This is a genomic window from Streptomyces tauricus, from assembly GCF_014650955.1.
Taxonomy (GTDB): Bacteria; Actinomycetota; Actinomycetes; order Streptomycetales; family Streptomycetaceae; genus Streptomyces; species Streptomyces tauricus.
In genome coordinates, this window is record NZ_BMVY01000023.1 from 56,838 (window position 1) to 111,380 (window position 54,543).

At 69.3% G+C, this 54,543-nt stretch carries 64 protein-coding genes (2 of these 64 running past the window's edge); 51 read left to right on the forward strand and 13 right to left on the reverse strand.

Going from position 1 to position 54,543, the window contains the following annotated elements; genetic code table 11:
* The 29 genes from rpsC to IE278_RS28575 all read left to right on the forward strand — a co-directional run.
* Positions 1–267, forward strand: the end of a protein-coding gene (rpsC, locus tag IE278_RS28435) for a 30S ribosomal protein S3 (RefSeq protein WP_107022196.1). 585 nt of this gene lie to the left of the window's left edge; the window shows 267 of its 852 coding nt (coding positions 586–852); its start codon lies off the left edge, out of view; it ends in the stop codon at positions 265–267.
* 5 nt (positions 268–272) lie between these two features.
* Positions 273–692 carry a 50S ribosomal protein L16 gene (gene rplP, locus IE278_RS28440; RefSeq protein WP_099500627.1) on the forward strand — a complete coding sequence of 140 codons (420 nt, stop codon included), beginning with the start codon at positions 273–275 and terminating at the stop codon, positions 690–692.
* Positions 692–916 (forward strand): 50S ribosomal protein L29, encoded by a 225-nt coding sequence (gene rpmC / locus IE278_RS28445; RefSeq protein WP_003998824.1) that lies wholly within the window; start codon positions 692–694, stop codon positions 914–916. Before rplP ends, rpmC begins: the two co-directional genes overlap by 1 nt.
* Positions 913–1,200 (forward strand): 30S ribosomal protein S17, encoded by a 288-nt coding sequence (gene rpsQ, locus IE278_RS28450; protein WP_107022197.1) that lies wholly within the window; start codon positions 913–915, stop codon positions 1,198–1,200. The genes rpmC and rpsQ overlap by 4 nt, the downstream gene beginning before the upstream one ends.
* 102 nt (positions 1,201–1,302) lie before the next feature.
* Positions 1,303–1,671 (forward strand): 50S ribosomal protein L14, encoded by a 369-nt coding sequence (gene rplN, locus IE278_RS28455; protein WP_003992364.1) that lies wholly within the window; start codon positions 1,303–1,305, stop codon positions 1,669–1,671.
* A 2-nt stretch (positions 1,672–1,673) separates the two neighbouring features.
* Positions 1,674–1,997, forward strand: coding sequence for a 50S ribosomal protein L24 (rplX, locus tag IE278_RS28460; protein WP_189776123.1), 324 nt, complete (start codon positions 1,674–1,676; stop codon positions 1,995–1,997).
* Entirely contained in the window at positions 1,997–2,554 is a 558-nt protein-coding gene (rplE, locus tag IE278_RS28465; RefSeq protein WP_107022199.1) for a 50S ribosomal protein L5, read from the forward strand. The genes rplX and rplE overlap by 1 nt, the downstream gene beginning before the upstream one ends.
* Positions 2,555–2,559: 5 nt before the next feature.
* Positions 2,560–2,745 carry a type Z 30S ribosomal protein S14 gene (locus tag IE278_RS28470; protein ID WP_003948630.1) on the forward strand — a complete coding sequence of 62 codons (186 nt, stop codon included), beginning with the start codon at positions 2,560–2,562 and terminating at the stop codon, positions 2,743–2,745.
* A 235-nt stretch (positions 2,746–2,980) separates the two neighbouring features.
* A complete protein-coding gene (rpsH, locus tag IE278_RS28475) occupies positions 2,981–3,379 on the forward strand; it encodes a 30S ribosomal protein S8 (protein ID WP_055614920.1) in 399 nt (132 codons plus the stop codon).
* Positions 3,380–3,403: 24 nt separating this feature from the next.
* Positions 3,404–3,943, forward strand: coding sequence for a 50S ribosomal protein L6 (rplF, locus tag IE278_RS28480; protein WP_189776124.1), 540 nt, complete (start codon positions 3,404–3,406; stop codon positions 3,941–3,943).
* A gap of 3 nt (positions 3,944–3,946) precedes the next feature.
* Positions 3,947–4,330: a 50S ribosomal protein L18 gene (gene rplR / locus IE278_RS28485; RefSeq protein ID WP_189776125.1), complete on the forward strand. Its 384-nt coding sequence runs from the start codon at positions 3,947–3,949 to the stop codon at positions 4,328–4,330.
* Positions 4,331–4,372: 42 nt separating this feature from the next.
* On the forward strand, positions 4,373–4,975 hold the full coding sequence (gene rpsE, locus IE278_RS28490) for a 30S ribosomal protein S5 (RefSeq protein ID WP_055513610.1): 603 nt from the start codon (positions 4,373–4,375) through the stop codon (positions 4,973–4,975).
* A gap of 2 nt (positions 4,976–4,977) precedes the next feature.
* Positions 4,978–5,160, forward strand: a complete 183-nt coding sequence (gene rpmD, locus IE278_RS28495; RefSeq protein ID WP_107022202.1) for a 50S ribosomal protein L30 — start codon at positions 4,978–4,980, stop codon at positions 5,158–5,160.
* A 2-nt stretch (positions 5,161–5,162) separates the two neighbouring features.
* Entirely contained in the window at positions 5,163–5,618 is a 456-nt protein-coding gene (rplO, locus tag IE278_RS28500) for a 50S ribosomal protein L15 (protein ID WP_107022203.1), read from the forward strand.
* Between the two features lie 248 nt (positions 5,619–5,866).
* The gene (gene secY / locus IE278_RS28505) at positions 5,867–7,180 is read left to right on the forward strand and encodes a preprotein translocase subunit SecY (protein ID WP_189776126.1); all 1,314 of its coding nucleotides are present in this window, start codon (positions 5,867–5,869) and stop codon (positions 7,178–7,180) included.
* Positions 7,180–7,890 (forward strand): adenylate kinase, encoded by a 711-nt coding sequence (locus tag IE278_RS28510; RefSeq protein ID WP_189776127.1) that lies wholly within the window; start codon positions 7,180–7,182, stop codon positions 7,888–7,890. Before secY ends, IE278_RS28510 begins: the two co-directional genes overlap by 1 nt.
* Positions 7,891–7,991: 101 nt before the next feature.
* Positions 7,992–8,828 carry a type I methionyl aminopeptidase gene (map, locus tag IE278_RS28515; protein ID WP_189776128.1) on the forward strand — a complete coding sequence of 279 codons (837 nt, stop codon included), beginning with the start codon at positions 7,992–7,994 and terminating at the stop codon, positions 8,826–8,828.
* 358 nt (positions 8,829–9,186) lie between these two features.
* Positions 9,187–9,408, forward strand: coding sequence for a translation initiation factor IF-1 (infA, locus tag IE278_RS28520; protein WP_003948620.1), 222 nt, complete (start codon positions 9,187–9,189; stop codon positions 9,406–9,408).
* Between the two features lie 57 nt (positions 9,409–9,465).
* Positions 9,466–9,579, forward strand: coding sequence for a 50S ribosomal protein L36 (rpmJ, locus tag IE278_RS28525; RefSeq protein ID WP_003998809.1), 114 nt, complete (start codon positions 9,466–9,468; stop codon positions 9,577–9,579).
* A 208-nt stretch (positions 9,580–9,787) separates the two neighbouring features.
* A complete protein-coding gene (gene rpsM / locus IE278_RS28530) occupies positions 9,788–10,168 on the forward strand; it encodes a 30S ribosomal protein S13 (protein WP_107022207.1) in 381 nt (126 codons plus the stop codon).
* A 69-nt stretch (positions 10,169–10,237) separates the two neighbouring features.
* Positions 10,238–10,642 (forward strand): 30S ribosomal protein S11, encoded by a 405-nt coding sequence (gene rpsK, locus IE278_RS28535; protein ID WP_003956432.1) that lies wholly within the window; start codon positions 10,238–10,240, stop codon positions 10,640–10,642.
* 147 nt (positions 10,643–10,789) lie between these two features.
* Positions 10,790–11,812 carry a DNA-directed RNA polymerase subunit alpha gene (locus tag IE278_RS28540; RefSeq protein ID WP_003966937.1) on the forward strand — a complete coding sequence of 341 codons (1,023 nt, stop codon included), beginning with the start codon at positions 10,790–10,792 and terminating at the stop codon, positions 11,810–11,812.
* 205 nt (positions 11,813–12,017) lie between these two features.
* Positions 12,018–12,554 (forward strand): 50S ribosomal protein L17, encoded by a 537-nt coding sequence (gene rplQ / locus IE278_RS28545; protein ID WP_189776129.1) that lies wholly within the window; start codon positions 12,018–12,020, stop codon positions 12,552–12,554.
* A 143-nt stretch (positions 12,555–12,697) separates the two neighbouring features.
* Positions 12,698–13,555 carry a tRNA pseudouridine(38-40) synthase TruA gene (gene truA / locus IE278_RS28550; RefSeq protein WP_189776130.1) on the forward strand — a complete coding sequence of 286 codons (858 nt, stop codon included), beginning with the start codon at positions 12,698–12,700 and terminating at the stop codon, positions 13,553–13,555.
* A gap of 253 nt (positions 13,556–13,808) precedes the next feature.
* Positions 13,809–15,419, forward strand: coding sequence for a glycosyltransferase family 2 protein (locus tag IE278_RS28555; protein ID WP_373312100.1), 1,611 nt, complete (start codon positions 13,809–13,811; stop codon positions 15,417–15,419).
* Complete coding sequence (locus tag IE278_RS28560; RefSeq protein WP_189776131.1) at positions 15,419–16,447, forward strand: glycoside hydrolase family 26 protein; 1,029 nt, start codon at positions 15,419–15,421, stop codon at positions 16,445–16,447. Before IE278_RS28555 ends, IE278_RS28560 begins: the two co-directional genes overlap by 1 nt.
* Positions 16,447–18,324 (forward strand): ArnT family glycosyltransferase, encoded by a 1,878-nt coding sequence (locus IE278_RS28565; RefSeq protein WP_189776132.1) that lies wholly within the window; start codon positions 16,447–16,449, stop codon positions 18,322–18,324. The genes IE278_RS28560 and IE278_RS28565 overlap by 1 nt, the downstream gene beginning before the upstream one ends.
* 90 nt (positions 18,325–18,414) lie before the next feature.
* Positions 18,415–19,719 (forward strand): UDP-glucose dehydrogenase family protein, encoded by a 1,305-nt coding sequence (locus IE278_RS28570; protein ID WP_189776133.1) that lies wholly within the window; start codon positions 18,415–18,417, stop codon positions 19,717–19,719.
* Positions 19,720–19,723: 4 nt separating this feature from the next.
* Entirely contained in the window at positions 19,724–20,476 is a 753-nt protein-coding gene (locus IE278_RS28575) for a polyprenol monophosphomannose synthase (protein ID WP_189776134.1), read from the forward strand.
* Positions 20,477–20,662: 186 nt separating this feature from the next.
* Here the strand turns inward: IE278_RS28575 and IE278_RS28580 are convergent, their stop codons facing one another.
* Positions 20,663–21,532, reverse strand: a complete 870-nt coding sequence (locus IE278_RS28580; protein ID WP_189776135.1) for a hypothetical protein — start codon at positions 21,530–21,532, stop codon at positions 20,663–20,665.
* Between the two features lie 369 nt (positions 21,533–21,901).
* On the opposite strand from IE278_RS28580, the gene rplM reads away from it, so the two are divergent.
* The 3 genes from rplM (at position 21,902) to glmM (ending at position 24,646) form a co-directional block, all read left to right on the forward strand.
* Positions 21,902–22,345: a 50S ribosomal protein L13 gene (gene rplM / locus IE278_RS28585; protein ID WP_055614906.1), complete on the forward strand. Its 444-nt coding sequence runs from the start codon at positions 21,902–21,904 to the stop codon at positions 22,343–22,345.
* 46 nt (positions 22,346–22,391) lie between these two features.
* Positions 22,392–22,916 (forward strand): 30S ribosomal protein S9, encoded by a 525-nt coding sequence (rpsI, locus tag IE278_RS28590; RefSeq protein ID WP_189776136.1) that lies wholly within the window; start codon positions 22,392–22,394, stop codon positions 22,914–22,916.
* A 371-nt stretch (positions 22,917–23,287) separates the two neighbouring features.
* Positions 23,288–24,646, forward strand: coding sequence for a phosphoglucosamine mutase (gene glmM, locus IE278_RS28595; RefSeq protein WP_189776137.1), 1,359 nt, complete (start codon positions 23,288–23,290; stop codon positions 24,644–24,646).
* A 141-nt stretch (positions 24,647–24,787) separates the two neighbouring features.
* Here glmM and IE278_RS28600 read toward each other — a convergent pair whose 3' ends face one another.
* A complete protein-coding gene (locus tag IE278_RS28600; protein WP_189776138.1) occupies positions 24,788–25,711 on the reverse strand; it encodes a DUF389 domain-containing protein in 924 nt (307 codons plus the stop codon).
* A 37-nt stretch (positions 25,712–25,748) separates the two neighbouring features.
* The gene (gene coaA / locus IE278_RS28605; protein WP_189776139.1) at positions 25,749–26,738 is read right to left on the reverse strand and encodes a type I pantothenate kinase; all 990 of its coding nucleotides are present in this window, start codon (positions 26,736–26,738) and stop codon (positions 25,749–25,751) included.
* Between the two features lie 164 nt (positions 26,739–26,902).
* On the opposite strand from coaA, the gene IE278_RS28610 reads away from it, so the two are divergent.
* Together IE278_RS28610 and glmS are read left to right on the forward strand one after the other, a co-directional pair.
* Positions 26,903–27,163, forward strand: a complete 261-nt coding sequence (locus IE278_RS28610) for a hypothetical protein (protein ID WP_189776197.1) — start codon at positions 26,903–26,905, stop codon at positions 27,161–27,163.
* A gap of 94 nt (positions 27,164–27,257) precedes the next feature.
* Positions 27,258–29,105, forward strand: coding sequence for a glutamine--fructose-6-phosphate transaminase (isomerizing) (gene glmS, locus IE278_RS28615; protein ID WP_189776140.1), 1,848 nt, complete (start codon positions 27,258–27,260; stop codon positions 29,103–29,105).
* Here the strand turns inward: glmS and IE278_RS28620 are convergent.
* Genes IE278_RS28620 through IE278_RS28630 form a run of 3 tightly spaced genes read right to left on the reverse strand, consistent with a single transcriptional unit; the run spans position 29,066 to position 30,326 of the window.
* Complete coding sequence (locus IE278_RS28620; protein ID WP_189776141.1) at positions 29,066–29,284, reverse strand: DUF397 domain-containing protein; 219 nt, start codon at positions 29,282–29,284, stop codon at positions 29,066–29,068. The genes glmS and IE278_RS28620 overlap by 40 nt on opposite strands.
* The gene (locus IE278_RS28625; RefSeq protein ID WP_189776142.1) at positions 29,281–29,466 is read right to left on the reverse strand and encodes a DUF397 domain-containing protein; all 186 of its coding nucleotides are present in this window, start codon (positions 29,464–29,466) and stop codon (positions 29,281–29,283) included. Before IE278_RS28625 ends, IE278_RS28620 begins: the two co-directional genes overlap by 4 nt.
* A gap of 8 nt (positions 29,467–29,474) precedes the next feature.
* Entirely contained in the window at positions 29,475–30,326 is an 852-nt protein-coding gene (locus tag IE278_RS28630) for a helix-turn-helix domain-containing protein (protein WP_189776143.1), read from the reverse strand.
* A 235-nt stretch (positions 30,327–30,561) separates the two neighbouring features.
* Here IE278_RS28630 and IE278_RS28635 point away from each other — a divergent pair, with 235 nt between their 5' ends.
* The 7 genes from IE278_RS28635 to tsaE all read left to right on the forward strand — a co-directional run bounded on the left by IE278_RS28635 (position 30,562) and on the right by tsaE (position 37,219).
* Positions 30,562–30,984 (forward strand): ATP-binding protein, encoded by a 423-nt coding sequence (locus IE278_RS28635; RefSeq protein ID WP_189776144.1) that lies wholly within the window; start codon positions 30,562–30,564, stop codon positions 30,982–30,984.
* A 61-nt stretch (positions 30,985–31,045) separates the two neighbouring features.
* Positions 31,046–31,417: a holo-ACP synthase gene (locus tag IE278_RS28640; protein ID WP_189776145.1), complete on the forward strand. Its 372-nt coding sequence runs from the start codon at positions 31,046–31,048 to the stop codon at positions 31,415–31,417.
* Between the two features lie 250 nt (positions 31,418–31,667).
* On the forward strand, positions 31,668–33,101 hold the full coding sequence (locus IE278_RS28645) for an NAD(P)H-hydrate dehydratase (RefSeq protein ID WP_189776146.1): 1,434 nt from the start codon (positions 31,668–31,670) through the stop codon (positions 33,099–33,101).
* A 153-nt stretch (positions 33,102–33,254) separates the two neighbouring features.
* The gene (locus IE278_RS28650; protein WP_189776147.1) at positions 33,255–34,172 is read left to right on the forward strand and encodes a L,D-transpeptidase family protein; all 918 of its coding nucleotides are present in this window, start codon (positions 33,255–33,257) and stop codon (positions 34,170–34,172) included.
* An 88-nt stretch (positions 34,173–34,260) separates the two neighbouring features.
* A complete protein-coding gene (alr, locus tag IE278_RS28655) occupies positions 34,261–35,400 on the forward strand; it encodes an alanine racemase (protein WP_189776148.1) in 1,140 nt (379 codons plus the stop codon).
* 72 nt (positions 35,401–35,472) lie between these two features.
* Positions 35,473–36,726 (forward strand): alpha/beta fold hydrolase, encoded by a 1,254-nt coding sequence (locus tag IE278_RS28660; protein ID WP_189776149.1) that lies wholly within the window; start codon positions 35,473–35,475, stop codon positions 36,724–36,726.
* Positions 36,692–37,219 carry a tRNA (adenosine(37)-N6)-threonylcarbamoyltransferase complex ATPase subunit type 1 TsaE gene (tsaE, locus tag IE278_RS28665; RefSeq protein WP_189776150.1) on the forward strand — a complete coding sequence of 176 codons (528 nt, stop codon included), beginning with the start codon at positions 36,692–36,694 and terminating at the stop codon, positions 37,217–37,219. Before IE278_RS28660 ends, tsaE begins: the two co-directional genes overlap by 35 nt.
* Before the next feature lie 589 nt (positions 37,220–37,808).
* Here the strand turns inward: tsaE and IE278_RS28670 are convergent.
* Positions 37,809–38,363 (reverse strand): hypothetical protein, encoded by a 555-nt coding sequence (locus tag IE278_RS28670; RefSeq protein ID WP_189776191.1) that lies wholly within the window; start codon positions 38,361–38,363, stop codon positions 37,809–37,811.
* A 127-nt stretch (positions 38,364–38,490) separates the two neighbouring features.
* On the opposite strand from IE278_RS28670, the gene tsaB reads away from it, so the two are divergent.
* The 4 genes from tsaB to IE278_RS42495 are packed head-to-tail and all read left to right on the forward strand — an operon-like array spanning position 38,491 to position 41,009.
* Positions 38,491–39,150, forward strand: coding sequence for a tRNA (adenosine(37)-N6)-threonylcarbamoyltransferase complex dimerization subunit type 1 TsaB (gene tsaB / locus IE278_RS28675; RefSeq protein ID WP_189776151.1), 660 nt, complete (start codon positions 38,491–38,493; stop codon positions 39,148–39,150).
* A gap of 20 nt (positions 39,151–39,170) precedes the next feature.
* The gene (gene rimI / locus IE278_RS28680) at positions 39,171–39,644 is read left to right on the forward strand and encodes a ribosomal protein S18-alanine N-acetyltransferase (protein WP_189776192.1); all 474 of its coding nucleotides are present in this window, start codon (positions 39,171–39,173) and stop codon (positions 39,642–39,644) included.
* Positions 39,637–40,758: a tRNA (adenosine(37)-N6)-threonylcarbamoyltransferase complex transferase subunit TsaD gene (gene tsaD / locus IE278_RS28685; RefSeq protein ID WP_189776152.1), complete on the forward strand. Its 1,122-nt coding sequence runs from the start codon at positions 39,637–39,639 to the stop codon at positions 40,756–40,758. Before rimI ends, tsaD begins: the two co-directional genes overlap by 8 nt.
* Positions 40,755–41,009, forward strand: a complete 255-nt coding sequence (locus IE278_RS42495; RefSeq protein WP_246570773.1) for a hypothetical protein — start codon at positions 40,755–40,757, stop codon at positions 41,007–41,009. Before tsaD ends, IE278_RS42495 begins: the two co-directional genes overlap by 4 nt.
* 121 nt (positions 41,010–41,130) lie before the next feature.
* Here the strand turns inward: IE278_RS42495 and IE278_RS28690 are convergent, their stop codons facing one another.
* The 4 genes from IE278_RS28690 to IE278_RS28705 form a co-directional block, all read right to left on the reverse strand.
* Complete coding sequence (locus IE278_RS28690; protein WP_189776153.1) at positions 41,131–43,428, reverse strand: beta-xylosidase/alpha-l-arabinosidase; 2,298 nt, start codon at positions 43,426–43,428, stop codon at positions 41,131–41,133.
* Positions 43,429–43,454: 26 nt separating this feature from the next.
* Complete coding sequence (locus IE278_RS28695; protein ID WP_189776154.1) at positions 43,455–44,372, reverse strand: carbohydrate ABC transporter permease; 918 nt, start codon at positions 44,370–44,372, stop codon at positions 43,455–43,457.
* 4 nt (positions 44,373–44,376) lie between these two features.
* Complete coding sequence (locus IE278_RS28700) at positions 44,377–45,192, reverse strand: carbohydrate ABC transporter permease (RefSeq protein WP_373312103.1); 816 nt, start codon at positions 45,190–45,192, stop codon at positions 44,377–44,379.
* Positions 45,193–45,320: 128 nt separating this feature from the next.
* Entirely contained in the window at positions 45,321–46,709 is a 1,389-nt protein-coding gene (locus IE278_RS28705) for an ABC transporter substrate-binding protein (protein WP_189776155.1), read from the reverse strand.
* A gap of 152 nt (positions 46,710–46,861) precedes the next feature.
* Here IE278_RS28705 and IE278_RS28710 point away from each other — a divergent pair, with 152 nt between their 5' ends.
* The 5 genes from IE278_RS28710 (at position 46,862) to IE278_RS28730 (ending at position 52,556) form a co-directional block, all read left to right on the forward strand.
* Entirely contained in the window at positions 46,862–47,887 is a 1,026-nt protein-coding gene (locus IE278_RS28710; RefSeq protein ID WP_189776156.1) for a LacI family DNA-binding transcriptional regulator, read from the forward strand.
* Positions 47,888–48,271: 384 nt separating this feature from the next.
* Positions 48,272–49,216, forward strand: coding sequence for an LCP family protein (locus IE278_RS28715; RefSeq protein ID WP_189776194.1), 945 nt, complete (start codon positions 48,272–48,274; stop codon positions 49,214–49,216).
* Between the two features lie 111 nt (positions 49,217–49,327).
* Positions 49,328–49,684 (forward strand): YciI family protein, encoded by a 357-nt coding sequence (locus tag IE278_RS28720; RefSeq protein WP_107022241.1) that lies wholly within the window; start codon positions 49,328–49,330, stop codon positions 49,682–49,684.
* Between the two features lie 151 nt (positions 49,685–49,835).
* Positions 49,836–51,068: an RNA polymerase sigma factor gene (locus IE278_RS28725; protein ID WP_189776195.1), complete on the forward strand. Its 1,233-nt coding sequence runs from the start codon at positions 49,836–49,838 to the stop codon at positions 51,066–51,068.
* Positions 51,069–51,380: 312 nt separating this feature from the next.
* The gene (locus tag IE278_RS28730; protein WP_189776157.1) at positions 51,381–52,556 is read left to right on the forward strand and encodes a dipeptidase; all 1,176 of its coding nucleotides are present in this window, start codon (positions 51,381–51,383) and stop codon (positions 52,554–52,556) included.
* Positions 52,557–52,563: 7 nt separating this feature from the next.
* On the opposite strand, the gene IE278_RS28735 is transcribed toward IE278_RS28730, so the two are convergent.
* Positions 52,564–52,926 carry a VOC family protein gene (locus IE278_RS28735; RefSeq protein WP_189776158.1) on the reverse strand — a complete coding sequence of 121 codons (363 nt, stop codon included), beginning with the start codon at positions 52,924–52,926 and terminating at the stop codon, positions 52,564–52,566.
* Between the two features lie 84 nt (positions 52,927–53,010).
* Positions 53,011–54,354 (reverse strand): UDP-glucose dehydrogenase family protein, encoded by a 1,344-nt coding sequence (locus IE278_RS28740; RefSeq protein WP_189776159.1) that lies wholly within the window; start codon positions 54,352–54,354, stop codon positions 53,011–53,013.
* 187 nt (positions 54,355–54,541) lie between these two features.
* Here IE278_RS28740 and IE278_RS28745 point away from each other — a divergent pair, with 187 nt between their 5' ends.
* Positions 54,542–54,543, forward strand: partial view of an acyl-CoA dehydrogenase gene (locus IE278_RS28745; protein WP_189776160.1) — a 2-nt sliver only. It continues 1,156 nt past the right edge of the window; only 2 of the gene's 1,158 nt are visible here; its start codon straddles the right edge of the window (only 2 of its three bases are visible, at positions 54,542–54,543); its stop codon lies off the right edge, out of view.

The window sequence follows — 54,543 nt, forward strand, 5'->3', positions numbered from 1 at the left end:
GGTGTGAAGGTCTGGATCTACAAGGGCGATGTCAAGAACATCGCCGAGGTCCGCGCCGAGAACGCCGCGGCCCGTGCGGGTAACCGCCCGGCCCGTGGTGGAGCCGGTGGCGGCGGCGACCGCCCGGCCCGTGGCGGTCGTGGTGGCGAGCGTGGCGGCCGTGGCCGCAAGCCGCAGCAGCAGTCCGCGCCGGCAGCCGAGGCCCCCAAGGCCGACGCTCCCGCCGCCGCTGCCGCTCCGGCCGAGAGCACCGGAACGGAGGCCTGACCGAAATGCTGATCCCTCGTAGGGTCAAGCACCGCAAGCAGCACCACCCGAAGCGCCGCGGTCAGGCCAAGGGCGGTACGCAGGTTTCGTTCGGCGAGTACGGCATTCAGGCCCTCACGCCGGCATACGTCACGAACCGCCAGATCGAGGCGGCTCGTATCGCGATGACCCGCCACATCAAGCGTGGCGGCAAGGTCTGGATCAACATCTACCCGGACCGCCCGCTGACGAAGAAGCCCGCCGAGACCCGCATGGGTTCCGGTAAGGGTTCGCCCGAGTGGTGGGTCGCGAACGTGCACCCGGGCCGGGTCATGTTCGAACTGTCCTACCCCAACGAGAAGATCGCCCGTGAGGCCCTCACTCGCGCAGCCCACAAGCTGCCGATGAAGTGCCGGATCGTCAAGCGCGAGGCAGGTGAAGCGTGATGTCGGCCGGTACCAAGGCGTCCGAGCTGCGCGAACTGGGTGACGAGGAGCTTCTCGCGAAGCTTCGCGAAGCCAAGGAAGAGCTGTTCAACCTCCGCTTCCAGGCGGCGACCGGTCAGCTCGAAAACCACGGGCGGCTCAAGGCCGTCCGCAAGGACATCGCGCGGATCTACACCCTGATGCGTGAGCGCGAGCTGGGCATCGAGACGGTGGAGAGCGCATGAGCGAGAACAACGTGACCGAAGAGACCAAGACGAGCCGCGGCTTCCGCAAGACCCGTGAGGGTCTCGTCGTCAGCGACAAGATGGACAAGACCGTCGTCGTCGCTGTCGAGGACCGCGTCAAGCACGCGCTGTACGGCAAGGTCATCCGCCGTACGAACAAGCTCAAGGCGCACGACGAGCAGAACGCCGCGGGCGTCGGCGACCGGGTTGTCATCATGGAGACCCGTCCGCTGTCCGCGACGAAGCGCTGGCGCATCGTCGAGATCCTTGAGAAGGCCAAGTAGCAAGTACTTGAGGGGTTTCCCTCAGGTTGGTTCCGCCAGGCTCGGCAGGGGTTCCCGTGAAGGGGCCCCTGCCGGGAACCGGCAGACAATCAGGAGATAGACGTGATCCAGCAGGAGTCGCGACTGCGTGTCGCCGACAACACTGGTGCGAAGGAAATCCTTTGCATCCGTGTGCTCGGTGGCTCCGGTCGCCGCTACGCGGGCATCGGTGACGTCATCGTCGCCACCGTCAAGGACGCGATCCCCGGCGGCAATGTGAAGAAGGGTGACGTCATCAAGGCGGTCATCGTTCGCACTGTCAAGGAGCGTCGCCGTCCCGACGGCTCGTACATCCGCTTCGACGAGAACGCCGCCGTCATTCTGAAGAACGACGGCGACCCTCGCGGCACCCGTATCTTCGGCCCTGTCGGCCGTGAGCTGCGCGAGAAGAAGTTCATGAAGATCATCTCGCTCGCGCCGGAGGTGCTGTAAGCATGAAGATCAAGAAGGGCGACCTGGTTCAGGTCATCACCGGTAAGGACAAGGGCAAGCAGGGCAAGGTCATTGCCGCTTACCCGCGCGACGAGCGCGTCCTGGTCGAGGGTGTCAACCGGGTCAAGAAGCACACGAAGGCCGGTCCCACCGCTCGTGGTTCGCAGGCCGGTGGCATCGTCACGACCGAGGCTCCCATCCACGTCTCCAACGTCCAGCTGGTCGTGGAGAAGGACGGGAACAAGGTCGTCACGCGCGTCGGTTTCCGCTTCGACGACGAAGGCAACAAGATCCGCGTTGCCAAGCGGACGGGTGAGGACATCTGATGGCTACCACCACCATTCCGCGTCTGAAGACGAAGTACCGCGAGGAGATCGCGGGCAAGCTGCAGGAAGAGTTCTCGTACGAGAACGTCATGCAGACCCCGGGCCTCGTCAAGATCGTGGTCAACATGGGTGTGGGCGACGCCGCCCGCGACTCCAAGCTGATCGAGGGCGCCATCCGCGACCTCACCACGATCACCGGTCAGAAGCCGGCCGTCACCAAGGCCCGCAAGTCCATCGCGCAGTTCAAGCTGCGTGAGGGTCAGCCGATCGGTGCCCACGTCACGCTTCGTGGCGACCGCATGTGGGAGTTCCTGGACCGCACCCTGTCGCTCGCGCTTCCGCGCATCCGCGACTTCCGTGGTCTGTCTCCCAAGCAGTTCGACGGTCGTGGCAACTACACCTTCGGTCTCACCGAGCAGGTCATGTTCCACGAGATCGACCAGGACAAGATCGACCGCGTCCGGGGTATGGACATCACCGTGGTGACCACGGCGACCAACGACGCCGAAGGCCGTGCCCTTCTCCGTCACCTCGGCTTCCCCTTCAAGGAGGCGTAAGCGAGATGGCGAAGAAGGCTCTGATTGCCAAGGCTGCTCGTAAGCCCAAGTTCGGTGTGCGTGGCTACACCCGTTGCCAGCGCTGCGGCCGCCCGCACTCCGTGTACCGCAAGTTCGGTCTCTGCCGTGTGTGCCTTCGTGAGATGGCTCACCGTGGAGAGCTCCCGGGCGTGACCAAGAGCTCCTGGTAGTCCCCCTAAAAGGACTCCCCGGACGCTCTCGGTAAGCAGTGGGTTGGCAGAGGCTCTCCCCTCCATGGCTTAGGCTAGGAGGGTTGGGCGTCTGCCGCCCGGACGCACGTGGGTACAGCCCACTAGTTAACGCTTACTACGCCGTAGGTCCCCGCACCGCACCCGTCCCGCCACTGAGTGGGGAGAGGGATGGCGCATACAGGAAACCCCGGCGAGAGAGGCCGAAGGCCAATTCATGACCATGACTGATCCCATCGCAGACATGCTTACTCGTCTGCGTAACGCGAACTCGGCGTACCACGACGATGTCGCGATGCCCCACAGCAAGATCAAGTCGCACATCGCGGAGATCCTCCAGCAGGAGGGCTTCATCACCGGCTGGAAGGTCGAGGACGCCGAAGTCGGCAAGAAGCTCGTCCTCGAGCTGAAGTTCGGCCCGAACCGTGAGCGCTCCATCGCGGGCATCAAGCGGATCTCGAAGCCGGGTCTGCGTGTGTACGCGAAGTCCACCTCCCTGCCCAAGGTGCTGGGTGGCCTCGGCGTGGCGATCATCTCCACGTCGCACGGTCTCCTCACCGACAAGCAGGCCGGCAAGAAGGGCGTAGGCGGAGAAGTTCTCGCCTACGTCTGGTAGCGGAAGGGAACGGAGGAAACAGCTATGTCGCGTATTGGCAAGCTCCCCATCACGGTTCCCGCCGGCGTGGACGTCACCATCGACGGCCGTACGGTCCAGGTGAAGGGCCCCAAGGGCTCTCTCTCCCACACCATTGCGGCACCGATCGAGATCGCGAAGGGTGAGGACGGCATTCTCAATGTCACCCGCCCGAACGACGAGCGTCAGAACAAGGCCCTGCACGGCCTGTCCCGCACGCTGGTGGCGAACATGATCACCGGCGTGACCACGGGTTACGTGAAGAAGCTCGAAATCAGCGGTGTCGGTTACCGCGTCCTGGCGAAGGGTTCCAACCTGGAATTCTCGCTCGGCTACAGCCACTCGATCACGGTCGAGGCGCCCGAGGGCATCTCGTTCAAGGTCGAGAACCCGACGCACTTCTCGGTCGAGGGAATCGACAAGCAGAAGGTCGGCGAGGTTGCGGCCAACATCCGCAAGCTGCGCAAGCCCGACCCGTACAAGGCCAAGGGCGTCAAGTACGAGGGCGAAGTCGTCCGGCGCAAGGTCGGAAAGGCGGGTAAGTAAGCCATGGCATACGGTGTCAAGATTGCTAAGGGCGACGCTTACAAGCGTGCTGCCATCAAGCGACGTCACATCCGCATCCGGAAGCACATCTCCGGTACGGCTGAGCGGCCTCGCCTGGTCGTGACCCGCTCCAACCGCCACATCGTGGCCCAGGTGATCGACGACGTTAAGGGTCACACCCTCGCGTCGGCGTCCACCCTGGACACGTCCATCCGCGGCGGCGAGAACGACAAGTCCGAGCAGGCCAAGTCGGTCGGCGCCCTGGTCGCCGAGCGCGCCAAGGCCGCCGGTGTCGAGGCTGTCGTATTCGACCGTGGTGGAAACCAGTACGCCGGGCGCATTGCCGCTCTGGCGGACGCCGCCCGCGAAGCCGGACTCAAGTTCTGAGTCCTGTTCCGTAGCTAGCGGAAACAGAGAGAGGTAATTCCAATGGCTGGACCCCAGCGCCGCGGAAGCGGTGCCGGTGGCGGCGAGCGGCGGGACCGGAAGGGCCGTGACGGCGGCGCAGCTGCCGAGAAGACCGCGTACGTTGAGCGCGTTGTCGCGATCAACCGCGTCGCCAAGGTTGTGAAGGGTGGTCGTCGCTTCAGCTTCACCGCGCTGGTCGTGGTGGGCGATGGTGACGGCACCGTCGGTGTCGGTTACGGCAAGGCCAAGGAGGTGCCGGCCGCGATCGCCAAGGGTGTTGAAGAGGCCAAGAAGCACTTCTTCAAGGTCCCCCGTATCCAGGGCACCATCCCGCACCCGATCACGGGCGAGAAGGCCGCGGGCGTCGTCCTGCTCAAGCCTGCCTCCCCCGGTACCGGCGTTATCGCCGGTGGCCCGGTGCGTGCTGTCCTGGAGTGCGCCGGCGTTCACGACATCCTGTCGAAGTCGCTCGGCTCTTCCAACGCGATCAACATCGTGCACGCGACCGTGGCGGCCCTCAAGGGCCTGCAGCGTCCCGAGGAGATCGCGGCTCGCCGTGGTCTGCCCCTCGAGGACGTCGCCCCCGCGGCTCTCCTGCGTGCACGTGCGGGAGCGGGTGCGTAATCATGGCTCAGCTCAAGATCACGCAGAAGAAGTCGTTCATCGGCAGCAAGCAGAACCACCGTGACACCCTTCGTTCGCTTGGTCTCAAGCGGATCAACGATGTGGTCGTCAAGGAGGACCGCCCCGAGTTCCGCGGAATGGTTCACACCGTCCGCCACCTCGTGACGGTTGAGGAGGTCGACTGATCATGGCGGAGAACAACCCGCTCAAGATCCACAACCTCCGTCCCGCCCCGGGCGCCAAGACCGCGAAGACGCGAGTCGGTCGTGGTGAAGCGTCCAAGGGCAAGACGGCCGGTCGTGGTACCAAGGGCACGAAGGCCCGTTACCAGGTTCCGGAGCGCTTCGAGGGTGGCCAGATGCCCCTCCACATGCGTCTCCCGAAGCTCAAGGGCTTCCGGAACCCGTTCAAGACCGAGTACCAGGTCGTGAACCTCGACAAGCTGGCGTCGCTGTACCCGGAGGGTGGCGAGGTCACCGTCGAGGGACTCGTCGCCAACGGTGCGGTTCGCAAGAACAGCCTCGTCAAGGTCCTCGGCCAGGGCGAGATCTCCGTGGCACTGCAGGTGACGGTCGACGCCGTCTCCGGCTCCGCCAAGGAGAAGATCACCGCCGCCGGCGGTACCGTCACCGAGCTGATCTGATCACTTCAGGCGACTCGATGACTTGAGCGATCCCGACCGGGGATGCCCCACAAAAGGGGCATCCCCGGTTGGTCGTTCCTAGGGGAGCGGTGTCGCCGGTAAGGTGGCCTGCGCTGCTAATTTTCGCCCGGTGTGCCACCAGGGAACTCCAGGTGGCTTCTGACTGTTAGTTAGCTGTCCGTTACTTATTCGTCGAACCTCAAGACCGTCACCTCTGGCGCACTTGCGCGGGGGTCGCAGGAGGCACCGTGCTCACCGCGTTCGCCCGGGCGTTCAAGACGCCCGACCTGCGCAAGAAGCTGCTCTTCACGCTCGGCATCATCGTGGTTTATCGGGTGGGCACGCACATCCCGATCCCCGGTGTCGACTACAAGAACGTCCAGATCTGTATCGACAACGCGAGCCAGAACCAGGGCCTGTTCGGTCTGGTCAACATGTTCAGCGGTGGCGCTCTGCTGCAGATCACGATCTTCGCACTGGGCATCATGCCGTACATCACGGCGAGCATCATTCTGCAGCTGCTGACCGTGGTGATCCCGCGCCTGGAAGCCCTCAAGAAGGAGGGCCAGGCGGGTACGGCGAAGATCACGCAGTACACGCGTTATCTGACGGTGGCGCTGGCCATCCTCCAGGGCACCGGCCTGGTGGCCACCGCCCGCAGCGGTGCGCTGTTCACGAGCTGCCCGGTCGCCAACCAGATCGTGCCGGACCAGTCGATCTTCGTCACCATCACGATGGTCATCACCATGACCGCCGGTACGGCCGTCGTCATGTGGCTCGGTGAGCTGATCACCGACCGCGGCATCGGCAACGGCATGTCCATCCTGATGTTCATCTCGATCGCCGCCACGTTCCCGTCGGCGCTGTGGGCCATCAAGCAGCAGGGCAACCTGGCGGACGGCTGGATCGAGTTCGGCACCGTCATCGCGGTCGGCCTCGTCATGGTCGGCCTGGTCGTCTTCGTCGAGCAGGCCCAGCGCCGGATCCCGGTCCAGTACGCGAAGCGGATGATCGGCCGCAGGTCCTACGGCGGCACGTCCACGTACATCCCGCTGAAGGTCAACCAGGCCGGCATCATCCCTGTGATCTTTGCCTCGTCGCTGCTCTACATCCCGGCGCTGGTCGCTCAGTTCGCGGGTGGGACCTCGGGTTGGAAGACCTGGATCGAGACGAACCTCACCAAGGGCGACCACCCGATCTACATCGCCACCTACTTCCTGCTGATCGTGTTCTTCGCCTTCTTCTACGTGGCCATCTCCTTCAACCCCGAAGAAGTCGCGGACAACATGAAGAAGTATGGTGGCTTCATCCCGGGCATCCGGGCCGGCCGGCCGACCGCTGAGTACCTGGGATACGTACTCAACCGGATCACCTGGCCGGGTTCGCTGTATCTGGGCCTGATCGCTCTCGTACCGACGATGGCGTTGGTTGGTTTCGGGGCAAACCAGAACTTCCCGTTCGGTGGCACCAGCATCCTGATCATCGTGGGTGTCGGTCTGGAGACGGTGAAGCAGATCGAGAGCCAGCTCCAGCAGCGCAATTACGAAGGGTTCCTCCGCTGATGCGAATCGTCCTCGTCGGGCCGCCCGGGGCGGGCAAGGGAACGCAGGCCGCGTTCCTCGCCAAGAACCTGTCGATCCCGCACATCTCCACGGGCGACCTCTTCCGTGCGAACATCAGCCGGCAGACCGAACTGGGCAAGCTGGCGAAGTCGTACATGGACGAGGGCAACCTCGTGCCGGACGAGGTCACCATCGCGATGGCCAAGGACCGCATGGAGCAGCCGGACGCCGTCAACGGCTTCCTGCTCGACGGCTTCCCGCGGAACGTCTCGCAGGCCGAGGCGCTGGACCAGGCCCTCAAGGCCGATGGTGTGGAGCTCGACGGGGTGCTCGACCTGGAGGTCCCCGAGGACGAGGTGGTCAAGCGCATCGCCGGCCGCCGCATCTGCCGCAACGATTCGAGCCACGTCTTCCACGTGACGTACAGCCCGCCGAAGAAGGAAGGCGTCTGTGACGTCTGCGACGGCGAGCTGTACCAGCGCGACGACGACACCGAGGAGACCGTCCGCAAGCGCCTGGAGGTCTACCACACCCAGACCGAGCCGATCATCGACTACTACGCGGCCCAGGGCCTGGTAGTGACGATCTCGGCGCTCGGCAAGGTGGACGAGGTCACCAAGCGCGCGATGGACGCCCTCAAGGGTCAGGCCGAGGGCAGGGAACAGCGCGACGAGGACAAGAACGACAGCCGGGGCGACGGCGGCGAGTAGCCGTCCCGACCGGTTCGGCCGCGGTGCCCTCCATGGGCGCCGCGGCCTTACTGTTGTGTACGTAACCCAGTAGGCAGAGAAGACGGAGAGCGCGGGCCCCCATGGTGCAGATCAAGACCCCCGAGCAGATCGCCAAGATGCGTGAGGCGGGCCTGGTCGTCGCCGCCGTCCACAGTGCGACGCGGGAAGCCGCGGTACCCGGTGCCACGACCCGGGATCTCGACCAGGTCGCCCGCAAGGTGCTCGACGAGCACGGCGCGAAGTCGAACTTCCTGGGCTACGGCGGGTTCCCCGCCACGATCTGCACCTCGGTGAACGAGGTCGTCGTGCACGGCATCCCGAGCGACGAGGTCGTCCTGAAGGACGGGGACATCATCTCGATCGACGCCGGCGCGATCGTCGACGGCTGGCACGGGGACGCGGCGTTCACGGCGTTCGTGGGCTCCGGTCACGTTCCGGAGCTCCTTGAGCTGTCCCGGGTGACCGAGGAGTCGATGTGGGCCGGCATCGCGGCGATGAAGCTGGGGAACCGGCTCGTCGACGTCTCCCGGGCGATCGAGACGTACATCCGGCGCCAGCCGAAGCCCGGCGGCGGCAAGTACGGGATCGTCGAGGACTACGGCGGCCACGGCATCGGGACCGAGATGCACATGGATCCGCATCTGCTGAACTACGTCGAGCGGCGGCGGGGCAAGGGGCCGAAGCTGGTCGCGGGGTTCTGCCTCGCCATCGAGCCGATGGTTTCGCTGGGGACGCCTCGGACGGAGGTGCTCGCGGACGACTGGACCGTCATCACGACGGACGGGACGTGGTCGTCGCACTGGGAGCACTCTGTCGCGCTGACGGATGAGGGGCCGCTCGTTCTTACGGCTCCCGACGGGGGTAAGGCGAAGCTGGCCGAGTACGGGATCACTGCGGCGCCTGATCCTCTGGCGTAAGTCGCGCTCCGGGGGCGCGGTTGGCGGGGCCGGTTGCGCCGTTCCCCGCGCCCCTTGGAAGATTGCGCCGTTCCCCGCGCCCCTTAAGAACTGCGCCGTTCCCCGCGTCCCTGGAGGATTGCGCCGTTCCCCGCGTCCCTGGAGGGGCTGCGCCCCCGAAGGCAGAAGACTGCGCCGTTCCCCGCGCCCCTAAAGACGTGCCTCTGCGGGGCGTGTCCCGCTTAGGGATCTTCCTCGTGGGGCAGATTCGTCTTTCCGGGGGCCCTGGCGTAGACTGACTCGTCGGCTCTCGTGCATCCGCATGTCTGCATGTGGTAAGCGCGGAGTCGATCAAGGTAGTCGATTCGAAGGGCGAAGCGTGGCCAAGAAGCAAGGTGCCATCGAGATCGAGGGCACTGTCGTCGAGTCTCTTCCGAACGCCATGTTCAAGGTTGAGCTCCAGAACGGCCACCAGGTTCTGGCACACATCAGCGGCAAGATGCGTATGCACTACATCCGCATCCTCCCTGACGACAGGGTCGTGGTGGAGTTGTCTCCGTACGACCTGACGCGTGGCCGGATCGTCTACCGGTACAAGTAGATCTTGCCTGTGCCCCGCTTCCGCGGGGTGGTGGCACTGACCCGGAGAACCTCACCAATGAAGGTCAAGCCGAGCGTCAAGAAGATCTGCGACAAGTGCAGGGTGATCCGCCGTCACGGCCGGGTCATGGTCATCTGCGAAAACCCGCGCCACAAGCAGCGCCAGGGCTGACGCACGACCGCACCTTCTGCACCCGCAGAACTTCGCGCGACGCACGAACATGTTCATACGCAGAGCCCGGACCGACTGTTCGCAGTGGTCCGACACCCCCGGTCGGAGGCCGGGGACCCGATCCGTACCGAGGCCTCGAAGGAAGAGGATGACGGCGGGCGGGAGCCGGTTCTGCGGAAGACCTCCGAACGACAACTGGAGCCATTGAATGGCACGCGTTTCCGGTGTTGACATCCCGCGCGAAAAGCGCGTGGAGGTTGCCCTCACCTACGTGTTCGGCATCGGCCGGACCCTCTCGCAGAAGACGCTGGCCGACACCGGCGTCAACCCCAACACCCGCGTCCGTGACCTCTCCGAGGAGGAGCTGGTCCGGATCCGCGAGTACGTGGACAACAACTTCAAGACCGAGGGTGACCTCCGCCGTGAGGTTCAGGCCGACATCCGCCGCAAGGTCGAGATCGGCTGCTACCAGGGTCTGCGCCACCGTCGTGGCCTGCCCGTCCACGGCCAGCGGACCAGCACGAACGCTCGTACCCGCAAGGGCCCGCGTCGCGCCATCGCCGGCAAGAAGAAGCCGGGCAAGAAGTAGTCCTCAGCGGACAACGCTTCATCAGCGGTCTTCGCTGTAGGACCGACCACCTCCCCGTAGGAGTTATAGATGCCCCCCAAGGGTCGTCAGGGCGCTGCCAAGAAGGTGCGCCGCAAGGAAAAGAAGAACGTCGCTCATGGGCACGCCCACATCAAGAGCACGTTCAACAACACCATCGTCTCGATCACGGACCCCTCGGGCAACGTGATCTCCTGGGCCTCCGCCGGCCACGTCGGCTTCAAGGGCTCGCGCAAGTCCACCCCCTTCGCCGCGCAGATGGCCGCCGAGTCGGCCGCCCGTCGCGCGCAGGAGCACGGCATGCGCAAGGTCGACGTCTTCGTGAAGGGTCCGGGTTCCGGTCGCGAGACCGCCATCCGTTCGCTGCAGGCGACCGGCCTCGAGGTCGGCTCGATCCAGGACGTGACGCCCACGCCGCACAACGGCTGCCGTCCGCCCAAGCGCCGTCGCGTCTGACGCACGGTTGTCTCAAGCTTTTCCTGGGTTCGGGCGGTACGGCTCTTCGGAGGCGTGCCGCCCGTACGCTTGAAGCAGTAACACCTCGGGCTGCCGCCCGGTGCAAGGGCATCAAATAGTGGGTGCCCATGACTGAAGGATCGCAACATGCTTATTGCTCAGCGCCCGTCGCTGACCGAAGAGGTCGTCGACGAATTCCGCTCCCGGTTCGTGATCGAGCCGCTGGAGCCGGGCTTCGGCTACACCCTCGGTAACTCCCTCCGCCGTACGCTCCTCTCCTCGATCCCCGGTGCCGCTGTCACCAGCATCCGGATCGACGGCGTCCTGCACGAGTTCACCACCGTGCCGGGTGTCAAGGAGGACGTCACCGACCTGATCCTCAACATCAAGCAGCTCGTCGTCTCCTCGGAGCACGACGAGCCGGTCGTGATGTACCTGCGCAAGCAGGGTCCGGGTCTGGTCACCGCCGCCGACATCGCGCCCCCGGCCGGTGTCGAGGTGCACAACCCCGACCTCGTCCTCGCCACGCTCAACGGCAAGGGCAAGCTGGAGATGGAGCTGACCGTCGAGCGCGGTCGCGGTTACGTCTCCGCCGTGCAGAACAAGCAGGTCGGTCAGGAGATCGGGCGCATCCCGGTCGACTCGATCTACTCGCCGGTTCTCAAGGTCACGTACAAGGTCGAGGCGACTCGTGTCGAGCAGCGCACCGACTTCGACAAGCTGATCGTCGACGTCGAGACCAAGCAGGCCATGCGTCCCCGTGACGCCATGGCGTCGGCCGGTAAGACCCTGGTCGAGCTGTTCGGTCTGGCGCGCGAGCTCAACATCGACGCCGAGGGCATCGACATGGGCCCGTCTCCGACGGACGCCGCCCTCGCCGCTGATCTCGCCCTGCCGATCGAGGAGCTGGAGCTCACCGTTCGGTCGTACAACTGCCTCAAGCGTGAGGGCATCCACTCCGTGGGTGAGCTCGTCGCCCGCTCCGAGGCCGACCTGCTCGACATCCGTAACTTCGGTGCGAAGTCGATCGACGAGGTCAAGGCCAAGCTCGCCGGCATGGGTCTCGCGCTCAAGGACTCGCCTCCCGGGTTCGACCCGACCGCCGCCGCCGACGCCTTCGGCGCCGACGACGACGCGGACGCGGGCTTCGTCGAGACCGAGCAGTACTGAGCCGCTCCGCGAGGAGGCCGGTTCTTTGACTGCGCGGCCGTTGTGGCTGGTCGCGCAGTTCCCCGCGCCCCTGAAGGCGAAAGCTCAGGGGGCGTGGGGCTTCCGGAGCCTTGGAAAAGGGTTCGGATCTTCGACAGGCGATCGCCTGCTCGGACACTGACCTCGGTACCTGATACGGCCGGGGCAGACACCTAGGAGAAACACCATGCCGAAGCCCACCAAGGGTGCCCGTATGGGCGGCAGCGCCGCGCACGAGAAGCTGCTCCTCGCGAACCTCGCGAAGTCGCTCTTCGAGCACGGCAAGATCACGACCACCGAGGCGAAGGCCCGCCGTCTGCGGCCGTACGCCGAGCGTCTGGTCACCAAGGCGAAGAAGGGCGACCTTCACAACCGCCGTCAGGTGCTGTCGGTCATCACGGACAAGAGCATCGTGCACACGCTCTTCACCGAGATCGGCCCGCGCTACGAGAACCGCCCGGGTGGCTACACCCGTATCACCAAGATCGGTAACCGTCGTGGCGACAACGCGCCCATGGCTGTCATCGAGCTGGTGGAGGCCCTGACCGTGGCCCAGCAGGCCACCGGTGAGGCCGAGGCGGCGACGAAGCGCTCCGCCAAGGAAGACACCCTGAAGAAGGATGACGCCCCCAAGAAGGACGAGGCCGCCGAGGCCAAGTCCGACGAGGTCGTCGAGGACGCCAAGCCGGCCGACGAGGCCGCCGAGGAGTCCAAGGACGCGTAAGCGTTCTGCCGGGGACCGTGCGTCGGCGGCTGCGGCAGTGTCGTGGCCGGGTGCACAGTTCCCCGCGCCCCTTCGGGGTTTTGGCGGGCCCGTTCCTTTTCAGGAGCGGGTCCGCTTTTTCGTGTTCCTGAGAGGATTTCTAGGTGAGTGACGAAGTAGCGCCCGGCCATGTCCGTGTCCGGATGGATGTCTCGTACGACGGCAGTGAGTTCTCCGGCTGGGCGAAGCAGGCCAGTGGACGCAGGACCGTGCAGGGGGAGATCGAGGACGCGCTGCGGACCGTCACGCGGTCGGGCGAGACGAACTACGACCTGACCGTGGCCGGGCGGACCGACGCCGGGGTGCACGCCCGGGGGCAGGTGGCGCACGTCGATCTGCCCGAGGAGCTGTGGGCCGAGCACCGGGAGAAGCTGCTCAAGCGGATGGCCGGGCGGCTGCCCAAGGACGTGCGGGTGTGGGCGCTCGCGGAGGCGCCGAGCGGGTTCAACGCGCGGTTCTCGGCGATGTGGCGGCGGTACGCGTATCGCGTCACCGACAACCCCGGCGGAGTCGACCCGCTGCTGCGCGGCCATGTGCTGTGGCACGACTGGCCGCTCGACGTCGACGCCATGAACGAGGCGGCACGAGGGCTGCTCGGGGAGTACGACTTCGCCGCCTACTGCAAGAAGCGCGAGGGTGCCACGACCATTCGTACGCTCCAGGAGCTGAGTCTGGAGCGGGGGAGCGACGGGGTGATCACCGCCACAGTGCGGGCCGACGCCTTCTGCCACAACATGGTGCGCTCACTGATCGGGGCGCTGCTGTTCGTGGGGGACGGGCACCGGGGGGCCGACTGGCCGGCGAAGGTGCTGGCCGCGGGGGTGCGGGACTCCGCCGTGCATGTGGTGCGGCCGCACGGGCTGACCCTCGAAGAGGTCGGCTATCCGGCCGACGAGCTGCTGGCCGCGCGGAACAAGGAGGCGCGGAACCGGCGGACACTGCCGGGGGCGGCCTGCTGCTGAACCCCGTGGGACGCCGACAGGCCCGTCTTCGCAAACCGCACCTTATGGGGCACGATGAAATCCAGCCGTAACACGGATCTTGGCGCCTTATAACGGACGTAAGGCGTCATGTCTGACTTACTTCCTCACGCGAATCTTACGTAGCTCTTGAAACTCGGTTATGATTTCGCGGCCCGGCCAGTAGTTCGAATGGGGTGGCCGGGCAAGGGGCGGGGATCATCGGGCTGCTGCATGCCCGGGGGTGGGTTTTTTCATGACATCAGTAGGTCCTGTGCGGACCGGGGGGCGGCGCGGCACGCGCCAGACCGGGAGACGGAGAGCGGGGCGCGGCGGCCAGTCATCGCTCGGGCTGCTGCCTCTGCCGCCGACGGAGAAGGAGAAGTACTCCTACGCCAGACGGCATCTGTGGATCCTGACGATCAGCTCGCTGATCAGCTTCTGCTGCCTGATCATGAGCCAGTTCAAGCTCGCGCAGTCGACTCCCGTGCTGTGGATCTACACACCGCTCCTCGTCTTCACGGTGATCTACTACCTGATCTCGCTGCGGGTAAACGGATTCACCCGGGACTTCGACATCAAGCACCACCGGGCGCTCGTGGCGAACTGGCGGCCCGAGACCTATCCGTCGGTCGACGTCTTCCTGCCGGTGTGCGGCGAACCCATCGAGGTCCTGCACAACACCTGGACCCATGTGCGGGCGATGGCCGACCGCTACCCCGGCGTCTGTGTGCCCTTCGTGCTCGACGACGGTGCGAGCGCCGACCTCGAAGCGATGGCCCACGACTTCGGGTTCCGCTACGGGACCCGGGAGAACCGCGGCTGGTTCAAGAAGGCCGGCAACATGCACTTCGGCTTCGAGCAGTCGGACGGGGAGTTCATCCTCATCCTCGACGCCGACTTCACGCCGCGCGCCGACCTGCTCGAAGAGATGCTGCCGTACATGGACGAGAACCCGAAGACCGGGATCGTCCAGTCGCCGCAGTACTTCCGTGTCCTGGACTCGCAGAACTGGATCGAGCGCGGCGCGGGCGCGGTGCAGGAGCTGTTCTACCGTTCCGTGCAGGTGTCCCGGCAGGGCAGTGACGGCGCCATCTGCGTCGGCTCGTGCGCCATCTACCGGCGGGCCGCGCTGGACGACAACGGCGGTACGACGCTGATCGAGCACTCCGAGGACGTCCACACCGGCTTCGACCTGCGCGGCCTCGGCTGGGACCTGCGGTACATCCCCGTCGCCGTGTCCACGGGTGTGTGCCCGGACAGCGCGGGCGCCTTCTTCAACCAGCAGTACCGCTGGTGCTCGGGCTCGATGAGCCTGATGGGCAGCAGGAAGTTCTGGCAGCGGAAGATCAAGTTCTCCAGCCGGCTCTGCTACATGTCGGGCTTCTTCTACTACATCCACACGGCGCTGTTCACGTTCGCGGCGCCCGTGATCCCCGTCGTGCTGCTGCTGATGATGCCGGACAAGCTGAAGGTCGAGCATCTGCTCCTGGTGCTGCCGAGCATCCTCTACACCACGATCATCTTCCCGATGTGGCACAAGGCCCCCTACCGCCTGGAGGCGTGGGCGGCCCGCATGATGTACGGCTGGGCGCACTTCTTCGCGATCTACGACATCCTGCGCAAGAACCGCATGGGCTGGCAGCCCACCGGATCCGCCGGCGCGAAGAAGAACAAGACCCGCCGCTTCTGGATCGGCATGTGGGTCTGGGGCGGCGGCACCGCCCTGATCTGGGTGGGAGCCGCGGTGTGGCGGCTGTTCACGATGAACGCCCCCGACTTCGCCCTCATCCTTTCCACCGGACTCTTCTACGCCCTGGTCGTGGGACGAGTCCTGGTGCAGCCCCGAGCGGAGAGCGCCGTCTGATGTTCCTGACACGTGCACGCACCACCGCGGCAGGCTGCGCGCTGGCCCTGTCCGCGCTGTTCACGCTGAGCGGCTGCTCCCTGCTGGACGACTCCGGTACGTCGGCCTCGTCCGAGGGCGGCGGAGGTTCCGAAGGCTCGGGCCAGGACGCCCAGGGCGCGGACGCCGACATCCCCTACGACGTGACGCCGCTGCTCAAGCCCGGGAAGAAGTACTTCGGCGCGGCCATCGACGGGGCCCCGAACTCGATGAAGGGCGTCGACACCTACACCGCGATGACCGGCAAGAAGCCGAACCTCATCGAGTACTACGCGGCCTGGGGCGACGGCTTCGACGCCCAGGGCGTACGCAACGCCTGGGCCGAGGGCGCGCTGACCCTGGTCTCCTGGGAGCCCTTCGACGTCACGCTCGCCGATATCGCGGCGGGCGAGAAGGACGCGTACCTGAAGAAGTACGCGGCCTCGGTGCGCAAGCTGAACCTGCCCGTCGTGATCTCCTTCGCCGACGAGATGAACGGCCACTGGGAGAAGTGGGGCACCAAGAACGTCACGCCCAAGCAGTACGTGGCGGCGTGGAAGCACATCCACGACACGTTCACGGACGCCGGCGCCTCCAACGTCATCTGGGCCTGGTCGCCCAACATCGTCAACCCGGTCAAGAGCGTCGAGCTGGAGCCGTACTACCCGGGCGACGGCTATGTCGACTGGGTGGGTGTGATCGGCTACTTCACGATCGAGGAGGACAACGCCTACGACAGCGTCTTCGGGCCGACCCTGGACGAGATCCGGACCTTCACCAAGAAGCCCACGCTGATCCTGGAGACGGCCGCCGAGCCGGGCGAGCGCCGCAGGGCCGACGTCCGGAACCTGTTCGCCGGCGTCGAGGCCGACGACGACATGCTCGGCTTCGTGTGGTTCGACCACAAGAAGCGCGCCGACTGGCGGCTGAAGGTCAGCCCGCTGGCCCTCAAGGAGTTCAGGCGACTGGCCGCCGACGGTTCGTTCGGCTTCGACGTTCGGAAGCCGTGATGAATCGGAGCCAGAACCACCATCCGCCGCAGCCCCGCGAGCCGTACGGCGAGCAGCGGTACGGGGATCCGCGGTACGGAGATCAGCAGTACGGCGAGCAGCAGTACGGGGACGCTTACGGCGACCCGTACGTGGATCCGTACGCGGACCCGTACGGGGAGCGTGACTCGTCCTCCTGGTTCAACTCCAACGGGCAGTCCGCCCAGGGCTACCCGCAGGAGCAGCAGGGGCAGCAGATTCCGCAGCAGTACGTGCCGGGGATTCCCGAGCAGCGGCAGCGCGAGGACCAGCCGACGTACGCGCTGCACACCGTCGAGGAGACGCCCGCCGAGCCCTCGTACCACATACCCGTCACGCCCGAGGCGGGCTGGGACATGGCGGCGAGCCGGCGGCGGGCCTGGGTCAGCCGGGCCGTGCTGCTGTGCATCCTGCTGATCCAGACCGTGCTGTCGCTGCGGCTGTCCAACACGGCGTTCCAGGACGAGGCGCTGTATCTGGCGGCCGGGCACGCGGAGCTGGACCACCTGCTCAACGGCACCCCGCTGCCCATCGACTACGCCGCGTACTTCTCGGGCTCACCGCAGCTCTACCCGGTGCTCGCGGCGCTGGTGGACGCCCAGTTCGGGCTCACCGGTGCGCGCGTGCTCAGCCTGGTCTTCATGCTCTTCACCACCGGGCTGCTGTACTCGTTCTCGCGGCGGATGTTCAACGAGCGGGCGGCGCTCGCCGCCGCCGCGCTCTTCTCGGTGGTCCAGTCGACCGTCGTCATGGGCTTCTTCGCGACCTACGACGCGGCGGCCGTGTTCCTGCTGGCCCTCGCCGTCTGGATCGTCGTCCGCACGAACCGGGCGCCCGCGTACGCGGTGCTGCTCGCCGCACCCGTCGCGGTCCTCGCGGTCGGTGTGAAGTACGCGGCGGCGCTCTATCTGCCGACCATCGTCGTGCTGGCGCTGCTGACCGCGTGGCCGTACCGCGGCGCCAAGTCGGCCGTCCTGCGGATGCTGCTGCTCGGTCTCGGCATGGGCGCGCTCGCCGGGGTCGGGATGTACACCACCGATCTGCTCGCGGGTATCCAGCAGACCACCACCAACCGTGCGCACGGCTCCGACAGCGCGCAGTTCCTGCTGCAGCGCTCGGCCGAGTGGGGCGGGCTGATGTTCCTGGCGGCGGTCGGCGGCGCGATCTCGTACGTCCGGCGCAGCCGTATGAACGAGTCGCCCCTGGCGCAGCGGCTCGGCAACCCCGGCTGGCGCTGGCGCGCCCTGATGGGGCTGCTCCTGTGCGGCACGGCCGTACTGGCCTCGGCGTACCAGATCCATCTGGGCACCGTGGTGTCGCTGTTCAAGCACGTCGGCTTCGGGCTGCTCTTCGCCGCCCCGATGGCCGGGGTGGGCGTGACCCGGCTGGTCGGCGCGCACTTCCGCTATCCGCAGCTCGGCATCATGCTGTGGACGGCCGTACTGTGCCTGGGCATCTCGCAGGCGGACTGGCGTTTCGGCGTCTGGCCGGACTCCTCGAAGATGATCCGGACGATCCAGTCGCACGTGAACGACAAGGGGCACTACCTCAGCTCCACGCCCGAGGTGCCCGTCTACTACCTGCGCGAGAAGACCGACCACAGTCAGTGGCAGAGCGTCTTCGGCATGGAGTACAAGGCCAAGAAGGGCAAGTACTACACCGGTGACGAGGCCTACCGCGCGGCGCTGCGCGACGGCGAGTTCGACCTGATCGTCCTCGACGGGATCACCAACCCGCGGGTCGACGACGTCATCGCCGGGGCTGTCAAGGGCAACCCGCACTACCGGCTGCTCGCCGACGTGCCGTGGCGCAATTCCAGCGGCACGGGGACCTACCGCATCTGGATCAAGACGTCCTGAGCACGGTCCGTTCCCGCTCCCGTTCCTGTTCGCGTTCTCCTTCCCGTCGCTGAATCCACCAGCGGACTCCTCTGTACGAAAGGCAGTGCCATGCGGCTCACTGTCATCGGCACCGGCTATCTCGGTGCCACCCACGCCGCCTGTATGGCGGAGCTCGGGCACGAGGTGCTCGGGGTCGACGTCGACCCGGACAAGGTCGCCGCGCTGCAGGCGGGGCGGGTGCCGTTCCACGAACCCGTGCTGCCGGAGCTGCTCGCCCGGCACACGGCGAGCGGACGGCTGCGGTTCACCACGTCCTACGAGGAGGCCGCGGCCTTCGGCGAGGTGCACTTCATCTGCGTGGGCACCCCGCAGCGCAAGGACTCCGAGGGCGCCGACCTGCGATACGTGGACTCGGCGTTCGCGTCGATGGCCCGGTACGCGGGTGAGGGCGCGCTCCTGGTGGGCAAGTCGACCGTGCCCGTGGGCACCGCCCAGCGGCTCGCGGACACCCACACCGGCGTGGAGATCGCCTGGAACCCGGAGTTCCTGCGCGAGGGCTTCGCGGTGGAGGACACCCTGCGGCCCGACCGGCTGGTCCTCGGCATCGGATCCGAGCGTGCTGAAACGTTGCTGCGCCAGGTGTACGCGCCCGTCATCGGCTCGGGGACCCCGGTGGTCACCGCCGACTTCCCGACCGCCGAGCTGGTCAAGACGGCCGCGAACGCCTTCCTGGCCACCAAGATCTCGTTCATCAACGCCATGGCGGAGGTGTGCGAGGCCACCGGCGGCGATGTCTCCGTACTCGCGGAGGCCATCGGCCACGACGACCGCATCGGGAAGAAGTTCCTGCGGGCCGGCGTCGGCTTCGGCGGCGGCTGCCTGCCCAAGGACATCCGGGCCTTCGCGCACCGCGCCGACGAGTTGGGGGTGTCCCTGGCGTTCCTGCGCGAGGTCGACGCCATCAACATGCGGCGCCGCGACCGGGTGGTCGAGCTGGCTCGTGAACTGTGCGGGGGCGCGGTTCTCGGCGCCCGGATCGCCGTGCTCGGCGCGGCCTTCAAACCGGACTCCGACGACATCCGCGACTCACCCGCGCTGAACGTGTCCGCGCGGCTGCGGCTCGACGGCGCCGATGTCACGGTCTACGACCCGGAGGCGATGGACAACGCCCGCAAGGCGTTTCCGCTGCTCGGGTACGCGCTGTCGGCCGAGGAGGCGCTGCGGGGGGCCGATCTCGTGCTGCATCTGACCGAGTGGCCGCAGTTCCGCGAGCTCGCTCCCGAGCGGGCCCGCGCATTGGTCTCCCGTCCACGGATCGTGGACGGCAGGGGGACGCTCGACGGGGCCACATGGGCCGCGGCGGGCTGGGAGTTCCGGGCGCTGGGCAGACCCGCGCCCGGTGGGGAGGGGTAAGGACATGACGTACGAGACGTTCGAGGACGTGGGTGTCACGATCGTGATGCCCACGTACAACGAGGCCGCCAATCTGCCGAGGATGGCCGAGGCGGTGCTTCAACTTCCGCTGAACGGGCTGCACTTGAAGGTCGTGGACGACTCCAGTCCGGATGGTACGGGACGGATCGCCGAGGAGCTGGCGGAGAAGTACAACGCGGACGGGCGGCGCCGGATGAGCGTGCTGCACCGGACCGAGAAGGACGGGCTCGGGCGCGCGTACGTGGCGGGCATGAGCGCGGCGGTCGACGAGGGCGCCGAGTACGTGGTGCAGATGGACGCCGACGGGAGCCATCCCGTGGAGGCGGTGCCGCGGATGCTGGGCACCGCCGTGGCCTCGGGGGTGGGGCTGGTCATCGGGAGCCGGTACGTCGAGGGAGGGTCGCTCGACGAGGAGTGGGGGGCGCACCGGGTGCTGCTCTCGCGGTTCGCCAACCGGTATGCGCGGACCGTGCTCGGTACGAAGATCCAGGATATCACGGCGGGGTTCAATCTCTGGTCCGCGCGGACTTTGGAGGACGTGGATCTGCGGTCGTTGGACAGTGCGGGGTACAGCTTTCAGGTGGAGCTGAAGTACAAGGCCGTTCGGGCCGGGCACAGTGCCGTGGAGATTCCTATTCGGTTCGAGGAGCGGACCGAAGGGGTTTCGAAGATGACTCTTCGTACGCAGTGGGAGTCGGCGTTGGTGCCGGTTCGGTTGCGCCTCAAGCGCAACTGACGTTCTTTGGGGGTGGGGGGGTCGGGGGCGGGTGCGGGTGCGTTGTGGCTGGTTGCGCCGTTCCCCGCGCCACTGAAGGGCGAAAAGCAAAAGACTGCGCCGTTCCCCGCACCCCTTGGGGCTGTGCCCCTGAAAGCAAAAAGATTGCGCCGTTCCCCGCGCCCCTGAGTAGGGACGGGGCCGGGGTTATTCGTTGGCTGCTGCTGAAGCCTGGGCTTCGCCTCTGCGGCGGATTTGGCGGAAGGTGAATTCAGCCAGGTCGTCGCCCGTGGTGAAGACCTTCGTGTCCTTCTGCGTCACGTCTTTGCCGTTCGTGAAGCCGGCGACCGTGAAGTAGGCGTAGCGGCCGTACGAATTGGTCGTCGAGCGGCAGATCGCGGAGCGGCAGAAGACGGGGACGCCCTCACCGGGGAGGGACTGGACGACGCTCTGCTTGTCGGCGTCGGTCTTCGCCCTGAGCGCCTTGGCCTCGTTGTCGAAGACGGCCACACCGACGGTGACCGCCACGCCGTCCTTCGCGTACGTGACGCGCATGAGGCGGGTGCAGTCGTTCTTGGTGAGGACCGAGCCGAGCGTGCCCTGGGCGGCCGCCGCGCAGTTCTTCGTGGACGCCAGCGCGCCCTTCTTGTAGACCGTCTCGCCCATCGTCAGCTGGGTGCCCGGGAAGAGGATGTCCGGCGCGAGCGGCGCGGTGTCCTTCTTCACATCGGATATGAAGTCCTTCGGGTCCAGCGGCGGCGGCGCGGAGGTCGCCTCGAAGGACGGGCCGGTCCCGGCGGTGTCCGAGGGGATGTCCGCGGAGGCGGGCAGCTCGGAGGCGGGTTTGTTCGACGCCTGCTCCTTGCCGTCCGCCGAGACCACGGCCACCGCGACGGCCGCGCCCACGGCGATGGTGGCCAGGGCGCCGCCGCCGACCAGCATCCACCTGCGACGCCGGTTGCGCGTTTCGGACGCCTCGGCCAGCGCCGCCCAGTCCGGAGACTGACTGCTCCACTGCGGCGGCTGAGAACCCGATCCCCCGGAACCCCACTGGGGTCCCCCCTGCCCAAAGCTCATGGGCCGCATCTTAGACGGGACAAGGGGACTAGGGATCCGCTGGTCGTCTCCCGCAGCACCCGAAGCATCGATGTGTCAAGCGTGAATGAGAGCAAAGGGGGCATCTCGGGGGCGTCGGGTAGCCTCGGACCCGGTGTGCGCCTGCCTCCCGGCACGCGTTTTGACCCGTACGGGCCACCGAAGGTATTCTTGCGGTTCGTTATGTGTATTGGCTTGCTCATTCTCACGTGAGGGGCCCTTACACCGGTCCACCGGGCCGATGACCAGCGGCAGGACTCGGTTGCGTCCCGAGGTCCGCCAGGGCTGTCGTACATCGTCCGTGGTGGCCCATTGTCAGGACCCACTCACTGAAGAAGCGAAGGCATGACCGTGCGTACGTTCAGCCCCAAGCCCGGCGACATCACTCGCCAGTGGTACGTCATCGACGCCCAGGATGTCGTCCTGGGTCGTCTGGCCACCACTGCCGCGAACATTCTGCGGGGCAAGCACAAGCCGATTTACGCCCCCCACGTCGACGCTGGTGACTTCGTCATCATCATCAACGCCGACAAGGTGCACCTCTCCGGCAACAAGAAGACCCAGAAGCTGGCGTACCGCCACTCCGGTTACCCGGGTGGTCTGCGCTCCGTCCGTTACGACGAGCTGCTGGCGAAGAACCCCGAGAAGGCCGTCGAGAAGGCCATCAAGGGCATGATCCCCAAGAACACCCTGGGCCGTCAGGTGCTCTCGAAGCTGAAGGTCTACTCGGGCGACCAGCACCCGCACGCTGCACAGCAGCCGGTGCCGTTCGAGATCACCCAGGTCGCGCAGTAGTTCCGGCCACCACCCCCCTAAGACTGAACAGAATCTGAGGAGAATCGTGGCCGAGACCACCGTTGAGCAGCCGGTCGAAGAGACCGAGGCTGTCGACATCGAGAGCTACACCACCGAGTCCGAGGCCCCCGTCGTCGAGGGCGAGTACACCTCGGAGTCGCTCGCGGGCCGCTTCGGCGACCCGCAGCCGGCCGCCGGCCTGGGCCGTCGCAAGAACGCCATCGCCCGCGTCCGGATCGTCCCGGGCACCGGCAAGTGGAAGATCAACGGTCGCACCCTTGAGGACTACTTCCCCAACAAGGTGCACCAGCAGGAAGTCAACGAGCCCTTCAAGGTGCTCGAGCTCGACGACCGCTACGACGTCGTCGCCCGTATCTCGGGTGGCGGTGTCTCCGGTCAGGCCGGTGCCCTGCGCCTCGGCGTGGCCCGCGCTCTGAACGAGGCGGACGTGGACAACAACCGCGGCGCCCTCAAGAAGGCCGGCTTCCTCAAGCGCGACGACCGTGCGGTCGAGCGCAAGAAGGCCGGTCTCAAGAAGGCCCGTAAGGCCCCGCAGTACAGCAAGCGCTAAATCCCGCTCGCTGTTTGCACGAATCGCCCCGGCGGCACGTTCTGTGCCGCCGGGGCGTTCGTTTATCACGATCTGTGGCACAACCTGTGGCACCGCTCGTGGGTCAGAGGCTGTGGGGCACCCGGTACGGCACGTGTCGCGTGCCGCGGTCGGGTGTCGCAGCCGCGTGCCGCGGCCTTTCGGCCACAGCCTTGGAACAGGCGTGGGAGATATACAGGCCCGGGGGATATACCTGACGTGTGCCGGGCCGGGGGCGGGACCTCCGGCCGAGTCGCACGTGGTGGCGCGCGAGATGCTGCACGTTGTGGCGCGCGTCGCGTCGCGCATTCTGATCAAGACTGATCGAGCCTGAGCAAGTTCGGAGGACACCAGTGGGACGACTCTTCGGGACGGACGGCGTACGTGGTGTCGCCAACGCGGATCTGACGGCCGAGCTCACGCTCGGTCTCTCCGTGGCGGCGGCGCACGTACTGGCCGAAGCGGGAACCTTCGAAGGCCACCGGCCGACGGCGGTGGTCGGACGGGACCCGCGTGCGTCCGGGGAGTTCCTGGAGGCCGCCGTGGTCGCGGGCCTCGCCAGCGCCGGTGTGGACGTGCTGCTCGTCGGCGTCCTGCCGACCCCCGCGGTGGCGTATCTCACGGGCGCCCTCGGCGCCGACCTCGGTGTGATGCTCTCCGCGAGCCACAACGCCATGCCGGACAACGGCGTCAAGTTCTTCGCCCGCGGCGGGCACAAGCTCGCCGACGAGCTGGAGGACCGGATCGAGTCCGTCTACGAGGAGCACCGCACCGGCGCTCCCTGGGACCGGCCGACCGGCGCGGGCGTCGGACGGATCCGGTCGTACGAGGAGGGCTTCGAGAAGTACGTCGCCCATCTCCTCGCCGCCGTCCCGAACCGGCTGGAAGGCCTGAAGGTCGTCCTCGACGAGGCGCACGGCGCTGCCGCGCGGGTCTCGCCCGAGGTCTTCACGCGCGCGGGCGCCGAGATCGTCACGATCGGCGCCGAGCCCGACGGCCTCAACATCAACGACGGCTGCGGCTCCACCCACCTCGGCCTGCTGAAGGCCGCCGTCATCGAGCACGGCGCCGATCTCGGCATCGCGCACGACGGTGACGCCGACCGGTGCCTGGCCGTGGACCACACCGGCGCCGAGGTCGACGGGGACCAGATCCTCGCCGTGCTCGCGCTCGCCATGCGGGAGCGGTCCGAACTGCGGTCCGACACCGTTGTCGCCACGGTCATGTCGAACCTCGGGTTCAAGCTGGCCATGGAGCGCGAAGGGGTGTCCCTCGTACAGACCGGGGTCGGTGACCGGTATGTGCTGGAGGAGATGAAGCGGCACGACTACGCGCTCGGCGGTGAGCAGTCGGGGCACGTGATCATCCTGGATCACGCGACCACGGGTGACGGGACGCTGACCGGGCTGCTGCTCGCGGCTCGGGTCGCGCAGACGGGGCGTACGTTGCGGGAGCTGGCGTCCGTGATGGAGCGGTTGCCGCAGGTGCTGATCAATGTGCCCGACGTCGACCGGTCGCGGGTGTCGACGTCCGCGGAGCTGGCGGCCGCTGTGGCTGAGGCGGAGCGGGAGCTCGGGGCTACTGGGCGGGTGCTTCTGCGGCCGTCCGGGACCGAGCCGCTTGTGCGGGTGATGGTTGAGGCCGCTGACATCGATCAGGCTCGGTCTGTGGCGGGGCGGCTTGCTGATGCGGTGAAGTCCGCGCTGGGGTGAAGCTGGGTTCCCGTTTGAACGTGGGTTCCCGGTAGGGGTGGGGCTGGGGTGCGGGGGCGTTGTGGCTGGTTGCGCCGTTCCCCGCGCCCCTGAAGGGGTGCGCCCCCTAAAGGCAAAAGACTGCGCCGTTCCCCGCGCCCCTTACGTGGTGGTTCTGGACCAGAGCCATTTTTGGGTCAGGAGTGTGAGGGTGCCTGCCAGGACGATTCCTAGGAGGTTCAGGAGTAGTTGGTTGGTGGAGCCCAGGGTTTGGGATGTGTCTCCGTAGCTGAGAGCGACCGCCGCGTTCGCCGCGGCCGGGACCGTGGTGACCGAGATGGCCACCCCCACCAGGAGGCCCGACTTGGCCGAGGTCAGGGAGAGGGTTCCGGCGATGCCCGCGAGGACCGCCACGACGAACGAGAACGCGTCAGGGGCGTAGACGAAGGCCGTGTTGGGCCGGTCGCCCTCCAGCATGTCCTCGGTGAACAGGCCCAGGCCGTCCATCAGCAGGCTGAACAGCACGGTCACGGCCATCGCCACGGCGAAACCCACCAGCAGGGCGACGAGTGAGCGCAGCGCCAGGCGTGGCCGGCGCCGGACCACGGCCGTGCTGAAGCCGGCCAGCGGGCCGAACTCCGGGCCCACCGCCATCGCGCCCACGATCAGGATCGCGTTGTCGAGGATGACACCGCAGGCCGCGATCATCGTGGCGAGCGTGATGAAGGCCAGGTAGGTGACCGAGAGCGTCGACTCCTCGTGGGTTGCCTCCGCCAACTGCTCCCACAGGACCGCGTCGGCGCCCTCGCCGGGGGCGTCGATCTCCGCCTGGTCGGCGCGCTTCGACAGCGACAGGTCGATGTCCTCGACGGCGATCGACCCGGTCCTGTCGATCTCCAGCTCGCGCAGTCCGCCGATCAGTTCGTCGCCCGCCTCGCGTGCCACGTCGACCATCACGATGTCGCCGACGGGGTTGCGGGCGGCTCCCGGTACGACCGCCAGATGGGTCGTGCCGACGGTCTCCTCGATCAGGCGGATCACGGCGTCGGTCCGGTCGGACGGGGTGATCAGGCGCAGGTGCAGCATGGGGGCAGGGTAGTCGGACCGAGTGACAGGGAGCCGGTCAGAGCTTGCGCAGGCTCAGCTTCTGGACCTTGTGGTCCGGGCCCTTGCGGACGACGAGGGTGGCGCGGCCGCGGGTCGGGGCCACGTTCTCCAGGAGGTTGACCTTGTTGACGGTCCGCCAGGTCGTACGGGCGTAGTCGAGGGCCTCCTCCTCGGAGACCTGCGTGTACTTGCGGAAGTACGAGGACGGGTTCTGGAACGCCGTCTCGCGCAGCCGGCGGAAGCGGTTCAGGTACCAGAGCTCGATGTCCTCGGCGCGCGCGTCCACGTACACGCTGAAGTCGAAGTAGTCGGCGAGGCCGACGCGGGTGCGGCCGTCCTTGCCGGGGAGGGCGGGCTGCAGGACGTTCAGGCCCTCGACGATCAGGATGTCCGGGCGGCGGACGGTGAGCCGTTCGTCCGGGACGATGTCGTAGATGAGGTGGGAGTAGACGGGGGCCGTCACCTCGTCCTTGCCCGCCTTGATGTCGGCGACGAACCGGGTCAGCGCCCGGCGGTCGTACGACTCCGGGAAGCCCTTCCTGGACATCAGACCGCGGGCCTGGAGCTCCTTGGTCGGCAGCAGGAAACCGTCCGTGGTGACCCGCTCGACGCGCGGATGCTCCGGCCAGCGGGACAGCAGGGCCTGGAGGAGGCGGGCGACGGTGGACTTGCCGACGGCGACCGAGCCCGCCACGCCTATCACGAACGGCGTACCGGACTGCGACCCCTTTTCTCCGAGGAAGGTGTTCAGGGCACCGCGCAGGCCGTCGGTCGCGCCCACGTAGAGGTTCAGGAGCCGGGACAGCGGCAGATAGATGTCCCGTACCTCGTCGAGGTCGATGACATCGCCGAGACCGCGCAGTCTCTCCACCTCCTCGGCGGTCAGCGGGAGGGGCGTCTTCTCACGCAGCGCGCTCCACTGGGCGCGGGTGAGGTCGACGTAGGGAGTCGCCTCCGGCCTGGGCCGGTGGGCGCTCCGCGGCAACGGGGAGACCGATGAGATCACAGTCCATTGTTACGGGAGTTTGAACGGAGCGTCGGGTGTGCTCGGTCACGTCGGTGCGTTCTGCACGCGTCCGGGGCTCTGGACCACCGGGTCGTACGGGCATAGCGTGCCGCCCACCCGGGAGCGAGCCGCCTTCCGGGGCGCCGGCGGTGGGGATGGTCGTCATGACCGTACGTTTCCGAGTGCGTGGCCTGGGCGGGAGCAGACCCGGGGGAGGGGCCGGGGGCAGCTCCGGCCGTGGCGCGGCCGATGTGGCGGGCCAGGTGTGCAGTGAACTGGCCGTCGATCTGCCGGACGAGGACCTGGGGGAGTACCTCTACGACTGCATCGACCTCTACCGGATGGGCAGCAAGCCGCGCTGCGAGGAGGTCGAGTACCTGGGGATGGTGCAGGACGCGATCGACCGCATCGAGGGCGGCGAGTAGAGGGGACCGGCCCGGGGCGGCGACGGCCCGGGAATTTCCGATATCGGGCACGCGGTGCCTCGGTGGGGCGCGCGTCGGCATCTAGGCTGCCGCCATGTGCGGAATCGTGGGATACGTGGGGTCGCAGTCGGCGCTCGATGTGGTGGTTGCCGGACTGAAGCGGCTGGAGTACCGGGGTTACGACTCGGCGGGCATCGCGGTGCTCGCGGACGGCGGGATGGCGGCGGCGAAGAAGGCCGGCAAGCTCGCCAACCTGGAGAAGGAGCTGGTCGAGCGGCCGTTGCCGACGGGTTCGACGGGCATCGGGCACACGCGCTGGGCCACGCACGGCGGGCCGACGGACGCGAACGCCCACCCGCATCTCGACAACGCCGGGCGGGTCGCGGTCGTCCACAACGGCATCATCGAGAACTTCGCCGCGCTGCGGGCCGAGCTGGCCGAGCGCGGGCACACGCTCTCCTCCGAGACCGACACCGAGGTCGTGGCGCATCTGCTCGCCGAGGAGTTCTCCGCGTGCGCCGATCTCGCCGAGTCGATGCGGCTGGTGTGCCGGCGCCTCGAAGGAGCCTTCACGCTGGTGGCCGCGCACGCCGACGAGCCGGACGTGGTCGTGGGGGCGCGGCGGAACTCGCCCCTCGTCGTCGGCGTGGGGGAGGGGGAGGCCTTCCTCGCCTCGGACGTCGCCGCGTTCATCGCGCACACGCGGTCCGCGATCGAGCTGGGGCAGGACCAGGTGGTCGAACTGCGGCGCGACGCGGTGATCGTCACCGGGTTCGACGGGTCACCCGCCGAGACGCGGGCGTACCACGTCGACTGGGACGTGTCCGCCGCCGAGAAGGGCGGCTACGACTACTTCATGCTCAAGGAGATCGCCGAGCAGCCGAAGGCGGTCGCCGACACGCTGCTGGGCCGCGTCGACGCGAGCGGTTCGCTGACGCTCGACGAGGTGCGGATCGCGCCCGGGGCGCTGCGGGAGGTCGACAAGGTCGTCGTGGTGGCCTGCGGGACCGCCTTCCACGCGGGGCTCATCGCCAAGTACGCCATCGAGCACTGGACCCGGATCCCGTGCGAGGTGGAGCTGGCGAGCGAGTTCCGGTACCGGGATCCGATCCTGGACGCGCGGACGCTGGTGATCGCCATCTCGCAGTCCGGGGAGACCATGGACACGCTGATGGCGCTGCGGCACGCGCGCGAGCAGGGCGCGAAGGTCCTGGCCGTCTGCAACACGAACGGCTCGACGATCCCGCGCGAGTCGGACGCGGTGTTGTACACGCACGCGGGACCGGAGGTCGCGGTCGCCTCCACGAAGGCGTTCCTGACGCAGCTCGTGGCCTGCTACCTGGTCGCCCTGTATCTGGGGCAGGTGCGCGGCACGAAGTGGGGCGACGAGATCCGGGCGGTCGTACGCGACCTGTCCCGCATCGCGGAGGACGTCGACCGCGTCCTGGAGACGATGGAGCCGGTACGGGAGCTAGCGCGGTCGCTGGCCGACAAGAACACCGTGCTGTTCCTGGGCCGGCACGTGGGCTACCCGGTAGCCCTGGAGGGCGCGCTCAAGCTCAAGGAACTCGCCTACATGCACGCGGAGGGCTTCGCGGCGGGCGAGCTGAAGCACGGGCCGATCGCCCTGATCGAGGACGACCTGCCGGTGGTCGTGGTGGTGCCGTCGCCACGGGGGCGGTCGGTGCTGCACGACAAGATCGTCTCCAACATCCAGGAGATCCGGGCGCGGGGGGCGCGGACGATCGTGATCGCGGAGGAGGGCGACGAGACGGTGGTGCCGTACGCGGACCACCTGATCCGGATCCCGGCGACACCGGTGCTGTTGCAGCCGCTGGTCGCGACGGTCCCGCTGCAGGTGTTCGCCTGCGAACTGGCTACCGCCCGGGGTAACGAGGTGGATCAGCCACGCAACTTGGCGAAGTCCGTGACGGTGGAGTGACCCTTCAGGGCGGAGAGGAAGGGGGTGAAGGCTCCGGCCGGGAAGGTGAGGGTGGCCCTGGCCGGGGTCTTGGAGTCGCGGACGGCTATGTGGGTGGGGGTGGTTGCGATCTCCACGCAGTCGTTGCCGTCGTCGGGGCCTGAGTAGGACGACTTCCGCCAGTGGTCGGGGGTGGTCACGTGGCCTTCAAGGCGTTGACGAAGGCGGCGAAGGCGTCGGCTGGGAAGTCGAGGGTGCGGTCCGACGGCGCCTTTGAGTCGCGTACGGCGACGCGGGAGGGCGAACTCGCGATCTCTACGCAGTCGTTGCCGTCATCGCCGTCGGAGTAGGACGACTTGCGCCAGTTGAGGGGGGCGATCACCGGATGCCTCACAGTTCTTTGGCCAGTTCGTGGATGAAGTCACGCGATCGGTCGGGGGCGAGTGCAACCTCCTCAATCTTACGGAAGCGCGTTCGAAAGACGCCGAGCATGGCTTCGGAATCGATGAAGACCGAGCCGTGGGGTACATCGCGCACCACGGTGTCGAGTTTGGGGACGGGGCCACCGACGTACGTCATGGTGCTTCCGGCTCTGGCGAAGCCTTCCAGGGTGAACGGCAGGACGCGGACCGTGATGTGATCGGCTTCCGAGAGGTCGAGGAGCCGCGAGAGTTGCGCCCTTGCGGCGGCGCGGTCGTCGACGATGATGCGTAGTGCTGCTTCGTGAATCACCAGTTCGTACGGGATGGCGTCAGGGCCCTCGATGATCACCCGGCGGTTGATGCGGTGGCGGACGCGCAACTCCCGCTCTTCGTCAGTGAGTTCGGGAACTCGGTTGGAGAAGATCGCACGGGCGTAGGCCTCCGTCTGAAGCGGCCCCGGGACGAACAGGACGGCGACGTCGCGTCGGCACCGAGCATGGTGATCCAGCTCGGAGAGATCCAGAAACGACGTGGGCAGTAGGCCCCGGTACTCCTCCCACCAGCCGCGTGTACGGTCCGTGGCCATCGCGACCAAGGCGTCGATGAACTCGGTGTCCGTGCACGCGTAGTGGGACGCGAGGCGGCGGAGGCGTTTCTCGCTCACGCCTGACGTGCCCAACTCGATCTGGCTGATCTGGACGGAGTTCACGCCGAGCAGCGCTCCCGCCTCGCGGGCGCTGAGTCCTGCCGCCTCGCGGAGCCTGCGCAGTTCGATCGCCAGGCGCAGCTGTCGCGCTGTTGGCTCGCGCTTGGTGCCCATCGGCCGCTCCCTGGTTCAACGCGCCTGTCGCTGTGACTCGTTCGGAGTCAGATTACGGGATCCAGTTGCTAAAGCTTAAATCTAAGGTCTACGTTCAGTGACGCGACGCGCACGCTGCGAGATGTGCGGGGCTCCGGAAGCGCACCACTCCGTTCTGCCGGGACGGCTGAGGCATGCCCACCGCCCGTGCCAGACGCAGATCTCCGATACCCCACCACCGAACCGGAGTTGACGCATGCCTGAATTCGAGACCGGCGTGCCCTGGGAGTACTCCCTCTACATCCCCAACGACCTCCGGGCCGTCACGGTCAGCCGCCGCACCCTTCGGCTGATCCTCACCATGCACGGCCTGATCCGCCACGTCGACGTCGCCGAACTCCTCGCCACCGAGCTGGTGAGCAACGCCGTACGGCACACCAAGGGGCCCGCCGCCCTCCGTGTGCGCTGGTCGGCCGGCGTGCTCCGGATCGGCGCGTGGGACGCGGACCCGGGCCCGCCGGAACCGCCGTGCCTGGCGGGTGACTTGCTCGACCTGTCGGAGGAGGGGCGCGGGCTCGCCCTGGTCAAGTCCTGCGCCGACACCTGGGGCTGGCACCCGCTGACCAGCAACGGCAACGGCGGCAAGTACGTGTGGTGCGAGCTGGCCTCGACGGCGTGAACGCTGCACTCCCACAGAGGAGCCGAGTCCGTAGCCGGCGGGCGGGCCATAGGGTGCCCTGATGAGCATCATCGGGGTCGGTATTGATGTGGCCGAGATCGAGCGGTTCGCTACGTCGTTGGAGCGGACGCCGGGGATGGCCGAGCGGCTGTTCCTGGAGAGCGAGTTGCTGTTGCCCAGCGGGGAGCGGCGGGGGATTGCCTCTCTTGCCGCTCGCTTCGCTGCGAAGGAGGCGCTTGCCAAGGCGTTGGGGGCGCCGGGGGGGCTTCGGTGGACCGATGCCGAGGTGTTTGTGGAGGAGAGTGGGCAGCCTCGGCTTCGGGTCACGGGGACGGTTGCCGCGCGGGCGGCTGAGCTTGGGGTTGTGTCCTGGCATGTTTCGCTCAGCCATGATGCGGGGGTCGCCTCGGCGGTGGTGGTGGCGGAGGGGTAGTCGCTCTGCGGGGGTGGGGTTCGTGGGCTGCGGGTGCGGTGTGGCTGGTTGCGCCGTTCCCCGCGCCCCTGAAGGGCGAAGGCTGCGCCGTTCCCCGCGCCCCTTAAGGGGCAAAGACCGAAAGATTGCGCCGTTCCCCGCGCCCCTGGGGGAGTCTCGTCCGTCGTCGTCGGCTCAGGGGCTTGGGGAGCGCGCGTCCAGCGTGTGCAATCCGCTGCCGGTATGTGGGGCGTGAGGGAGACTCGGGTTCATGCGTACTGCTTACAGCGTGGAGACCGTGCGGGTTGCCGAGCAGGAGTTGATGGCTCGGCTCCCTGAGGGGGCGTTGATGCAGCGGGCCGTGGCCGGGCTCGTCGCCGCCTGCGCCGAGTTTTTGGGGCGGGTCTACGGCACCCGGATCGTGCTGCTCGTCGGCAGCGGTGACAACGGGGGCGACGCCCTCTACGCCGGTGCCCGGCTGGCGAAACGCGGCGCCGGGGTCACAGCCGTCCTGCTCGTACCCGACCGCGCCCACCCCGGCGGCCTCGCCGCCCTCCTGCGCGCCGGAGGGCGGGTCGTGCGAGGGACGGACGCGGCCGAGGAGCCCCTCCGGCGCGCCGATCTCGTCGTCGACGGCATCGTCGGGATCGGCGGCAAGGGCGGGCTGCGCCCCGACGCCGCCAAGCTCGTCGACGTGCTGGGCGAGACCCGCGCCGCCGTCGTCGCCGTCGACCTGCCCAGCGGCGTCGACGCCGACACGGGCGAGGTCCGCGGAGCCGCCGTACGCGCCGATCTGACCGTCACCTTCGGAACACACAAGCCGGGTCTGCTCGTCGACCCCGCGCGGGAGTACGCCGGGTCCGTGCGCCTCGTCGACATCGGGCTCGCGTTGCCCGGTGAGGCGGAGCTGGAGGCGTTGCAGCACGCCGATGTGGCCGCGCTGCTGCCCGTGCCCGGCGCCGAGAGCGACAAGTACCGGCGCGGGGTCGTGGGGATCGCCGCCGGGTCCTCCCGCTATCCGGGCGCGGCCGTGCTCGCAGTGTCCGGTGCCCTGCGGGGCGGCGCCGGCGCCGTACGGTACGTCGGGCCCGCGGGCGACGCGGTCATCGCGCGGTTCCCCGAGACGCTGGTGTCCACGGGGTCGCCCGAACAGGCCGGACGCGTACAGGCGTGGGTCGTCGGCCCGGGCGCCGGGGACGACGGCGATGTCGTGGCGGCCGTACTCAGGGCGGAGGTGCCCGTACTCGTCGACGCCGACGGGCTGCGGCTCGCCGACCGCGACGCCGTACGGGCCCGGCGGGCGCCCACCCTGCTCACCCCGCACGCCGGAGAGGCCGCCGCGCTGCTCGGTGTCCCGCGCGAGGAGGTCGAGGGGGCACGGCTCACGTCCGTACGAGAACTTGCCGAGCGGTACCGGGCCACCGTGCTGTTGAAGGGGTCCACGACGCTCATCGCCTCCCCCGGCGGCGGGGCCGTCCGGGTGAACTCCACCGGGACCGGCTGGCTGGCCACCGCGGGCAGCGGCGACGTGCTGTCCGGGCTGACCGGGTCACTGCTCGCCGCCGGGCTCGACGCGCCGGACGCCGGCAGCGTGGGCGCGTACCTCCACGGGCTGGCCGGGCGGCTCGCCGCGGACGGCGCGCCCGTGGGGGCGCACGACGTGGCCGAGGCGGTACGCGAGGCCTGGCGCGATGTCATGGACTGAGGGCACAACGGCACTGAGGGCACAGCGGCACTGAGGGCACAGCGGCACTGAGGGCACAGCGGCACTGAGGGCACAGCGGCACTGAGGGCACAACGGGCGACCCTGCCGCGCGGCTGACCACAGCTCGGCGCCCTCCCGGGTTTCGCTGGGCCCATGGTCCGTCACCGTCGCAGAACCGCCGCCGTACTGGTCGCGCACTTCGCCCTCGTCGCCGTGCTGTTCGCGCCGGACGCCGTCGCGGCACCACCGCCCGGCCCCGCCGCCACCGGCGCCCCCGCACCGCAGCACGAACTCGTGCCCGGCGTGCACCCGGGTCCGTACCAGCCCTGGCAGCTGGACACCCCCGACCAGGTGCTCGCCCCGCACGTCTACACCCCCTCCGCCGCGGAGGACGCCGTCGAGCCGCCGCGCGCCGCCGAGGGCGGCGACGCGCTGATCGAGTACGTACCGCTGAGCGAGGCCGTCGCGCGGCAGGCCGGGGTGACGGCGTGCAGCCGGCGCGCCGGGCCCCACCAGCGGCAGGTCGAAAGGTGGCTGCGGCGCACGGCGGACGGGAAGCAGTCGGCGGCGGACTGCCGGGCCGTCCGGGCCTTCCAGAGCGAGCAGGGCATCCGGCCCGACAGCGGTTTCGCCGGGCCCGTGACCTGGGGCCGGATGCGGCTCCTGTCGGCCGCGAAGAAGCCGAACGCGGCCGGGAGATGCCCCGTACGGGCCGGTCGCGTCGCCTGTGTCGACCTGCGGCGGCAGCTGGTGTGGGTGCAGAAGGGGAAGAGGGTGGTGTTCGGGCCCGTGCCCGTCCGCACCGGCAAGGCGGGCTACCGGACCAGGACCGGCTGGTTCAAGGTCTACTGGAAGCACAAGAACCACTGGTCGACGCTGTACAACACCCCCATGCCGTACAGCCAGTTCTTCAGCGGCGGCCAGGCCTTCCACGCCATCTACGGCAGCGTCTACAGCCCGCCCGGATCGCACGGCTGCGTCAACATGCGACTCGCCGACGCCCGCACCCTGTGGAGCAGGCTCCACAGGGGCGACCGCGTGTACGTGTGGGGCCGCAGGCCCGGTAGCTGAGACAGGCAACTGAGACCGGCAGCTGAGACCCGTACCCGGGCCCGGTGCCCGAGAGCGGTGTCGGACCCCTCTGAGACACTGGTCGGCGATGACTGAGACAGCACCCGCGCGTGCCCGCGCCGAGATCGATCTGGCCGCCCTGAGGGCCAATGTGCGGACCCTGCGCGCCCAGGCGCCGGCCGCCGCCGTCATGACGGTGGTCAAGTCCGACGCGTACGGACACGGGGCCGTGTCGTGCGCCCGCGCGGCCCTGGACGCGGGGGCGACCTGGCTGGGCACGGCCACCCCCGAGGAGGCCCTCGCCCTGCGCGCGGCCGGACTGCCGGGGCGGATCATGTGCTGGCTGTGGACGCCGGGCGGGCCGTGGCGGGAAGCCGTCGAGGCCGACCTGGACCTGGGCATCAGCGGACTGTGGGCGCTGCGCGAGGCCGTCGAGGCCGCGCGGGCGGCGGGCCGCACCGCGCGCGTGCAGCTCAAGGCCGACACCGGTCTCGGGCGCAACGGCTGCCAGCCCGCCGACTGGGCCGATCTGGTCGCCGAGGCACGGCGGGCCGAGGCCGAGGGCCTGGTCGCCGTCACCGGCCTGTGGTCCCACTTCGCCTGCGCCGACGAGCCGGGCCACCCCTCCATCCAGGCCCAGCTCACCCTCTTCCGCGAGATGCTGGCCCACGCGGAGGGAGCGGGGCTGCGCCCGGAGGTCCGGCACATCGCCAACTCGCCCGCCACCCTCACCCTGCCCGAGTCGCACTTCGACCTCGTACGGACCGGGATCGCCACGTACGGCATCTCGCCGAGCCCCGAGCTGGGCACCTCCGCCGACCTCGGGCTGCGCCCCGTGATGACGCTCTGGGCGTCACTCGCACTGGTGAAGCACGTACCGGCGGGCCACGGCGTCAGCTACGGACACCACTACGTCACCGCCGGCGCCACGACCCTCGGCCTCGTGCCCGTCGGGTACGCGGACGGCATCCCGCGCCACGCCTCCGGCACCGGGCCCGTCCTGGTGGGCGGCAAGTGGCGGACGGTCGCGGGGCGGGTCGCGATGGACCAGTTCGCGGTCGACCTCGGCGGCGACGAACCGCCGGTCGGCGACCGGGCGGTCCTCTTCGGGCCCGGCGACCACGGCGAGCCGACCGCCGAGGACTGGGCCCGGGCCGCGGGCACGATCGCGTACGAGATCGTCACCCGCATCGGAACCCGCGTACCGCGCGTCTACGTGAACGAGTAACAAGCGGGGTATCCGCATGAGTGCGGAGCACGGCAGGGCACGGCAACCCGAGCGGATGAAGAGGAGCGGTTCGTGAGCGAGAGCAGCGCGGAGGCAGCGGTGGAAGCGGCCACGGCCGCGGCCTCGGCCGTCTCCGCGGCGGGGGCCGCGAACTGGCGCAGGACCACCGGTGTCGCCGGTACCGCGATAGGCGTGATCGCCGCGGGCGCCGCCGCCGGAGTCGCCATAGAACGGCTCACGGTCGGCCGCGGCATGCGCAGGAAGGCGCGCCTCGCCCTCGACTCGGCCGGTCCGTACGGGGCGCTGCGCGGTATGCCGGGCAAGGCCGCCGCGGACGACGGCACCGAGCTGTACTACGAGGTCGACGAGGTGGAGAGCGACACCGCGCTGGCCCCGCGCCGCCGCCGGCTCTTCGGCCGCAAGTCACCCCGACCGGTCACCGTCGTCTTCAGCCACGGCTACTGCCTCAGCCAGGACTCCTGGCACTTCCAGCGGGCCGCGCTGCGCGGCGTCGTACGGACCGTGCACTGGGACCAGCGCAGCCACGGCCGTTCCGGGCGGGGCGTGGCCCAGGTCCGGGACGACGACCCCGTCACCATCGACCAGCTGGGCCGGGACCTGAAGGCCGTCATCGACGCGGCGGCGCCCGAGGGCCCGCTCGTGCTCGTCGGCCACTCGATGGGCGGCATGACGATGATGGCCCTGGCCGACCAGTTCCCCGACCTGATCCGCGACCGCGTCGTCGGCGTGGCCCTGATCGGTACGTCGTCGGGGCGGCTCGGCGAGGTCAACTTCGGGCTGCCCGTCGCGGGTGTCAACGCGGTGCGGCGGATACTCCCCGGAGTGCTGAAGGCGCTCGGGCAGCGGGCCGAGCTGGTGGAGCGCGGGCGGCGGGCCACCGCCGACCTGTTCGCGGGGATCATCAAGCGGTACTCGTTCGCGTCCAGGGACATCGACCCGGCGGTCGCGCGGTTCGCGGAGCGGCTGATCGAGGCCACGCCGATCGACGTGGTCGCCGAGTTCTACCCGGCCTTCACCGACCACGACAAGACCGAGGCACTCGCGTACTTCGCCGATCTGCCCGTGCTCGTACTGGCCGGGGTCAAGGACCTCGTGACGCCGAGCGAGCACAGCGAGTCCATCGCCGACCTGCTGCCGGACGCCGAGCTGGTGCTCGTGCCGGACGCCGGGCACCTCGTGATGCTGGAACATCCGGAGGTCGTCATAGACCGGCTCGCGGACCTGCTCACCCGCGTCGGCGCCGTGCCCGCAGGGGCTACCGTTGGTGGCTATGGAAGCACCAGCAGCACCGCGCAACCCGGGTGACCCCGGTGCCGTGACCGCGGAGATCGTCGTCAACTCGCCCGAGCAGATGCAGGAGTTGGGCCGCAGGCTCGCCAAGCTGCTACGGGCCGGCGACCTTGTGATGCTCACCGGCGAACTGGGCGCGGGCAAGACCACGATGACGCGCGGGCTCGGCGAGGGGCTCGGGGTCCGGGGCGCCGTCACCTCGCCGACGTTCGTGATCGCCCGCGTGCACCCCTCCCTCGGGGACGGTCCGCCGCTCGTCCACGTGGACGCGTACCGCCTGGGCGGCGGGCTCGACGAGATGGAGGACCTCGATCTCGACGTGTCCCTCTCCGACTCCGTGATCGTCGTGGAGTGGGGCGAGGGGAAGGTCGAGGAGCTGACGGACGACCGGCTGCACCTGCTGATCCACCGGGCCGTCGGCGATACGACGGACGAGGTGCGGCATGTGGTGGTCACGGGTGTGGGGGAGCGGTGGGGGTCTGTGGATCTGGGTGTGCTCTCCGCGTGAGCCGCGCGTGAACCGCGCGTGAGCTGTGCCTGATCCGCGTCTGGCCCGTGCCTGATTCGTGGCCGACCGTGGGGCGGGTTCGTATGTTCGCCCCAACGTTCCGACATGGCGTCGGGAAGATGTTGCGCCCGGGCGCTTCGGCGTGTTCACATGGGCGGAGGAGTTGGTTAGGTCTACCTAACCATGTCTGCTCCCGGAGCCCTTCAGGAGGCCGCGATGCCTGCGTCGGAACGTGTTCCTTCGAGGTCCGGTGGGGTCTCGGTGGGGGAGTTGCTTGCGGTGGGGAAGTTTGTGCGGGCTGTGTCGGAGCCGCCGGCTCCGCCGGTGTCTGTGTCTGCGCCGGGGCCTGCGCGGCCTGTGGCGGCTGGGCGGGATGAGCGGCGGCGGGCGGCGTAGGTATTGCGCCGTTCCCCGCGCCCCTAAACGACTGCGCCGTTCCCCGCGCCCCTAAAGGCGAAAGCCTGCGCCGTTCCCCGCGCCCCCACAGGCGAAAAGATTGCGCCGTTCCCCGCGCCCCTGAGGGGGCGGCTGGGGGGCGGGGTTGCATGGGCTGTTTGGGTGGGTGGGTATGCGGGGGAGTTTGAAACGGTTACCTGATTACCGTGATCCTCGTGCCGATCGTGGCGAAGTCCCACATCGCCGCCCCGCCGTCCCGCGGCTCGCGGATGCCGCCCAGCCTCCTCGTGGAGTCGGGTGGCGTCACCGACCCGTCGACCGCCGCGCTGAAACCGATCGCGATGCCGTCCTGGCTGGCGAAGCGCACGACGTGTTCCACGGCCACACCGTCGGAGCCGACGATCGTCCCGGAGCGTGACGTGACGGCGTACCCGGCGGGCAGCGGATCGACCGTACCGGGGCTGACCCGGAACGTCCGACGGACCCGGTCGCCCTCGTCGACCAGCCACACCCGGTCGTCGTCCAGCGAGTACACGACCCGACGCCCGGTGCCCGAGCCCGCGGGCAGGGCCGTCGGGTCGTTCTTGTCCCGCGGGGCCTTCGACGCCGTGGCGGGCAGGGGCTCGGCGGCCCGCGGGGCGGACAGGTCGTCCGGCGCGTACGCCGACGCCTGGTAGGTGAGGAAGCCGATCACGGCGAGCGCCGTCGCGGTGAGCCCGGCCACGATTCCCGAGCTGGTCCGGATCACCTGAGTGCCCACCTCTCGCACGATCTTGTACGGTATTTGTCCGTGTTGTGACGGTGTGACGTTAGCAGCAGGTACCCGCCGGATTGAGGCGGCCGTGCGCCGGGTCCGGGCGCCGTAGGCTGTTCGCGTGCTCTTGCTCGCTCTGGATACCGCCACCCCCGCAGTCACCGCCGCGCTGCACGACGGCACGTCCGTCGTCGCCGCCCACAGCCAGGTGGACGCGCGTCGGCACGGGGAACTGCTCCTGCCGGCCGTCGACCGGGTCCTCACCGAAGCCGGGCTGCGGCTCGACGCCGTCACCGGCGTCGTCGTCGGCGTGGGCCCCGGCCCGTACACCGGGCTCAGAGTCGGCCTGATGACCGCCGACACGTTCGGGCTAGCGCTCGGCGTCCCCGTGTACGGGCTGTGCACCCTCGACGGCCTCGCGTACGCCGCCGGGGGTGAGGCGGGGATCGAGGGACCCTTCGTCGTCGCCACCGACGCCCGGCGCAAGGAGGTCTACTGGGCGCGGTACGCCGACGCCCGTACGCGCCTCACCGAGCCCGCCGTGGACCGCCCCGGGGAGCTGGACATCGGCGGGCTGCCCGCCGTGGGCGCGGGCGCGCTGCTCTACCCCGACACCTTCCCGGACGCCCGCGAGCCCGAGCACGTGTCGGCGGCCTCGCTCGCGTCCCTGGCGGCCGAACGGCTGGCGGCGGGCGAGGAACTGGAAGCGCCCCGGCCGCTCTATCTGCGCCGGCCCGACGCCCAGGTGCCCAAGAACTACAAGGTGGTCACCCCCAAGTGACGACCGCGGTGCTGCGCGAGATGCGCTGGTGGGACATCGAGCCCGTACTGGAACTGGAGAAGGACCTCTTCCCCGAGGACGCCTGGTCCCGGGGCATGTTCTGGTCCGACCTGGCCCACGCGCGAGGACCCGAGGCGACCCGGCGGTACGTGGTGGCGGAGGACGGCGGGGTGATCGTCGGGTACGGGGGCCTCGCCGCCGCCGGTGACGCCGGTGACGTCCAGACCATCGCCGTAGCCCGGGAGCACTGGGGCACCGGGCTCGGCGCGCTGATACTGACCGAACTGCTGCGGGCCGCGACCGCCTTCGAGTGCGCCGAGGTGCTGCTCGAATGCCGGGTCGACAACATCCGCGCCCAGAAGCTCTACGAACGCTTCGGCTTCGAGCCGATCGGCTTCCGGCGCGGCTACTACCAGCCGGGGAACGTGGACGCCCTCGTGATGCGCCTCAACGACCCGTCAACATCCGTACAAGGAACCGAGATCAATGGCTGACGAACCTCTCGTCCTCGGCATCGAGACCTCCTGCGACGAGACCGGCGTCGGCATCGTCCGGGGCACGACCCTGCTCGCCGACGCCATCGCCTCCAGCGTCGACGAGCACGCGCGCTTCGGCGGAGTCGTGCCGGAGGTCGCCTCGCGGGCGCACCTGGAAGCGATGGTGCCGACCATCGAGCGGGCGCTGAAGGAGGCCGGGGTCAGCGCGCGGGACCTCGACGGCATCTCCGTCACCGCCGGGCCCGGGCTCGCGGGCGCGCTGCTCGTCGGGGTCTCGGCGGCGAAGGCGTACGCGTACGCGCTGGGGAAGCCGTTGTACGGGGTGAACCATCTGGCGTCCCACATCTGCGTGGACCAGTTGGAGCACGGCCCGCTGCCCGAGCCGACGATGGCGCTGCTCGTCTCCGGCGGGCACTCCTCGCTGCTGCTGTCCTCGGACATCACGTCCGACGTACGGCCGATGGGCGCGACCATCGACGACGCGGCGGGGGAGGCCTTCGACAAGATCGCGCGCGTTCTCAACCTCGGTTTCCCGGGCGGGCCCGTCATCGACCGGTACGCCAAGGAGGGTGACCCGAACGCGATCTCCTTCCCGCGCGGGCTCACCGGGCCGCGTGACGCCGCGTACGACTTCTCCTTCTCCGGGCTGAAGACCGCGGTGGCCCGGTGGATCGAGGCGAAGCGGGCGGCCGGTGAGGACGTGCCGGTGCGTGACGTGGCCGCGTCCTTCCAGGAGGCCGTCGTCGACGTCCTGACCCGTAAGGCCGTACGGGCCTGTCGTGACGAAGGCGTCGACCATCTGATGATCGGTGGCGGGGTCGCCGCGAACTCGCGGTTGCGGGTGCTCGCGCAGGAGCGGTGCGAGGCGGCGGGGATCACGTTGCGGGTGCCTCGGCCGAAGCTGTGTACGGACAACGGGGCGATGGTCGCCGCGCTGGGCGCGGAGATGGTGGCTCGGGGGCGGGACGCGTCCGACTGGGATCTGTCGGCGGACTCGTCGTTGCCCGTGACCGATCCGCACGTGCCGGGGCGTTCCCACGCCGGAGGGCGCGCGCACTCCCACTCCCACGATCACGTGCACGAGGTCAGTAAGGACAACCTGTACTCATGAGTGTGGCGTTGATGTGGGAGGCGCGGGCCGTCGAGGGGCGGGGGGAGGAACTGCTCGCGTGGGTGCGGGAGCAGGACCTCCCGGCGCGGCCCCTGCGGCGGGAGGTCCTGCGGGCTCCGGGGGAGCGGGTGCTTGTCATTACGTGGTGGGATGCCGCGTATGACGACGCGCTTCCTGAGCTTCCGGAGCCGGCTGGGGGGTTGGTTGCTCGGGCCGTTCATCGGTGGAGGTTCGAGTCCGTCGACGGTTGACGATTGCGCCGTTCCCCGCGCCCCCAAGAGTGGAAAGACTGCGCCGTTCCCCGCGCCCCTAAAAGACTGCGCCGTTCCCCGCGCCCCTAAAAGCGGAAAGATTGCGCTGTTCCCCGTGCCCCTAGACGGCCGTTGTTCTGCATGTCAGGTGGCGGGATGGGCCCGGTTGGCGTTCCTGGCCTTTCAGGGTCAGGTGGGTTGTGTGGGCGGTTGTCGTGCTGGATTTGGATACTCGGAGTTCCAGGGCGCCCGGTTCCACCACGCGTTGGCCCCTGGCGTTGGTGAACGCCGACAGGTCCGGGTGGAAGTGGAAGGTGACCTGGCGGGCCTCTCCGGGGCTCAGGGTCAGGCGGTGGTAGCCGATCAGGCGTACGTCGGGGCGGGTCACGGACGCCACCGGGTCGTGCAGGTACAACTGGACGACCTCCGTGCCTTCGCGCGGGCCCGTGTTGCGGATCGTGACCGAGACGTCGTGCCCCTCGTCCGTGGTCGTCTCCGCGTACACGTCCTCCGTGTTCTCCCAGGTGAAGTCCGTGTAGCCCAGGCCGTGGCCGAAGGGGTGGAGTGGGGTCGGGTCGAGGTTGCTCACCTCTCCTGCCAGGCCCAGGGGAGGCTGTAGGTACGTCCATGGCTGGCCGCCGGGGGTCTGGGGGATGCTCACCGGGAGTCGGCCCGAGGGGTTCACCCGGCCCGACAGGACGCCCGCGACCGCCGGGCCGCCCTCCTCGCCGGGGAAGAACGCCTGGACCGTGGCGGCCAGCCGGTCGTGCCAGCGGCCGAGCGCGTACGGGCGGCCGGTGAGCAGGATCAGGACGACGGGGGTGTCCGTGGCGGTCAGGGCGTCCAGCAACTGGGCCTGCACGCCGGGCAGTTGCAGGTCCGCCACATCGCAGCCCTCGCCCGACGTGCCCCGGCCGAAGAGGCCCGCCCGGTCGCCGAGCACCGCCACGCAGACATCCGCCTCGGTGGAGCGTGCGACGGCCTCCTCGAAGCCGGAGGTGTCCGGGTCGGTGGTGTCGCAGCCCTCGGTGAAGGTGATCTTCGCGTCCGGGAGTTCCGTGCGCAGGGACTCCAGGAGCGTGGGGATCTCGATGCCCATCGGCAGGGCCGGGTGGTTGACGCCCACGTGCGACGGGAACGAGTAGCAGCCCAGCATGGCCAGGGCGTCCGAGGCCCGCGGGCCGACCACGGCGATGCGGGTGTCGGGGGCCAGCGGGAGCAGGCCCTCCGGGTTGGAGAGCAGGACGACGGATTCCTCGGCCAGGCGGCGGGCCAGCACGCGGTTCGCGGTCGAGTCGAGGTCGACGGGGCCCGTGGGCTCCGGCGTCCAGTCCTCGTCCAGCAGGCCCAGCGCGCACTTCTGGCGCAGGACCCTGGCCGCCGCCCGGTCCACCAGGGACTCGGGGATCTCCCCGGCCCGTACCGCCTCCACCAGCGGGTCGCCGTTGCAGTGGACCGTCGGCAGTTCGACGTCCACGCCCGCCGCCAGGGCCGCGTGCGCGGCCTGCGCCTCGGTGCCCGCGACCCGGTGCAGGGTCTTGAGGAAACCGACGCCGAAGTAGTCGCTGACGACCGTGCCGGTGAAGTCCCAACGCTCACGCAGGAGTTCGGTCAGCAGGTACGGGTCCGCGGTGGCGGGCACGCCGTCCGTGTCCGTGTACGCGGCCATCACCGAGCGGGCCCCGCCCTCGCGCAGCGCGAACTCGAACGGGGGCAGCGTGATGTCGGCGAACTCGCGCACGCCGGCCCGTACCGGAGCGAGGTTGCGGGCGCCCGCGGAGGACGCGTACCCCGCGAAGTGCTTGAGCGTGGCGACGATCCCCGCGGACTCCAGGCCGCGGACGTAGGCCGCGCCGATCGTGCCGACGAGGTAGGGGTCCTCACCGATGGTCTCCTCGACCCTGCCCCACCGCGGATCCCGTACGACGTCCAGGACCGGGGCGAGGCCCTGGTGGACGCCGACGGAGGCGAGGTCCCGGCCGATCCGGTGGGCCATCTCCTCGACCAGGGAAGGGTCGAACGTGGCGCCCCAGGCGAGTGGGACCGGGTACGCGGTGGCGCCCCAGGCCGTGAAGCCCGCCAGGCACTCCTCGTGGGCGACCGCCGGGATGCCGAAGCGGCCGGCCTCGCTGATCCGGCGCTGGGCGCGGGCCAGTGCCTGCGCGCCCAGCGCGGGGTCCACGGGGGCCGTACCGAACGAGCGGGTGAGCTGGCCCAGACCGTGGGTGATCAGCTCGTCCCAGTCGAAGTCCGAGGTCATCTCGTCCTGGTGCGGGGCGACCCCGCCGCCGTCCGTGGCGGCTCCCACCCACACGCCGTACAGCTGGGCGGTCTTCTCCTCCAGGGTCATCCGGGCGAGCAGGTCGTCGACCCGGGCCTCGGCGGGCAGCGCGGGATCACGCCACGGGGCGTTGGTCATGGAACTCCTGTCAGAGTCGAGTGGGTTCACTTTCCGCCCACGCCCATCAGGCCGCCGACCAGCGCGCGGCGGGCCACCAGGTAGACGGCGAAGATCGGGACGCCGGAGAGGACGACCGAGGCCAGCAGCGCGGGGATGTTGACGCCGAACTGGCTGACGTAGTTGAACAGGCCGAGGGTCAGGACCCGCGGCTCGTCGGACTGGGTGAAGATCAGCGGGAAGAGGAAGCCGTTCCAGGCCTGCAGCGCCGCGTAGATGACGACCGTGCTGATACCGCCCTTGGCCATCGGGATCGCCAGCTGGAACAGCATGCGCTGCGGTGAGGCGCCGTCCAGGGCCATCGCCTCGTACAGCTCCTCCGAGACGTCCCGCAGGGTGCCCACCAGGACCAGTACCGAGACCGGCATCGCGAAGGCCGCCGTCGGCAGGATGACCGCCGGCAGGCTGTCGTACAGGTCGAGCTTGGCGATCAGGAGGTAGAGGGGGACCACGACCGCCTGGGCCGGGATCGCGACACCGAGGAGGAACAGCCGGAAGGCCAGGCCCGACCAGCGGGTGCGGGTGCGGACGGCGACGTACGCGAGCGGGACGGAGAGGCAGAGGACGATGGCCACGACCGCGACGGCCACGATCGCCGTGTTGGCCAGGAGATGGCCGAAGCCGCTGTTCAGCACGGTGTTGTAGTTGTCGAGCGTCGGACTCGTCGGCGGGGTCAGCGGGTTGCCGGTGAGTGCCTTGTCCTGGCTGGTGAGCGAGGCCGACAGCATCGCGTAGATCGGGACGATGACGATCGCGAGCCAGATGACCGCGCCCAGACCCGCGAGGGGGTTGGGGCGTTTCGACCAGTGCCTGCGGCGGCGGGCGGCGGGTGGTGGCTGCGTGTCGTGCTTCTCGCCCTTCGGGCGTGGACGGGTGCCGGGGCGCGGCAACGTATCGCGGGACACTCCGTCACATCCCTTCGCGGGTACTGCGCATGCCGCCGAAGCCGGTCAGCCGCACGAGGATCAGGGACAGTCCGGTGGCGACCAGCACCAGGAAGGACGCGATGGCGCTCGCGTAGCCGAAGTCGTAGCTCTTGAAGCCGGCCTCGTACATCAGGTACGGCAGGATCGCGGTGTCGGTGCCCGGGCCGCCCTTGGTGAGGATCAGCACGGTCTCGAAGTACGTGAGCGAGCCGACGACCATCAGGACCGTGGACGTCGTGACGGTGTGGCGCAGCTGGGGCAGCGTGATCGAGAAGAACTGGCGGTAGCGGCCCGCCCCGTCGATCGCCGCGGCCTGGTAGAGGACCTCGGGTATCTGCCGGGCGCCGCCCTGGTAGATCAGGGTGTGGAAGGGGATGAACTGCCAGCCGCCGACAAAGACGATGGCGAGGAACGCGCCGCTGGAGGAGCCGAGGATGTTCTCCTGGATGATGCCGAAGTTCGGATCGAGCAGGGCGTAGAAGAGCAGCGCGATCGCGGTGGACGACAGCAGGAACGGGACGAAGAAGATCGCGGACAGCACCGCCCGGTTGCGCTGGCGGCCCGCCGCCCAGACACCGAGCAGCAGCGCGATCACCGTCTGGAAGACCCAGCTGGCCGCCGTCAGCAGGACCGTCAGCCACAGGGACTGGACCATCCGGTCGTCGTCGATCAGCTTGCGCCAGTTGTCGAGGCCGACGGGCGTCGGGTCGCCCAGGCCGTCCCAGCTGGTGAAGGAGAGATAGAAGGCAAGTCCCATCGGGACCACGGCGAAGAACGCGAAGAAGAGAACACCGGGCAGTGCCCAGGCGGCGTGCGGCCGGCCGGCCGTGGCCGCCCCGGACCGCTTGTGCGGCCTCGGGGGCACCTCGGGACCGCCGCGCTGCGCGACCGGGCTTCCCACCGGGGCCTTGGTGGGGGTGGGTGCGCTCACTTCAGCTCCTTGAGCGCCGAGACGAACTCGCCCGGCGAGGACTTGCCGACGAACAGCTTGTTGATCTCGGTGAGCATCGGGGTCGCGATGTCCGCGTCGACCGCCTGGTCCCAGGAGAGCGTGAAGGCCGGCGCCTTCTCGACCATCTCGTACTGGAACTTCGCGAACTCCGGGTTGGGCGAGGCGTCGAGCAGCTTGGCCGCGTTGGACGTCGTCGGGATGTCACCGTTGGCGACCAGCGCCTTGGCGTACGTCTCGGAGGCGCAGTCCTTCAGGAAGGCGATCGCCGCGTCCTTGTTGCTCGTACGGGTGTTGACCGACCAGTAGTTGGTCGGGTTGCCGACGACGTTGCGGATGTCGCCGGTGCCACCCTCGACGGTGGGGAACGCGCACCAGCCCAGGCTGTTCTTCGCGAAGGACGGGAACTTGCCGAGCTGCGTCGAGTACTCCCACGAACCCATCAGGTGCATCGCCGCCTTGCCCTTGGCGAAGACGGCCGGGGCGCCGCCGTTGACGTACGACACCGAGCTGAACTTCGACCCGAAGGCGCCGTCGTCGATGAGTTCCTTGACCCGCTCCGCGGCCTTGAGGACGGCCGGGTCGCCCCAGGCGGACGCGTCGCCGTCCTGGATCTTCGCGAAGACCTCCGGGCCGCCGATGCGGTCGACCAGGTACTCCAGCCACATCAGCTCGGTCCAGGTGTCCGCCCCGCCGAGCGCGAACGGGGTGATCTTCGCCTTCTTCAGCTTGGCGTTGATGTCCTGCAACTGGTCCCAGGTGGTGGGCGGCTGGAGCTTGTGCTCGGCGAAGAGCGACTTGTTGTAGAAGAGGATGACCGGCTGCATGCCGCGCATCGGTATCCCGTAGTTGCGGCCGCCGAGCGCGCCCGCCGCCAGCACCGCGGGCAGGAAGCCCGACTTCAGGACCGGGTCGCCCGCGATGGTGTCGGTCAGGTCGACGAGCTGCTTCGCCTCCTGGTAGGCCCTGATCGAGCCGCCGCCCCAGTTGAAGAAGACGTCCGGGGCGCTCGGGGAGCCCATCGCCGTACGGAGCTTGGACGTGTAGTCCGCGCCCGGGATCCTGACCAGCTTCACCGTGCCCTTGGCCGACTTGCTCGCGGCGGACTTGTTGAAGCGCTCGACGGCCGTCTGCTGGACCTTCACCGCGTCGTCCCCGTACACGAAGGCGTCGATCGAGCTGCCGCCCCCGCCGGGGCCGTCGTCGGAGCCGCAGGCGGTGAGGCCGGTGGTGAGCAGGGTGGTGGCACCGGCGCCCAGGACCCAGCGCCTGCTGAACGTACGGCCGTTCAGGCCGCCGCCCGCGCTTCTGCCCGGGCCTTCGCCCGTGGGCCGCCCGCTGTTGGACCGCCCGTTGATCGACTCCATGACAGCACCTCTTCTTGTCCGGCTCGTCCGCTCACCAGCGAGCTCGCGTCACGAACATGCGCGAATGTTTCGGGTGGTACTTCGAATGTTCCGGGAACGTATGGCGGTCGAAGGGCTTCGTCAAGAGGTTGCGCAGGGATACGATCCCGTTCATGACTCGCCCGAATCCCGCCGTAGCCCAGTCAGCGACGCTCGCCGAGATCGCCCGCGAGGCGGGAGTCTCGGCCCCGACTGTTTCGAAGGTGCTCAACGGCCGCGCCGATGTGGCCCCCTCCACCCGGACCCGGGTCGAGGAACTGCTGCGCCACCACGGCTACCGGCGCCGCCGGGCCGAGGCGTCCCGGTCGCCGCTCATCGACCTCGTCTTCCACGAACTGGAGAGCGCGTGGGCGATGGAGGTCATCCGGGGCGTGGAGAACGTGGCGCGGGACGAGGGGCTGAGCGTCGTCCTCTCCGAGAGCGCGGGGCGGCTCACCCCCGGGCGCACCTGGGCCGACCAGGTCGCCGCCCGCCGCCCGCACGGTGTCGTGCTCGTCCTCAGCGGGCTCGACGAGTCCCAGCGGGCACTGCTGACCAGCCGCTCCATCCCGTTCGTGGTGGTCGACCCGGCCGGCGACCCCGGGGACGACTCACCCTCCGTCGGCGCCACCAACTGGCAGGGCGGGCTCGCCGCGACCCGGCATCTGGCCGACCTCGGCCACCGGCGCATCGGCGTGATCAGCGGGCCCTCGCGGATGATGTGCAGCCGGGCCCGGCTCGACGGATACCGGGCGGCGCTCGACACGGCCGGGCTGCCGGTCGACCCGGCGCTCGTGCGCACCGGCGACTTCCACCACGACAGCGGCTACCGCGCCGGGCTCGAACTGCTCAAGCTGCCCGACCGCCCGACCGCCGTCTTCGCGGGCAACGACCTCCAGGCCCTCGGCCTGTACGAGGCCGCCCGGGAGCTGGGCCTTCGCGTACCGGAGGACCTCAGCATCGTCGGTTTCGACGACCTGCCGGTGGCCCGCTGGGTCGGCCCGCCGCTCACCACCGTGCGCCAGCCGCTCACGGAGATGGCCGAGGCGGCGGCCCGGCTCGTACTGGATCTCGGCCGCTCGGAGCGGCCCTCGACCGCCACGAGGGTGGAACTGGCGACGAGTCTGGTGGTCAGGAGCAGTACGGCACCGCCGGCGTGACCGACGCCACGGCCCCCGTGAGCGGTGCCGGGGCGTCGAAAGTTTCGAAGACGGATCTGAGAAAACTCAACGAAACCTGAGAGTTTCCGAAGTAAAGCCGGGAAGTGGTTCCTTGTTGAAATAATTCGGACTTATGTTCTCTCTGTGAGCGGGAGTGTGAGCGTGAGCGGAGAAGACGAGCCGGGGGGCGCGGACGCCACGACGTCCGGTACGGGGGGCGCGGACGCCACGACGCCCGGTACGGGGGGCGCGGACGCCACGACGCCCGGTACGGAGGGCGCGGACGCCACGACATCCGTTACGGGGGGACGGTCGTGGTGGTCGGGCCGGTCACGGCTGTTCAAGGTGGCGGGCATCGCCGTCGGCTGCGCGCTCGTCGCCTCGATGGCCGGAGCCGCATGGGTGTACTGGCACCTGAACCACAACATCAAGAGCGTCGACATCGACAGCGCGCTCGGCGACAACCGGCCGCCCAGGGCCGTGACGACCCCGACGGGCACGGAGTCCGCCGACCCGCTGCCCAGCGGCGCGCTCAACATCCTGGTCCTCGGCTCCGACTCGCGCAGCGGCAAGCGCAACAAGGCACTCGGCGGCGGCAGCAGCGAGGGCGCCCGCTCCGACACGGCGATGATCATCCACGTCGACGAGGGCCGCTCGGAGGCGACCGTCGTGAGCATCCCGCGCGACACCCTCGTCGCGCGCCCCTCCTGCCCGCTGTCCTCGGGCGGTTCGACGGCGGAGGCGTACGGCGTGATGTTCAACAGCGCGTACTCCGTCGGCGGGCCCGTCTGCGCCGTCAAGACGGTGGAGACCCTGACGAACGTCCGCATGGACCACTACATCGAGATCGACTTCGCCGGCTTCGCCGATCTGGTGGACGCGCTCGGCGGGGTCACCGTGACGACGGACGACGACATCTCCGACGAGGACAGCCACCTCGAACTGGAGGCCGGCACCCACCACCTCGACGGCGCCGACGCCCTGGCCCTGGCCCGTACCCGGCACGGCATAGGCGACGGCAGCGACCTCGGCCGCATAGGCCTCCAGCAGAAACTGGTGAAGGCACTCCTCGACCAGGTCTCCTCCAGCAACCTCCTCACCAGCCCCACCCGCCTGTACAGCGTCGCCGACGCCCTCACCGGCAGCCTCACCACGGACACGGGCCTGAACTCCCTGCCCGAACTCATGAACCTCGGCCAGAGCCTGAAGTCCCTCTCCTCCACCTACACCGAGACCGTGACGATGCCGGTGGTGCCCGCCCCGTCCAACCCCAACCGGGTCGTGGCGGAGGAACCGGAGGCGGGGAAGCTGTGGGAGTCACTGAAGTGACTTCTTCCAAAGAACTCTGAGCTCCGTGTCGATTCCGGTCCTCGTCGTTCGACGCAGGGGTGAGAGGCGGGGATCGGCCCCGGCTCCGTGCCGAGGACTCAGGGAGTCACCATGCCCCGTTACCTGTCGATGATCCGGATCGACGAGCAGAACGCCCCCGCCGAGGGGCCGAGCGACGCGCTCATGGAGCGGATGGGTGAGCTGATCGAGGAGATGACGAAGGCCGGCGTGCTGCTGGACACCTCCGGGCTGACGCCGACCGCGCAGGGCACGCGGGTGCGCTGGGAGGGTGGCGAACTGTCCGTCACCGACGGGCCGTTCACCGAGGCCAAGGAGGTCGTCGGCGGGTACGCGATGCTCCAGGCCAAGGACAGGGCCGAGGCGGTCGAGTGGACCAAGCGGTTCCTGCAGATCCACGAGGCCCACTGGACGGTGACCTGCGAGGTGCGCGAGATCGTCGAAGGCTGAGCCTCGCCCCCGGCCTCTCCGTCGGCTACGGCTACGGCTTCGGCTCCGGCTCCGGCCTTGGCCGTACGGCTCCGGGGGTGTCTGATGGTGGAGCGTGACGCCAGACACCCCCGCCCAGGATCCCGACCACACCATCGAGACCGTCTTCCGCATGGAGTCGCCCCGCATCATCGCCGGGGTCGCGCGCATCGTGCGGGACGTCGGGATCGCGGAGGAGCTCGCGCAGGACGCGCTGGTCGCGGCGCTGGAGCAGTGGCCGAGGGACGGGGTGCCTGGCAATCCCGGGGCCTGGCTCATGGCCACCGCCAAACACCGGGCGATCGACCTCGTACGGCGGCGCGAACGGTACGCGCGCAAGCTGGCGGAGATGGGGCGCGACCTGGAGACGTCCGGGCCGTACGGGGCCGGTCACGTGGACGAGCCCGCCGACCCGGACGACATCGACGACGACCTGCTGCGGCTGGTCTTCACGGCCTGCCACCCCGTCCTGTCCGCCGAGGCCCGCATCGCGCTCACCCTGCGGCTGCTCGGCGGGCTGACCACCGTCGAGATCGCCCGCGCCTTCCTCACCCCGGAGAAGACCCTCGCCCAGCGCATCGTGCGCGCCAAGCGGACACTCGCCGCGAAGGGCGTCCCCTTCGAGGTGCCGTACGGGCCCGAACGCGAGGCCCGGCTCGGCTCGGTACTGGAGGTCATCTACCTGATCTTCAACGAGGGGTACGCGGCCACGGCCGGGGACGACTGGCTGCGGCCCGCGCTCTGCGAGGACGCGCTACGGCTCGCCCGCGTACTGGCCGAGCTGATGCCCAAGGAGCCCGAAGTGCACGGCCTCGCGGCGCTGTTGGAGCTGCAGGCGTCGCGGTCGGCGGCGCGGACGGGACCGTCGGGGGAGCCCGTGCTGCTCAAGGACCAGAGCCGGGCGCGGTGGAACCGGGTGCTCATCCGGCGCGGGTTCGCCGCGCTGGGCCGGGCGGAGGCGGTGTCCTCGGGGGGCGGGCCCGGGCCGTACGTCCTCCAGGCCGCCATCGCCGCGTGTCACGCGCACGCGCTCACGTACGCGGAGACCGACTGGGGGCGGATCGTCACGCTGTACGGGATGCTCGCCGTGCGGGCTCCGTCGCCGGTGGTCGAGCTGAACCGGGCCGTCGCCGTGTCGATGGCCGAGGGGCCGGAGGTCGCGCTGGGCCTTGTGGACGCGCTCATGGGTGAACCCTCGTTGCGCGACTATCACTTGCTGCCGAGTGTGCGGGGGGACCTGTTGGCGCGGGTCGGCCGGACGGAGGAGGCGGCGGGCGAGTTCGCGCGGGCGGCGGCGCTCGCGCGCAACCAGCGGGAGAGGGACCTGCTGCTGACCCGAGCCGAGGAGCACGGCCGACCCCACTGAGGGCGCGCAGTTCCCCGCGCCCCTCTTGGGGGCGCGGGGAACGGCGCAATCTCTTGGGGGCGCGGGGAACGGCGCAATCTCTTGGGGGCGCGGGGAACGGCGCAATCTCTTGGGGGCGCGGGGAACGGCGCAATCTTTTAGGGGCGCGGGGAACGGCGCAATCCTCAGCCACGGCGCACCCGCACCTACAAAGCGGCCTTCCCCCCGGGGGGGACTGGCGCGTCGCCCGAACGGCTCTTCCGCCGTGAACCTGGCGCGAGCCCATGGCACGGTGGAACCACCTGTTGGTACCCCCGGACCCCGGAGCCTCGTATGGCTGATCTGCAGGACGAACTGCACACCACCGCAGAGGTCGGGGAACTGGACCTGGATCATCCCGAACGGCTGAGCGGGTTCGAGCCGCACGCCGCCGAGGCCGAGGCCGAGACCGGAGCCGGGACCGTCGCCGGGCCCGGCTCCGGAGGCGGGAGCGAGCCCGCCGCCGACCCGCTGACCCGCGCCCACGCCCTCCTCGTCGAGCATCCCGTCGCCGACGGCTACAGCGGTCTGCCCTGGGCCCTGCGGCGCCTGTCCTGGTACGACCTCGAACTCGGCGAGAGCGCCGTCGACACGGACGTGCCCCGGCTCCGCGAAGGGCACGTGGGAGCGTTGTTCTGGGCGCTGCACCTGCCCGGGGGCCTGGTCGGCGAACGCGCCGTGGGCGCGACGCTGGAGCAGCTCGACCTGGTGAAGACCGTGGTCGCCGCGCACCCGGAGGGCCTGCGCATGGCCCACAGCGCGGCCCAGGTCACGGACGCCAGGAACTGCGGGCGGGTCGCCGTGCTGCTCGGCCCGGCGGGCGCCGCCGCGCTGGACGACTCGCTGGGCATCCTGCGCGCGCTGCACGCCCTCGGCCTGCGCGTCCTCACCCTCTCGGGCGCGTCCTGGGCAGGCGAGAACGGGCTGACCCGGTTCGGCGAGGAGGTCGTGCGCGAGCTGAACCGCCTCGGTGTGCTCGCCGACCTCTCCGGCGCCTCGGACGCCACCGTCCGCCGCGCCCTCACCATCTCCAAGGCCCCGGTGCTGTGCACCCGCTCCGCCGCCCGCGCCCTGCGCCCGCACCCGGCGAACCTCCCGGACGACGTGCTCGTCGAACTCGGCGCCACCCAGGGCCTGTGCCTGGTCCCGCTGACCGCCGAGCAGACGGGCCCCACGGTCCGGGACGTCGCCGACCACCTCGACCACGTACGGGAACTCGCGGGGCCCGAGTGCGTCGGCCTCTCGGGGACGTACGACTCCGGGGCCGCGCACCCGCAGGACCTGTCCGACGCCTCGGGCTATCCGCGGCTGGTCGCCGAACTCCTGGGCCGTGGCTGGTCCGAGGCCGACCTGGCCCTGCTCACCTGGGGCAACGTCCAACGCGTCCTGCGTACCGCGGACTTCACCTCCCGCGCCGCCCGCCAGCGCCGCGAGCCGTCCATGGCGCGGATCGCCGACCTCGACGGCTAGCTCTGCCTCAGCCGGCGCAGAGGCAGAACGGGTGGCCCGCCGGGTCCGCGTACGTCCGCCAGGTGCGCGTACGGTCCGCCGCGTCCAGCACCTTCGCGCCCAGCGCCAGGACCTCCTTCTCGGCCGCGTCCAGGTCCTCGACCGTCAGGTCCAGATGGAACTGCTGCGAGGCCTCCGGCGAGGGCCACTTCGGCGGTACGTGCCCGGGGGCGGCCTGGAACGCCAGCGTCCCCCCGCCCTCAGGCAGCCGCAGGTCCAGCCAGTCGCCGTTGTCCTCGATCGTGCCGCCGAGGATCGCGGCGTAGAACGCGGCCAGCACGCGCGGGTCGGGACAGTCCAGGACGACGGAACCCAGCTCGGCGAACGCCATGGTCTTCTCCTCAGGTCGCTTGAAGTCGCTTGAGGTCGCTTGAGGTCGCTTGAGGTCGCTTCAGGTCTCTGTGCGGGGTGTGGCTCAGGCCGTCGGGCGGCCCATCGCGCGGTACGTCCAGCCCGCGGCCCGCCACACGGCCGGGTCGAGCGCGTTGCGGCCGTCCAGCACCACCCGGTCCGTGGCGACCTCGCCGAGCGCCGCCGGGTCCAGCTCGCGGAACTCGCGCCACTCGGTGAGGTGCAGGACGGCGTGCGCCCCGCGTACGGCGTCCACGGCCGTGTCCGCGTAACCGAGGGTCGGGAAGAGGCGGCGCGCGTTGTCCATCCCCTTGGGGTCGTAGACCGTGACCTGGCCGCCCTGGAGGTGGATCTGGCCCGCGACGTTCAGCGCGGGGGAGTCGCGGACGTCGTCCGAGTCGGGCTTGAAGGTCGCGCCGAGCACGGCGATCCGCTTGCCGAGGAAGGAGCTGCCGCCCAGTGCCTCCCGCGTCATCTCCACCATCTGGCCGCGGCGCCGCATGTTGATGGAGTCGATCTCGCGCAGGAAGGTGAGCGCCTGGTCGGCGCCCAGCTCGCCCGCGCGGGCCATGAACGCGCGGATGTCCTTGGGCAGGCATCCGCCGCCGAAGCCGATGCCCGCGCGCAGGAACTTCTTGCCGATCCGGTCGTCGTGCCCGATCGCCTCGGCGAGCTTCACGACATCGCCGCCGCCCGCCTCGCAGACCTCGGCCATCGCGTTGATGAACGAGATCTTGGTGGCGAGGAAGGAGTTCGCGGCCGTCTTCACCAGCTCGGCGGTCGGGAAGTCGGTCACCACGAAGGGCGTGCCCTCGGCCAGCGGCGTCGCGTACACCTCGCGCAGCAGCTTCTCGGCGCGCTCGCTGCGGATGCCGGCGACGATCCGGTCGGGGTGCAGGGTGTCCTGGACGGCGAAGCCCTCGCGCAGGAACTCCGGGTTCCAGGCCAGCTCGACGTCCTCGCCCGCGGGGGCCAGCTCGGTGAGCGTGCGGGCCAGCCGGTCCGCCGACCCGACGGGCACGGTGGACTTGCCGACGACCAGGGCGGGCCCGGTGAGGTGCGGCGCCAGCGAGGCGAAGGCGGCGTCGACGTACGACATGTCGCAGGCGTACTCGCCGTGCTTCTGCGGGGTGTTCACGCAGACGAAGTGGACGTCGCCGAACTCCGCGACCTCGGCGAAGTCCATGGTGAACCGCAGCCGCCCGCTGGAGCCCTCGATGCCGGCGACGTGCTTGCGCAGCAGCTCCTCCAGACCCGGCTCGTACATCGGGACCTCGCCCCGCTGGAGCATCTCGATCTTCTCGGGCACCACGTCCAGGCCCAGCACCTCGAAACCGAGCTCGGCCATGGCCGCGGCATGCGTGGCGCCGAGATAGCCGGTACCGATCACGGTGATCTTGAGGGCCATGGGTGCTCCAGAAGGTAGCCGTCGGGTGCGCGGACAGAGCATAGTCGGGGCGTGCCGAAGCCCTTGACCGGGCAGATCCCTCCTGTCGGCAAGCTCACGTATCACTCGCGTGGGCGGGCGCATAAAATTTGGGTTACTTAACGGTAGTTAGCTCGGTGTGACTGCATCTTTGGGAGCGTGAGAGACCTT

Coding starts and splice junctions, on each gene's coding strand:
- map (WP_189776128.1), top strand. CDS start 7,992: ATGGTGCAGATCAAGACCCCCGAGCAGATCGCCAAGATGCGTGAGGCG.
- rpsK (WP_003956432.1), top strand. CDS start 10,238: ATGCCCCCCAAGGGTCGTCAGGGCGCTGCCAAGAAGGTGCGCCGCAAG.
- IE278_RS28730 (WP_189776157.1), top strand. CDS start 51,381: ATGGCTGATCTGCAGGACGAACTGCACACCACCGCAGAGGTCGGGGAA.
- rplR (WP_189776125.1), top strand. CDS start 3,947: ATGGCATACGGTGTCAAGATTGCTAAGGGCGACGCTTACAAGCGTGCT.
- IE278_RS28740 (WP_189776159.1), bottom strand. CDS start 54,354: ATGGCCCTCAAGATCACCGTGATCGGTACCGGCTATCTCGGCGCCACG.
- IE278_RS28715 (WP_189776194.1), top strand. CDS start 48,272: ATGGCCGGAGCCGCATGGGTGTACTGGCACCTGAACCACAACATCAAG.
- IE278_RS28555 (WP_373312100.1), top strand. CDS start 13,809: ATGACATCAGTAGGTCCTGTGCGGACCGGGGGGCGGCGCGGCACGCGC.
- rpmD (WP_107022202.1), top strand. CDS start 4,978: ATGGCTCAGCTCAAGATCACGCAGAAGAAGTCGTTCATCGGCAGCAAG.
- tsaE (WP_189776150.1), top strand. CDS start 36,692: ATGGAAGCACCAGCAGCACCGCGCAACCCGGGTGACCCCGGTGCCGTG.
- alr (WP_189776148.1), top strand. CDS start 34,261: ATGACTGAGACAGCACCCGCGCGTGCCCGCGCCGAGATCGATCTGGCC.
- rplF (WP_189776124.1), top strand. CDS start 3,404: ATGTCGCGTATTGGCAAGCTCCCCATCACGGTTCCCGCCGGCGTGGAC.
- IE278_RS28690 (WP_189776153.1), bottom strand. CDS start 43,428: ATGACCAACGCCCCGTGGCGTGATCCCGCGCTGCCCGCCGAGGCCCGG.
- IE278_RS28570 (WP_189776133.1), top strand. CDS start 18,415: ATGCGGCTCACTGTCATCGGCACCGGCTATCTCGGTGCCACCCACGCC.
- IE278_RS42495 (WP_246570773.1), top strand. CDS start 40,755: ATGAGTGTGGCGTTGATGTGGGAGGCGCGGGCCGTCGAGGGGCGGGGG.
- rplQ (WP_189776129.1), top strand. CDS start 12,018: ATGCCGAAGCCCACCAAGGGTGCCCGTATGGGCGGCAGCGCCGCGCAC.
- rplX (WP_189776123.1), top strand. CDS start 1,674: ATGAAGATCAAGAAGGGCGACCTGGTTCAGGTCATCACCGGTAAGGAC.
- IE278_RS28470 (WP_003948630.1), top strand. CDS start 2,560: ATGGCGAAGAAGGCTCTGATTGCCAAGGCTGCTCGTAAGCCCAAGTTC.
- IE278_RS28645 (WP_189776146.1), top strand. CDS start 31,668: ATGCGTACTGCTTACAGCGTGGAGACCGTGCGGGTTGCCGAGCAGGAG.
- IE278_RS28580 (WP_189776135.1), bottom strand. CDS start 21,532: ATGAGCTTTGGGCAGGGGGGACCCCAGTGGGGTTCCGGGGGATCGGGT.
- rpsE (WP_055513610.1), top strand. CDS start 4,373: ATGGCTGGACCCCAGCGCCGCGGAAGCGGTGCCGGTGGCGGCGAGCGG.
- IE278_RS28720 (WP_107022241.1), top strand. CDS start 49,328: ATGCCCCGTTACCTGTCGATGATCCGGATCGACGAGCAGAACGCCCCC.
- rpmJ (WP_003998809.1), top strand. CDS start 9,466: ATGAAGGTCAAGCCGAGCGTCAAGAAGATCTGCGACAAGTGCAGGGTG.
- rimI (WP_189776192.1), top strand. CDS start 39,171: ATGCGCTGGTGGGACATCGAGCCCGTACTGGAACTGGAGAAGGACCTC.
- tsaD (WP_189776152.1), top strand. CDS start 39,637: ATGGCTGACGAACCTCTCGTCCTCGGCATCGAGACCTCCTGCGACGAG.
- IE278_RS28630 (WP_189776143.1), bottom strand. CDS start 30,326: ATGGGCACCAAGCGCGAGCCAACAGCGCGACAGCTGCGCCTGGCGATC.
- IE278_RS28635 (WP_189776144.1), top strand. CDS start 30,562: ATGCCTGAATTCGAGACCGGCGTGCCCTGGGAGTACTCCCTCTACATC.
- IE278_RS28600 (WP_189776138.1), bottom strand. CDS start 25,711: ATGCTGCACCTGCGCCTGATCACCCCGTCCGACCGGACCGACGCCGTG.
- IE278_RS28650 (WP_189776147.1), top strand. CDS start 33,255: ATGGTCCGTCACCGTCGCAGAACCGCCGCCGTACTGGTCGCGCACTTC.
- rplE (WP_107022199.1), top strand. CDS start 1,997: ATGGCTACCACCACCATTCCGCGTCTGAAGACGAAGTACCGCGAGGAG.
- rpsQ (WP_107022197.1), top strand. CDS start 913: ATGAGCGAGAACAACGTGACCGAAGAGACCAAGACGAGCCGCGGCTTC.
- IE278_RS28510 (WP_189776127.1), top strand. CDS start 7,180: ATGCGAATCGTCCTCGTCGGGCCGCCCGGGGCGGGCAAGGGAACGCAG.
- IE278_RS28565 (WP_189776132.1), top strand. CDS start 16,447: ATGAATCGGAGCCAGAACCACCATCCGCCGCAGCCCCGCGAGCCGTAC.
- rpsH (WP_055614920.1), top strand. CDS start 2,981: ATGACCATGACTGATCCCATCGCAGACATGCTTACTCGTCTGCGTAAC.
- IE278_RS28735 (WP_189776158.1), bottom strand. CDS start 52,926: ATGGCGTTCGCCGAGCTGGGTTCCGTCGTCCTGGACTGTCCCGACCCG.
- rplO (WP_107022203.1), top strand. CDS start 5,163: ATGGCGGAGAACAACCCGCTCAAGATCCACAACCTCCGTCCCGCCCCG.
- IE278_RS28705 (WP_189776155.1), bottom strand. CDS start 46,709: ATGGAGTCGATCAACGGGCGGTCCAACAGCGGGCGGCCCACGGGCGAA.
- IE278_RS28710 (WP_189776156.1), top strand. CDS start 46,862: ATGACTCGCCCGAATCCCGCCGTAGCCCAGTCAGCGACGCTCGCCGAG.
- rpmC (WP_003998824.1), top strand. CDS start 692: ATGTCGGCCGGTACCAAGGCGTCCGAGCTGCGCGAACTGGGTGACGAG.
- IE278_RS28640 (WP_189776145.1), top strand. CDS start 31,046: ATGAGCATCATCGGGGTCGGTATTGATGTGGCCGAGATCGAGCGGTTC.
- IE278_RS28725 (WP_189776195.1), top strand. CDS start 49,836: ATGGAGTCGCCCCGCATCATCGCCGGGGTCGCGCGCATCGTGCGGGAC.
- IE278_RS28560 (WP_189776131.1), top strand. CDS start 15,419: ATGTTCCTGACACGTGCACGCACCACCGCGGCAGGCTGCGCGCTGGCC.
- IE278_RS28540 (WP_003966937.1), top strand. CDS start 10,790: ATGCTTATTGCTCAGCGCCCGTCGCTGACCGAAGAGGTCGTCGACGAA.
- rpsM (WP_107022207.1), top strand. CDS start 9,788: ATGGCACGCGTTTCCGGTGTTGACATCCCGCGCGAAAAGCGCGTGGAG.
- rplP (WP_099500627.1), top strand. CDS start 273: ATGCTGATCCCTCGTAGGGTCAAGCACCGCAAGCAGCACCACCCGAAG.
- IE278_RS28575 (WP_189776134.1), top strand. CDS start 19,724: ATGACGTACGAGACGTTCGAGGACGTGGGTGTCACGATCGTGATGCCC.
- glmS (WP_189776140.1), top strand. CDS start 27,258: ATGTGCGGAATCGTGGGATACGTGGGGTCGCAGTCGGCGCTCGATGTG.
- IE278_RS28610 (WP_189776197.1), top strand. CDS start 26,903: ATGACCGTACGTTTCCGAGTGCGTGGCCTGGGCGGGAGCAGACCCGGG.